At 51.9% G+C, this 54,606-nt stretch carries 51 protein-coding genes, 1 tRNA gene, 1 other RNA gene and 1 riboswitch; of the genes, 40 read left to right on the top strand and 13 right to left on the bottom strand.

Annotated features, from left to right (window positions below):
- From A6395_RS03995 to A6395_RS03985, 3 genes are all read right to left on the bottom strand, one after another.
- The coding region (locus A6395_RS03995; RefSeq protein WP_149038967.1) for an EAL domain-containing protein at positions 1 to 1,997 on the bottom strand (1,997 nt) is incomplete at its 3' end.
- A 167-nt stretch (positions 1,998 to 2,164) separates the two neighbouring features.
- Positions 2,165 to 2,779, bottom strand: coding sequence for an ATP-dependent Clp endopeptidase proteolytic subunit ClpP (gene clpP, locus A6395_RS03990; protein ID WP_255569971.1), 615 nt, complete (start codon positions 2,777 to 2,779; stop codon positions 2,165 to 2,167).
- Between the two features lie 114 nt (positions 2,780 to 2,893).
- Positions 2,894 to 2,966, bottom strand: a tRNA-Arg gene (locus A6395_RS03985).
- 124 nt (positions 2,967 to 3,090) lie between these two features.
- Between A6395_RS03985 and A6395_RS03980 the strand changes: the two genes are divergently transcribed.
- The 23 genes from A6395_RS03980 to A6395_RS03870 all read left to right on the top strand — a co-directional run bounded on the left by A6395_RS03980 (position 3,091) and on the right by A6395_RS03870 (position 25,636).
- The gene (locus A6395_RS03980; protein ID WP_071397956.1) at positions 3,091 to 4,230 is read left to right on the top strand and encodes an RNA polymerase factor sigma-54; all 1,140 of its coding nucleotides are present in this window, start codon (positions 3,091 to 3,093) and stop codon (positions 4,228 to 4,230) included.
- 1 nt (position 4,231) lies between these two features.
- Positions 4,232 to 4,489: a glutaredoxin family protein gene (locus tag A6395_RS03975; RefSeq protein ID WP_071397955.1), complete on the top strand. Its 258-nt coding sequence runs from the start codon at positions 4,232 to 4,234 to the stop codon at positions 4,487 to 4,489.
- Positions 4,490 to 4,598: 109 nt separating this feature from the next.
- A complete protein-coding gene (locus A6395_RS03970) occupies positions 4,599 to 5,627 on the top strand; it encodes a sugar-binding transcriptional regulator (RefSeq protein ID WP_084812926.1) in 1,029 nt (342 codons plus the stop codon).
- 60 nt (positions 5,628 to 5,687) lie between these two features.
- Positions 5,688 to 6,695 (top strand): type I glyceraldehyde-3-phosphate dehydrogenase, encoded by a 1,008-nt coding sequence (gene gap, locus A6395_RS03965; protein WP_071397954.1) that lies wholly within the window; start codon positions 5,688 to 5,690, stop codon positions 6,693 to 6,695.
- A gap of 99 nt (positions 6,696 to 6,794) precedes the next feature.
- Complete coding sequence (locus A6395_RS03960) at positions 6,795 to 7,979, top strand: phosphoglycerate kinase (RefSeq protein ID WP_071397953.1); 1,185 nt, start codon at positions 6,795 to 6,797, stop codon at positions 7,977 to 7,979.
- An 18-nt stretch (positions 7,980 to 7,997) separates the two neighbouring features.
- On the top strand, positions 7,998 to 8,750 hold the full coding sequence (gene tpiA, locus A6395_RS03955) for a triose-phosphate isomerase (RefSeq protein ID WP_070328703.1): 753 nt from the start codon (positions 7,998 to 8,000) through the stop codon (positions 8,748 to 8,750).
- Positions 8,751 to 10,289 carry a 2,3-bisphosphoglycerate-independent phosphoglycerate mutase gene (gene gpmI / locus A6395_RS03950; RefSeq protein WP_071397952.1) on the top strand — a complete coding sequence of 513 codons (1,539 nt, stop codon included), beginning with the start codon at positions 8,751 to 8,753 and terminating at the stop codon, positions 10,287 to 10,289.
- A 33-nt stretch (positions 10,290 to 10,322) separates the two neighbouring features.
- Entirely contained in the window at positions 10,323 to 11,624 is a 1,302-nt protein-coding gene (gene eno / locus A6395_RS03945) for a phosphopyruvate hydratase (protein ID WP_070328705.1), read from the top strand.
- Positions 11,625 to 12,150: 526 nt separating this feature from the next.
- Positions 12,151 to 13,032 carry a UTP--glucose-1-phosphate uridylyltransferase GalU gene (gene galU, locus A6395_RS03940; RefSeq protein WP_071397951.1) on the top strand — a complete coding sequence of 294 codons (882 nt, stop codon included), beginning with the start codon at positions 12,151 to 12,153 and terminating at the stop codon, positions 13,030 to 13,032.
- A gap of 21 nt (positions 13,033 to 13,053) precedes the next feature.
- Positions 13,054 to 14,262: a glycosyltransferase family 4 protein gene (locus A6395_RS03935; RefSeq protein ID WP_071397960.1), complete on the top strand. Its 1,209-nt coding sequence runs from the start codon at positions 13,054 to 13,056 to the stop codon at positions 14,260 to 14,262.
- Positions 14,259 to 15,596 carry a glycosyltransferase gene (locus A6395_RS03930; protein WP_071397950.1) on the top strand — a complete coding sequence of 446 codons (1,338 nt, stop codon included), beginning with the start codon at positions 14,259 to 14,261 and terminating at the stop codon, positions 15,594 to 15,596. Before A6395_RS03935 ends, A6395_RS03930 begins: the two co-directional genes overlap by 4 nt.
- Positions 15,597 to 15,651: 55 nt before the next feature.
- Positions 15,652 to 16,539, top strand: a complete 888-nt coding sequence (locus A6395_RS03925) for a YitT family protein (RefSeq protein ID WP_233589577.1) — start codon at positions 15,652 to 15,654, stop codon at positions 16,537 to 16,539.
- Positions 16,540 to 16,612: 73 nt separating this feature from the next.
- On the top strand, positions 16,613 to 16,837 hold the full coding sequence (gene secG / locus A6395_RS03920; RefSeq protein ID WP_012726902.1) for a preprotein translocase subunit SecG: 225 nt from the start codon (positions 16,613 to 16,615) through the stop codon (positions 16,835 to 16,837).
- Between the two features lie 102 nt (positions 16,838 to 16,939).
- A complete protein-coding gene (locus A6395_RS03915; RefSeq protein WP_071397958.1) occupies positions 16,940 to 17,680 on the top strand; it encodes an alpha/beta hydrolase in 741 nt (246 codons plus the stop codon).
- A 16-nt stretch (positions 17,681 to 17,696) separates the two neighbouring features.
- A complete protein-coding gene (gene rnr, locus A6395_RS03910) occupies positions 17,697 to 20,111 on the top strand; it encodes a ribonuclease R (RefSeq protein WP_071397949.1) in 2,415 nt (804 codons plus the stop codon).
- A gap of 48 nt (positions 20,112 to 20,159) precedes the next feature.
- Complete coding sequence (smpB, locus tag A6395_RS03905) at positions 20,160 to 20,630, top strand: SsrA-binding protein SmpB (protein WP_070328710.1); 471 nt, start codon at positions 20,160 to 20,162, stop codon at positions 20,628 to 20,630.
- A 49-nt stretch (positions 20,631 to 20,679) separates the two neighbouring features.
- Positions 20,680 to 21,035: a transfer-messenger RNA gene (gene ssrA, locus A6395_RS03900) on the top strand.
- 127 nt (positions 21,036 to 21,162) lie between these two features.
- Entirely contained in the window at positions 21,163 to 21,318 is a 156-nt protein-coding gene (locus tag A6395_RS03895) for an alcohol dehydrogenase (protein ID WP_071397948.1), read from the top strand.
- A 203-nt stretch (positions 21,319 to 21,521) separates the two neighbouring features.
- Positions 21,522 to 22,130, top strand: a complete 609-nt coding sequence (locus A6395_RS03890; protein ID WP_071397947.1) for a hypothetical protein — start codon at positions 21,522 to 21,524, stop codon at positions 22,128 to 22,130.
- Positions 22,131 to 22,201: 71 nt separating this feature from the next.
- The gene (locus tag A6395_RS03885; RefSeq protein ID WP_071397946.1) at positions 22,202 to 23,161 is read left to right on the top strand and encodes an HNH endonuclease signature motif containing protein; all 960 of its coding nucleotides are present in this window, start codon (positions 22,202 to 22,204) and stop codon (positions 23,159 to 23,161) included.
- A gap of 197 nt (positions 23,162 to 23,358) precedes the next feature.
- On the top strand, positions 23,359 to 23,829 hold the full coding sequence (locus tag A6395_RS03880) for a GNAT family N-acetyltransferase (RefSeq protein ID WP_071397945.1): 471 nt from the start codon (positions 23,359 to 23,361) through the stop codon (positions 23,827 to 23,829).
- A 28-nt stretch (positions 23,830 to 23,857) separates the two neighbouring features.
- Positions 23,858 to 24,505 (top strand): hypothetical protein, encoded by a 648-nt coding sequence (locus A6395_RS03875; RefSeq protein WP_071397944.1) that lies wholly within the window; start codon positions 23,858 to 23,860, stop codon positions 24,503 to 24,505.
- Positions 24,506 to 24,574: 69 nt separating this feature from the next.
- Positions 24,575 to 25,636, top strand: a complete 1,062-nt coding sequence (locus A6395_RS03870) for a hypothetical protein (protein ID WP_071397943.1) — start codon at positions 24,575 to 24,577, stop codon at positions 25,634 to 25,636.
- 83 nt (positions 25,637 to 25,719) lie between these two features.
- Here A6395_RS03870 and A6395_RS03865 read toward each other — a convergent pair whose 3' ends face one another.
- Positions 25,720 to 25,908, bottom strand: a complete 189-nt coding sequence (locus A6395_RS03865) for a hypothetical protein (RefSeq protein WP_071397942.1) — start codon at positions 25,906 to 25,908, stop codon at positions 25,720 to 25,722.
- A gap of 139 nt (positions 25,909 to 26,047) precedes the next feature.
- On the opposite strand from A6395_RS03865, the gene A6395_RS03860 reads away from it, so the two are divergent.
- A complete protein-coding gene (locus tag A6395_RS03860; RefSeq protein ID WP_071397941.1) occupies positions 26,048 to 27,460 on the top strand; it encodes an NAD-dependent epimerase/dehydratase family protein in 1,413 nt (470 codons plus the stop codon).
- Positions 27,461 to 27,599: 139 nt separating this feature from the next.
- A complete protein-coding gene (locus tag A6395_RS03855; protein ID WP_071397940.1) occupies positions 27,600 to 29,156 on the top strand; it encodes a SulP family inorganic anion transporter in 1,557 nt (518 codons plus the stop codon).
- Here the strand turns inward: A6395_RS03855 and A6395_RS03850 are convergent.
- Both A6395_RS03850 and A6395_RS03845 read right to left on the bottom strand, forming a co-directional pair.
- Positions 29,153 to 29,482, bottom strand: a complete 330-nt coding sequence (locus tag A6395_RS03850) for a YolD-like family protein (RefSeq protein WP_071397939.1) — start codon at positions 29,480 to 29,482, stop codon at positions 29,153 to 29,155. The two genes, A6395_RS03855 and A6395_RS03850, sit on opposite strands and share 4 nt — an antisense overlap.
- The gene (locus A6395_RS03845) at positions 29,479 to 30,774 is read right to left on the bottom strand and encodes a Y-family DNA polymerase (protein ID WP_071397938.1); all 1,296 of its coding nucleotides are present in this window, start codon (positions 30,772 to 30,774) and stop codon (positions 29,479 to 29,481) included. Before A6395_RS03845 ends, A6395_RS03850 begins: the two co-directional genes overlap by 4 nt.
- 254 nt (positions 30,775 to 31,028) lie before the next feature.
- On the opposite strand from A6395_RS03845, the gene secA2 reads away from it, so the two are divergent.
- The 5 genes from secA2 (at position 31,029) to A6395_RS03820 (ending at position 37,688) form a co-directional block, all read left to right on the top strand.
- Positions 31,029 to 33,392, top strand: a complete 2,364-nt coding sequence (gene secA2 / locus A6395_RS03840) for an accessory Sec system translocase SecA2 (RefSeq protein ID WP_071397937.1) — start codon at positions 31,029 to 31,031, stop codon at positions 33,390 to 33,392.
- 1 nt (position 33,393) lies between these two features.
- Positions 33,394 to 34,203, top strand: a complete 810-nt coding sequence (locus A6395_RS03835; RefSeq protein ID WP_071397936.1) for an SLAP domain-containing protein — start codon at positions 33,394 to 33,396, stop codon at positions 34,201 to 34,203.
- A 201-nt stretch (positions 34,204 to 34,404) separates the two neighbouring features.
- On the top strand, positions 34,405 to 35,847 hold the full coding sequence (locus A6395_RS03830; RefSeq protein WP_071397935.1) for a carbon starvation CstA family protein: 1,443 nt from the start codon (positions 34,405 to 34,407) through the stop codon (positions 35,845 to 35,847).
- 94 nt (positions 35,848 to 35,941) lie between these two features.
- The gene (trhA, locus tag A6395_RS03825) at positions 35,942 to 36,613 is read left to right on the top strand and encodes a PAQR family membrane homeostasis protein TrhA (RefSeq protein WP_070328723.1); all 672 of its coding nucleotides are present in this window, start codon (positions 35,942 to 35,944) and stop codon (positions 36,611 to 36,613) included.
- A 157-nt stretch (positions 36,614 to 36,770) separates the two neighbouring features.
- A complete protein-coding gene (locus A6395_RS03820; protein ID WP_071397934.1) occupies positions 36,771 to 37,688 on the top strand; it encodes a proline dehydrogenase family protein in 918 nt (305 codons plus the stop codon).
- Between the two features lie 59 nt (positions 37,689 to 37,747).
- Here the strand turns inward: A6395_RS03820 and A6395_RS03815 are convergent, their stop codons facing one another.
- From A6395_RS03815 to A6395_RS03795, 4 genes are all read right to left on the bottom strand, one after another.
- Positions 37,748 to 38,173: a hypothetical protein gene (locus tag A6395_RS03815; RefSeq protein ID WP_070328725.1), complete on the bottom strand. Its 426-nt coding sequence runs from the start codon at positions 38,171 to 38,173 to the stop codon at positions 37,748 to 37,750.
- A 357-nt stretch (positions 38,174 to 38,530) separates the two neighbouring features.
- A complete protein-coding gene (locus A6395_RS03805; protein WP_070328727.1) occupies positions 38,531 to 39,091 on the bottom strand; it encodes a YcxB family protein in 561 nt (186 codons plus the stop codon).
- An 83-nt stretch (positions 39,092 to 39,174) separates the two neighbouring features.
- On the bottom strand, positions 39,175 to 39,621 hold the full coding sequence (locus A6395_RS03800) for a hypothetical protein (RefSeq protein ID WP_159429445.1): 447 nt from the start codon (positions 39,619 to 39,621) through the stop codon (positions 39,175 to 39,177).
- A 240-nt stretch (positions 39,622 to 39,861) separates the two neighbouring features.
- Entirely contained in the window at positions 39,862 to 40,764 is a 903-nt protein-coding gene (locus A6395_RS03795; protein ID WP_071397931.1) for an SDR family oxidoreductase, read from the bottom strand.
- Between the two features lie 214 nt (positions 40,765 to 40,978).
- On the opposite strand from A6395_RS03795, the gene A6395_RS03790 reads away from it, so the two are divergent.
- Genes A6395_RS03790 through A6395_RS03780 form a run of 3 tightly spaced genes read left to right on the top strand, consistent with a single transcriptional unit; the run spans position 40,979 to position 46,380 of the window.
- Positions 40,979 to 43,390, top strand: a complete 2,412-nt coding sequence (locus A6395_RS03790) for a 3-hydroxyacyl-CoA dehydrogenase/enoyl-CoA hydratase family protein (RefSeq protein WP_071397930.1) — start codon at positions 40,979 to 40,981, stop codon at positions 43,388 to 43,390.
- 19 nt (positions 43,391 to 43,409) lie between these two features.
- Positions 43,410 to 44,582: an acetyl-CoA C-acetyltransferase gene (locus A6395_RS03785; protein ID WP_071397929.1), complete on the top strand. Its 1,173-nt coding sequence runs from the start codon at positions 43,410 to 43,412 to the stop codon at positions 44,580 to 44,582.
- 13 nt (positions 44,583 to 44,595) lie between these two features.
- Positions 44,596 to 46,380 (top strand): acyl-CoA dehydrogenase family protein, encoded by a 1,785-nt coding sequence (locus tag A6395_RS03780; RefSeq protein WP_071397928.1) that lies wholly within the window; start codon positions 44,596 to 44,598, stop codon positions 46,378 to 46,380.
- 146 nt (positions 46,381 to 46,526) lie between these two features.
- Here the strand turns inward: A6395_RS03780 and A6395_RS03775 are convergent, their stop codons facing one another.
- Both A6395_RS03775 and tnpA read right to left on the bottom strand, forming a co-directional pair.
- Entirely contained in the window at positions 46,527 to 47,603 is a 1,077-nt protein-coding gene (locus A6395_RS03775) for an RNA-guided endonuclease InsQ/TnpB family protein (protein WP_071397927.1), read from the bottom strand.
- Positions 47,604 to 47,607: 4 nt separating this feature from the next.
- Entirely contained in the window at positions 47,608 to 48,006 is a 399-nt protein-coding gene (tnpA, locus tag A6395_RS15665; RefSeq protein WP_084812923.1) for an IS200/IS605 family transposase, read from the bottom strand.
- Positions 48,007 to 48,259: 253 nt separating this feature from the next.
- Here tnpA and A6395_RS03770 point away from each other — a divergent pair, with 253 nt between their 5' ends.
- From A6395_RS03770 to gcvH, 3 genes are read left to right on the top strand one after another with little or no spacing between them, the layout of a single operon-like run.
- On the top strand, positions 48,260 to 48,988 hold the full coding sequence (locus A6395_RS03770) for a hypothetical protein (protein WP_252100505.1): 729 nt from the start codon (positions 48,260 to 48,262) through the stop codon (positions 48,986 to 48,988).
- 45 nt (positions 48,989 to 49,033) lie between these two features.
- Entirely contained in the window at positions 49,034 to 49,387 is a 354-nt protein-coding gene (locus A6395_RS03765) for an arsenate reductase family protein (RefSeq protein ID WP_070328735.1), read from the top strand.
- Positions 49,388 to 49,435: 48 nt separating this feature from the next.
- A complete protein-coding gene (gcvH, locus tag A6395_RS03760; protein ID WP_071397925.1) occupies positions 49,436 to 49,819 on the top strand; it encodes a glycine cleavage system protein GcvH in 384 nt (127 codons plus the stop codon).
- Between the two features lie 44 nt (positions 49,820 to 49,863).
- Here gcvH and A6395_RS03755 read toward each other — a convergent pair whose 3' ends face one another.
- A complete protein-coding gene (locus tag A6395_RS03755) occupies positions 49,864 to 50,919 on the bottom strand; it encodes a PTS sugar transporter subunit IIC (protein ID WP_071397924.1) in 1,056 nt (351 codons plus the stop codon).
- Positions 50,920 to 51,109: 190 nt separating this feature from the next.
- Between A6395_RS03755 and A6395_RS03750 the strand changes: the two genes are divergently transcribed.
- From A6395_RS03750 to A6395_RS03735, 4 genes are all read left to right on the top strand, one after another.
- On the top strand, positions 51,110 to 51,367 hold the full coding sequence (locus A6395_RS03750; RefSeq protein WP_131441425.1) for a thioredoxin family protein: 258 nt from the start codon (positions 51,110 to 51,112) through the stop codon (positions 51,365 to 51,367).
- 452 nt (positions 51,368 to 51,819) lie between these two features.
- Positions 51,820 to 51,925: riboswitch (SAM riboswitch) on the top strand.
- Between the two features lie 78 nt (positions 51,926 to 52,003).
- Positions 52,004 to 53,032: a methionine ABC transporter ATP-binding protein gene (locus A6395_RS03745; protein ID WP_071397923.1), complete on the top strand. Its 1,029-nt coding sequence runs from the start codon at positions 52,004 to 52,006 to the stop codon at positions 53,030 to 53,032.
- Positions 53,022 to 53,684, top strand: a complete 663-nt coding sequence (locus A6395_RS03740) for a methionine ABC transporter permease (protein ID WP_071397922.1) — start codon at positions 53,022 to 53,024, stop codon at positions 53,682 to 53,684. Before A6395_RS03745 ends, A6395_RS03740 begins: the two co-directional genes overlap by 11 nt.
- Positions 53,685 to 53,713: 29 nt before the next feature.
- On the top strand, positions 53,714 to 54,544 hold the full coding sequence (locus A6395_RS03735; RefSeq protein ID WP_070328740.1) for a MetQ/NlpA family ABC transporter substrate-binding protein: 831 nt from the start codon (positions 53,714 to 53,716) through the stop codon (positions 54,542 to 54,544).
- The last annotated feature ends 62 nt before the right edge of the window (positions 54,545 to 54,606 follow it).

The following is a 54,606-nucleotide window of genomic DNA, read 5'->3' as shown; positions in this document are numbered from 1 at the left end:
AATGAATTATGGATGACGCATAAATAGTCATCCCGATAAAAGTATTGTACCGGCACATTGATTGACACTGGAAGTTTCATCGATAAAGTACTTAAGAACGTGCAGACTTCTTCAATTAAAAAATCCGTCACTTCAACGTATAAATTACTTCGCTCGATCAAAGGGATAAACTCGGCTGGAGAGATTGCCCCCCAAGTCGGATGTGTCCAGCGCATTAATGCTTCCGCACCAAGGATCTCTCCGGTCCATGCATCGACTTTCGGTTGATAGACGACATAAAATTCACGGTTTTTGATAGCGGACCGTAAATCATTGGTCAATTCATAACGTCGAATGGACGGTAAGTCAACTTTTGAAGAATATAGCTCGATGTGAGGTCCACCTTGCTGAAATGCGTGGTTCGTGACATGGACGGTATGCTTGATCAAATCGTTTGCCGTCTCACCATCATGAGGATAACGGCAAACACCGACCGATACAGTCGTGAAAATCTCATAGTTACCGATTGAGAAAAGATGTTCCGACAAGTTTGTCACACGTTTGCCGAATCGTCTCGCTTCTTCATCCGTCCAAGACTGAGGGATGACGATACAGTTCATATCTTCGCTGATTTGAGCAAGCATGGCTTGTTCAGGGACGAGTTTTTGAAGTGTGGCGGTTGTGACGGCACGCCACTCGTCTGCCATCTCGAAACCAAGTGTCTGCTTTACTTCTGTATGGTGATTAAAAGACACACCGATCATCGTAATCGGTCGCTTGTTTGTTAAGAGTTCATTTAGATACTCTGTCAGTGTTTCACGGTTGGAGGCACCGGTGACGGGGTCATAAGTTCGCAACTCTGTGATTTGTTCTTCTTGATCATGGAGGCGAGTGATGTTTTTTAACAGAGCCCGGTATGCTACGACTTGCCGATGCTTATCAAACAGCGGTTCCCGACGTTCTTCAACCCACTTTATTTCACCTTGTACATAAACGCGGTAGACGTATGTCGCAGCCATTCCTGCAAGTGTCTCTTCACGAGAGGCGATGATCATGTCGACATCGTCTGGATGGAGCAACTCTTTCCAAAACTGAACGTCTAATTCGGGTTGTCCTGAATCGTAACCCATCATTTTAAATAAACCGGGAGTTATATAACGGAACGATTCCGTTAAAAAGTCGTATTCCATTAATGCAGCTTCCACGAAATGACTGAGTTGTTCTATTTTAGCTTGTTCATCAGGGTGTCGTCCTGTTCGATCGATCACGGCACAAGTCAATATCTTTCGGTTGGAAGATAGATGGCTACGTACTAAGAATGAACGATATTGTCCTTCTTTCAAATGAAAGATGCGCACCATCGATTCGCGTGTATATGTCTCTGGGTCGATCATCAGCTTTCCTAACTCTTCTAAGTATGTATTCAAGTCATCTGGATGCAAAAGTTGCTTAAAAAGTAGGGGACTGTAGTCGTTAGAGCAATCATCAGCTAATCCAAACATGGAATCGAGTGATCCGAACGTGCTGAATTGATTATCGCTTAAATTGAACTCGAACAAAGCGAGTCCTTCGATTCCGCTGACTACACGACGATGTGAATCAAAGCGAAGACGTTCGTCTTGGAGCTGTATGGTAGAGCTCATGTCCTTTACGACACCGATGACCACTTCCTCTGACGTATTAAAAGGTACAGCCAAGTTTGTAATGGATAAGTGATGAATTCTGTCGTCGTTTATTCTCGATACTTCATATGTCACAGACTCACCCTCGTATGCTTGTTGGTGAGATGTCATCACTTTTCTTATGACATCTTCATCCGGCCAATGATTGAGATCGAAAAAATGGTCTGACCCAGACCCATACATCGATTCGAATGCAGGATTGATGTAACACACATCGAGTTTAGGGGTGGCAATGTAGATCAGTTCTGGGGATTGTTCCATATATTGAATCAGATGTGTCCAATCCCGATGTTCCCCTGGTATTTGATTGCACCTAAAATTTAAAAAATTCTTCAAAATAGACCTCCTCTATTTGGTATTAAAATCCTTTCTAAAGATTCTTTATTCATTATAGAACGGGTGCTTGTTAAATAGGGTCAATACATGGGGAGGTTACACACTGCCGAATCAGCACAAAAAAAGCACACGTACTGAGTACGTGTGCTTACTGTGAGTCAAAATGATTAACGTGTCATGACTTTGTCGATGAGACCGTAGTTGCTAGCCTCTTCAGCTGACATGAAGTAGTCACGCTCTGTGTCGCGCTCGATGACTTCAAGCGGCTGTCCTGTGTTGTCGGCCATGATTTGGTTCAACTTCTCACGCATCTTGATGATCCGTTCGGCGTGGATTTTAATGTCCGACGCTTGACCTTGTGTTCCGCCGAGCGGTTGGTGAATCATGATCTCCGCGTTTGGAAGCGCGAAGCGTTTGCCTTTTTCACCGGCTTGGAGCAAGAAGGCACCCATCGATGCGGCCATTCCGATACAGATTGTCGATACGTTCGGCTTGATGAAGTTCATCGTGTCGTAGATCGCCATTCCAGAAGTGATCGAGCCACCCGGGCTGTTGATGTAGAGTGAGATGTCCTTATCTGGGTCCTCAGCTGCAAGGAAAAGAAGCTGGGCGACGATCGAGTTGGCGACGTTGTCGTCGATCGCGCTTCCGAGAAGGATGATCCGGTCTTTAAGCAAGCGTGAGTAAATGTCGTACGCGCGTTCCCCGCGACCTGTTTGTTCGATAACTGTTGGAATTAACATTGAATTTGCCTCCTTGTATGTATCGTGTAAACCTATCATAACCGCTATAGTCAATGTTGGTCAAACGATAGTCTTTGTTTCTCACATATTCCACCGTTCGATCAATTATAAACGACAAAAGAGGCCAGGCATCTGCCTGACCTCTTGATTTGATACACCCGGAGAGATTTGAACTCCCGACACCTGGCACCGGAAACCAGTGCTCTATCCCCTGAGCTACGGGTGCATGTTCTCTGACACGATTTATTATACAATTGTTTTTTTGAAAAAGCAATCCTGTTATCACGTCTTTTTTTGTGAGCGCGTTTGGCGACCATTCGTTACAATTAGAAGTGAGAGGGGTGTGACCGATGCAACGGCAAGAACAGCAACAACTGCAGAAGCTTCAGCTGACACAAGACATGGTCCGGCGTCTGCCGGTTCTTGAGGCGGACCGGGTCGCGCTCGAGTGGCAGCTCGCCCGGTTGGCTAAACGAAACGCGCACATCACAACGGGCGGTACGGTCGAATGGATTGCGGACGCGGCGGGCGGTTTTGAAGCACGGCTATTTGAACAGATTGACGAAGGAAGCGGGACCGAGGCCCAAAAACAGCTTCAAAAACAACTCGTCATGGCGCTCGACCATCGCGGGCTACTGCCGGAGACCGATGCCGTCCTCGCGAAGCGATTCGGTGTCGAGATGACGGACGTCGATCTGGCCCGGCGCGCACTGTTATTTTTAGAGCCGACTGGGATTGGTGCGGCTTCAGAACATGACTGCCAATACCGTCACGCGATCGAGCATGACGATCCACACGTGCTCGACGTGTTCGAGGCGCTTGACGCAAAGGTCGAGCATATAGCGGACAAGCTCGGGATGACGACCGACGAATACGAGCGGATCAGCCGAATCGTCGCCACACTCCCGAGGACACCGATATTATATGAAGAAACCGAGCATATTCTGCCCGAACTCGAGGTCGGCGTTCAAGACGGGGAACTCATCACTACGTGGTTCAGCCCGATGATTGCCTTAGACGTCGGTTCGGACCGGGAGGCGAAGTGGTGGCAAGAGACGCTCGCGATGCGCGCAGCGACGCTCCGTTCCGTATGGGCCGTCATCGAGCGACACCAGGCGGACTGGCTCCACGGGCAGCTCGTCCTGCATCCGCTCACGCGAAAAGAAGTCGCCATCGAGATCGGCAAGCATGAGTCGACGGTCGGCCGCGCGATTCAAGGCAAGTACGCCAAGACCGCGGGCGGCGTGATGGAGTGGCGTCACTTCTTCGTCCGCGCCACATACCACGGCCAAGCCCCGTTCATGATTAAACGGGCGCTCGCCGAGCTGATCCAACAAGAGACGGCGCCTTTGAGCGACCAAGCGCTCACCGAGGAGCTGGACCGGATCGGCTACACGGTGACGCGGCGGACGGTCGCGAATTATCGTGAGGCGCTAGGTTTTGGCAACTCGCGGGAGCGGGAACGACAGTTATGGAAAGGGGAGACGTGACATGGTACTGACGTTATATCGCCGGGAGAACTGCTCGCTCTGCGAGGAGGCGCTCGTCATGCTCGAATGGCTACAGGAAGATTATCCGTTCGAGCTCGAGCAAATCGACATCACGGGCAATGCGTTGCTCGAAGAAAAATATTTATTTGAGATTCCCGTCGTTGTACATGAAGGAACCCTTATCAGTCAAGGGCGATACGATGATGAGAAAGTTGAAGAATTTGTTAAGTATGCGCTTACATCGAAAAAAAACGTTTGAAGGGGTTGCCAGACGGTAAGGTGATTGGTAAGATGAACTCGTAGCGGTGGGACGTAAAAATAAAAGTGGGACATTTTTTGTCCATACTTTAAGTCGAGGGGGAATGAGCATGATCCAGCAACTGATTCAAGTTCAGAAGCAAATCGTCCCTGACCTGCTCGACACGCTCCGACATCGTTATGACATCTTACATTATGTCCGGCTCATGCAGCCAATCGGCCGCCGGACGTTGGCCACAAGCCTCGGGCTGACGGAACGAATCTTAAGACGAGAAGTCGACTTTTTGAAAGACCAAGGTCTTCTCACAGTCGCGACCCAAGGGATCTCACTTACAGAATCGGGCCGAAACGTTCTCAGAGACTTGCACGAGGTCATGGGAGAAATCCTAGGGATTTCACAAGTCGCACGAGTTCTCGAGCAAAAACTAGGCGTTCGCCAAGTCGTCATCGTACCGGGAGATTCGGACGAGACGTTCTGGGTCCAGCGAGATATCGGTCGGGCCGCCGTCACGCAACTAAAAGCGCGACTGGCACCTGACAACAATATCATCGCGGTCACAGGCGGGACGACGATGGCATCGGTTGCGGCAATGATGTCGCCCGATAAAAAAGAACGACCGATGCATTTCGTGCCGGCACGCGGCGGACTCGGCGAAACGCTCGAGTTACAGGCGAACACCGTCTGTTCTCGAATGGCAGACCGGGCCCACGCCGACTATCATTTACTCCACATCCCAGATGAGGTTTCACAAAAGACGTTTGAACGGATGGTGGAGGAACCAAGCATAAAAAATGTGCTGGAAATGATTAGAGCGGCTCGAATAGTGGTACATGGAATTGGTGAGGCCGAAACGATGGCAAAACGTCGTCACGCCACACCGGAGCATTTGCGGATGATCGAACGGCACGAAGCCGTCGCCGAAGCGTTCGGATATTATTTCAACGCAGAAGGCGAAATCGTTCATCGGGTCAAGACGGTCGGCATCCAATTAGAGGAGCTCGACGATATGGACACCGTCATCGCCGTCGCCGGAGGAAAGTCGAAGGCACAAGCGATTGCCGCATATGCGAAACATAGGCCGAACATCATCCTCGTCACAGACGAAGGTGCGGCCACAGAATTATTAAATCGTTATTAAAGAGTTGACCCCCGTTGGCTCTTCTAATAAATAGCTTCTACCCTAAGGAGGAAATTAACTATGGCAGTAAAAGTTGGTATTAACGGATTTGGACGTATTGGTCGCTTGGCATTCCGCGAGATCATCAAGAACGAAGGAGTCGAGGTTGTTGCAATCAACGACTTGACTGACACGAAGATGCTTGCTCACCTTCTCAAATATGACACGACACAAGGTCGTTTCGACGGAGAAGTTGAAGTACACGACGGTCATTTCCTCGTAAACGGCGAGAAAGTCGTTACACTTGCTAACCGTAACCCAGAAGAACTTCCATGGGGCGAGCTCGGTGTTGACATCGTCCTCGAATGTACTGGATTCTTCACAGACAAAGAAAAAGCGGAGCTTCATTTGAAAGCTGGCGCGAAAAAAGTTGTGATCTCGGCTCCGGCTACAGGTGACATGAAGACAGTCGTTTACAACACGAACCACGAAATCCTTGACGGTTCTGAGACAGTAATCTCTGGTGCTTCTTGTACAACAAACTGCTTGGCGCCAATGGCGAAAGTTCTCCAAGATCAGTTCGGAATCATCGAAGGTCTCATGACAACAATCCACGCTTACACTGGCGACCAAAACACGCTCGACGCTCCACACCCTAAAGGTGACTTCCGTCGTGCACGTGCGGCAGCAGCGAACATCGTACCGAACACAACTGGTGCGGCTAAAGCGATCGGCCTTGTTATCCCAGCACTTCAAGGTAAACTTGATGGCGCAGCACAACGTGTACCAGTTGCAACTGGTTCATTGACTGAGCTCGTAACAGTTCTCGAGAAAACAGTTTCTGTTGACGAAATCAACGCAGCAATGAAAAAAGCAGCGAACGAGTCATTCGGTTACACTGAAGACGAAATCGTATCTTCTGACATCGTCGGAATCACTTACGGTTCACTCTTCGATGCGACACAAACGAAAGTCATGACAGTCGGCGACAAGCAACTCGTTAAAACAGTTGCATGGTACGACAACGAAATGTCATACACTGCACAATTGGTTCGCACACTCAAGCACTTTGCTGAAATCGCGAAGTAAGTTCGTGAACTAAATAGAACCAAATAGGAGCGGAAACAAGAGATTGTTCTCCGCTCTATTTATGAAATTTAAACGCACGACATATGGAGGCGAAGGTTTATGAACAAACAGTCTATTCGTGACATCGATGTAAAAGGGAAGCGCGTCTTTTGCCGCGTTGACTTCAACGTTCCACTTAAAGATGGCGTCATTCAAGATGAAACGCGGATCCAAGCAGCTATTCCGACGATCAAGCATTTGATCGACGGCGGCGCGAAAGTCATTTTGGCGAGCCACCTCGGCCGTCCAGGCGGCGAGAAGAACGAAAAATACTCGCTCGCACCGGTTGCAAAACGTCTAGGTGAACTTCTCGGCAAAGACGTACCGCTCGCTGAAGAAGCGTACGGTCCAGTTGCAGAAGAAGCGGTTTCAAAACTTGGTGAAGGTGACGTCGTCGTTCTCGAAAACGTCCGTTTCTACCCTGGTGAAACGAAAAATGATCCAGAACTCGCTAAAGGCTTTGCGGCGCTCGCTGACGTCTTCGTCAACGACGCGTTCGGTGCGGCTCACCGTGCCCATGCCTCGACGGAAGGGATCGCGCAAAACGTCGACACGGCGGTTGCTGGTTTATTGATGGAGAAAGAACTTGAAGTGCTCGGCAAGGCACTCTCGAACCCGGATCGCCCGTTCACGGCTATCATCGGTGGTTCGAAAGTTGCTGACAAGATCGGGGTCATCGATCACCTTCTTGACATCGTTGACACGCTCATCATCGGTGGCGGACTCTCGTACACGTTCTCGAAAGCACTCGGGCACGAAGTCGGAACGTCACTCCTTGAAGAAGACAAGCTCGACCTCGCTCGTGAGTTCATGAAAAAAGCAGAAGACAAAGGCGTGAAGTTCTTGTTGCCGGTCGACTGTGTGATTGCGAAAGAATTCGGCGAAGAAACTTACGTCGGACCAGTCGATATCGACTCGATCCCTGCGGATCACATGGGTCTCGACATCGGACCGAAGACGGTCGAAATTTACGCGGAAGCGATTCGCGAATCGAAACTTGTCGTTTGGAACGGACCGATGGGCGTATTCGAACTCGATAAATACGCTAACGGAACGAAAGGTGTCGCTCAAGCACTCGCAGACAGCGACGCGTATTCGATCATCGGTGGTGGCGACTCAGCCGCGGCAGCAGCCAAGTTCGGCCTCGCTGACAAGATGAGTCACATCTCAACTGGTGGCGGCGCTTCACTCGAATTCATGGAAGGCAAGAAACTTCCAGGCGTCGAAGCGTTGAACGACAAGTAAAACTGAGGAGGATTATCGATGCGTAAACCGATTATTGCAGGTAACTGGAAAATGAATAAAACACTCTCGGAAGCGGTCGCTTTCGTAGAGGAAGTTAAAAACAATATCCCGTCAACGGACAAAGTTGACGCGGCGATTGGTGCACCAGCAGTATTCTTGGCCCCAATGGTAGAAGCGGCTAAAGGATCGAACTTAAAGCTTAGTGCGCAAAATATGTACGACAAAGACAGCGGGGCATACACAGGTGAAACGAGCCCGGCGATGATCGCCAACCTCGGCGTCACTTACGTCATCCTTGGACACTCGGAGCGACGTGAGTACTTCGGCGAGTCAGATGCGTTCATCAACAGCAAAACGAAAAAAGCGTTCGAACACGGTCTTACGCCAATCGTTTGTGTCGGTGAAACACTTGACGAGCGCGAAGGCGGCAAGTTCGAAGAAGTCATCAAGACGCAAGTCGAAGGTGGCCTCGCCGATCTTTCAGCTGACCAAGTCAAACAACTCGTCATCGCGTATGAGCCAGTTTGGGCAATCGGTACTGGCAAATCAGCGGACGAAGCAGACGCGCAAAGCTCATGCAAATACGTTCGCGACGTTGTAAAAGGCCTTTACGGTGAAGACGTGGCGGCTGCGGTTCGCATCCAATACGGCGGTTCAGTCAAACCTGAGAACATCAAGGAGTATATGGCTCAAGAAGACATCGACGGCGCACTCGTCGGCGGTGCTTCACTCGAAGCTGCTTCGTTCCTCAAGTTGTTGGAGGCGATTTAAATGGCAAGACCTGTCGCCCTTATCATCTTAGATGGTTTCGGTATGCGGAACGAAACGTTCGGTAATGCGGTCGCTGCGGCGAACAAACCGAACTTCGACCGTTACTGGGAGACGTATCCACACACGTTGTTAAACGCGCAAGGTGAGTACGTCGGTCTCCCGGAAGGTCAGATGGGCAACTCGGAAGTCGGTCACTTGAACATCGGTGCCGGCCGGGTCGTCTATCAGTCACTTTCACGCGTCAACAACGCCATCAAAGACCGGTCGCTCTTCGACCGTCAAGCGATGAACCATTTGGCGGGACATGTGAAGAAGTATGATTCAAGCCTCCACATCATGGGGCTCGTCTCAGACGGTGGGATCCATTCCCACATCCAGCACATGTTCGCCATCGTCGAGTTCGCGAAACTCCACGGCATTGAAAAAGTATTCATTCACGCTTTCACGGACGGCCGTGACTGTGATCCGAAATCAGGTGCAAGCTTCCTCGAACAGACGGAAGCGAAGCTCGCTGAACTCGGTGTCGGTCAAGTCGCTAGTGTGTCTGGACGTTACTATGCCATGGACCGCGACAACCGTTGGGAACGCGTCGTAAAAGTTTACGACGTCCTCGTCAACGCGAAAGGCGAAGTCGGAACGAATGCGGTCGACGTGCTTAAGCAATCGTACGCAGACGGTTTGACAGATGAGTTCGTCTTGCCGACGGTCATCGAGAAAGACGGTCAACCGGTCGCGACGATCAAAGACAACGACGCGATCATGTTCTTCAACTTCCGTCCGGACCGGGCGATCGAACTCGCGAAAGTGTTCAAAGAGAAGACAGGCTTCAAAGGGTTCGAGCTCTCGAGCGCGCATCCGGAGAACGTCTTGCTCGTCTCGATGACGAAATTCTCGGATGAGATCGATACGGATATCGTCTTCCCGCCGGAAGATTTGAAAAACACGCTCGGCGAAACGCTCGCCGCGCAAGGGTACAAACAGCTCCGCGCAGCGGAAACTGAGAAATACCCGCACGTCACGTTCTTCTTGAACGGACAACAAGAAACACCGTTCGAAGGTGAAGATCGCTTCCTCGTCCCGTCGCCGAAAGTAGCGACGTACGACTTGAAACCGGAAATGAGCGCATACGAGCTCACAGAAGGTCTTCTCGAGCGCATCGAATCAGACACGTACGACGCGTATATCATCAACTACGCGAACCCGGACATGGTCGGCCATTCCGGTATGCTTGAACCGACGAAAAAAGCGGTCGAAGTCGTCGACGAATGCCTCGGTAAAGTAGTGGACGCACTACTCGCCAAAGGCGGCGCGGCGATCATCACGGCAGACCACGGGAACGCTGACCTTGTCACGAACCCGGACGGCTCACCGATGACGGCCCATACGACAGAACCTGTACCGTGTATCGTCACGAAGCCAGGCGTTGAACTGAAACCAGTTATGAAAGGTTCGCTTTGCGACCTCGCCCCGACGCTCTTACACCTCCTCGGAGGAGAGCAACCGGCTGAAATGACCGGTACGTCAATCGTTAAGAAGTAAACTACATTTTCCAAACAAAAAGGAGCGATTTTTATGTCAATGATCACAGAAATTTACGCACGCGAAATTTTGGATTCACGCGGTAACCCAACAATCGAAGTAGAAGTATTCACAGAAGACGGCGGCTTCGGTCGTGCCCTCGTCCCATCAGGCGCATCAACTGGTGAGCACGAAGCAGTAGAGCTTCGCGATGGCGACAAGTCACGTTACCTTGGTAAAGGCGTACTCAAAGCCGTTGCTAACGTAAACGACACAATCGCACCTGAACTCATCGGCTACGATGTCTTCGACCAAAACGCACTCGATGCGAAAATGATCGAGCTCGACGGTACGAAAAACAAAGGTAAACTCGGCGCAAACGCGATCCTCGGTGTCTCAATGGCAGCAGCACACGCAGCAGCAGACGAGCTCGGCCTTCCACTTTACACGTACCTCGGTGGATTCAACGCGAAGACGCTTCCAACTCCAATGATGAACATCATCAACGGTGGTTCGCACGCTGACAACAACGTTGACTTCCAAGAGTTCATGATCATGCCTGTAGGCGCGCCAACGTTCCGCGAAGCGCTCCGCATGGGTGCAGAAGTATTCCACGCCCTCAAATCAGTTCTTTCTGGTATGGGTCTTAACACAGCTGTCGGTGACGAAGGTGGTTTCGCACCAAACCTTAAGTCGAACGAAGAAGCGATCACAGTTATCCTTGAAGCGATCGAAAAAGCTGGTTACAAAGCTGGCGAAGACATCTACCTCGCAATGGACGTTGCATCGTCTGAGTTCTACGACAAGTCGACTGGCAAGTACGAACTCGCTGGCGAAGGCAAGTCAATGACGACTGCTGAGCTTGTAGACTTCTACGCTGAGCTCGTTGACAAGTACCCAATCATCTCAATCGAAGACGGTTGCGACGAAAACGACTGGGACGGCTTCAAATTGCTTACTGACAAAATCGGTCACAAAGTTCAGCTCGTTGGGGATGACCTCTTCGTAACGAACACTGAGAAACTTGCTGAAGGTATCGAAAAAGGCATCTCGAACTCGATCCTCATCAAAGTTAACCAAATCGGTACGCTCACAGAAACATTCGACGCGATCGAAATGGCTAAAAAAGCTGGTTACACAGCAGTTATCTCGCACCGTTCTGGTGAAACAGAAGATGCGACAATCGCTGATATCGCAGTTGCGACAAACGCTGGTCAAATCAAAACTGGTTCACTCTCGCGTACAGACCGTATCGCGAAGTACAACCAACTTCTCCGCATCGAAGACATGCTCGGCGATGTAGCGAAATACGACGGCATCAAGTCGTTCTACAACCTCAAAAACCTCAAAAAATAATTGATTGATTGTTTCAGGTCCGCCTTGTGGCGGGCCTATTTTTTGTTGTCGACACTTCATCCGACGGCGGGACGCTTTCCTGGGGTGATGCGGATGCCTCCGCAGCGCCTTCGCGCTTTACGGGGTCATCCTTGCATCACTCTCCCCAAGGAGTCGCCCACCGTCTGATTTCCGTCCGAGCGGCACCGTGACTCTTGCAGGAAAGCAATCGCGCGGAGACCCCGCAAGCGCGTAAGCGCGAGGAGGCTCCGTGGATTGCCTGCAGAAAGCATCGGTGCCGCCAAGACGGAGCGCATATCCCTTCGCATTTCCGGGAATAGACTAGTGTAGGTAAAAGGAGGCGTTTGTCATGATGATCAGCGACTTTCTCCTTCTTCTCATTGCGCTCGGTGTCGGCGGGTGGTTCCTGTATAAGTATATGGACGATCGGAAATGGTCGTGACGCATGTCACGGCCGTTTTTTACGTGCGTGAAAGTCGAATTTTTGGGTATAATCATCTACATAATGAAAAAAGGAGATACGTTCATGAAACGTGTACGCAAAGCCATCATCCCAGCCGCTGGTCTCGGCACGCGCTTCTTGCCGGCGACGAAGGCGATGCCAAAAGAGATGCTCCCGATCGTCAACAAGCCGACGATCCAGTTCATCGTCGAGGAGGCGGTCGCCTCAGGGATCGAGGACATCATCATCGTGACCGGGAAGAACAAACGTGCCATCGAGGACCATTTTGACCGCGCCATCGAGCTCGAACAGAACCTCGAGTCGAAAGGGAAGACGGAGCTGCTCGAGTCGGTCCGCCACTCGTCGAACCTCGCCAACATCCACTACATACGCCAACAGGAGCCGAAAGGACTCGGCCACGCGATTTGGTGTGCCCGCAAGTTCATCGGCGACGAACCGTTCGCCGTCCTCTTGGGCGATGATATTATCGAGGCGGAAGTGCCGGCGACACGCCAGCTCATCGAGCAGTACGAGGAGCATGAACGCTCGATCATCGGGGTTCAGCGTGTCCCGTATGAAATGACGAATCGATATGGTATAATTGACCCGCTTGCCGTCGAAGGGAAGCTCATCCCGGTGCGGACGTTCGTTGAGAAACCGCCCGCCGGAGAGGCGCCTTCAAACCTCGCCATCCTCGGCCGCTACATTTTGACGCCTGACGTCTTTGAGGCGTTATCGGCCCAAGAGGTCGGTACCGGGGGCGAGATCCAATTGACGGACGCCATCGCGCGCTTGAACGAGGCGCAGACGGTGTTCGCCTACGAATTTGACGGCCGTCGCTTTGATGTCGGGGAACCGATCGGCTTTATCGAGGCGACGATTGCCTATGCGTTATGCGACCCAGATTTAAAAACCAACGTCCATGAACTGTTAAAACGGTTCGTGGACGAACTCGAACAACAGTAAGGTGTGTTATTTTTGAAAACAATGTTAATGGTGTGTCAAAACTATTATCCGGAGATCGGCAGCGCCGGCAACCGGATGCAAAATATTACGCATCTCATGAAAGAACGTGGCTACGAGGTCGAGGTCATCACGGCCGCCCCGTCGTATCCGAACTTCAACTTGTATAAAGACGACCGGTTCTGGAACGACACGGAGCTGAACAACCAGCCGTTCATCAAGCGACTCATCACGAAAAAGCGGAAGCATACGTCGAACATGTTGAGCCGGCTCGCCTTGTTCCTCGAACAGATGATCAAAGGTGTCGCCGCCGTCAGAGCACTCGATACGAAACCGGATGTCGTCTTCGCGACGACCCCGTCTTTTTTTATGGCGTTCGTCGGGGTGTATGCGAAGCGAAAACATGGCGTCCCGTTCGTACTCGACGTCCGTGACCTGTGGCCGGAGTCGGTCAAAGGTGTCGGTGTGTTCAAGTACGACTGGATGCTCACGCCCGCGTTTTGGTTTGAGAAGCGGCTCTACAAGTCGGCCGATGCGATCATCATCAACTCGGAAGGCTTCCGCAGCTATCTTCGTCAGCGCGGTGTCGACAACGGCATGATCCACTATATGCCGAACTCGATCCGTGTGAGCGAGCGCAACTTGGAGCGGACCGTTCCCGAAGACGACCGGATGGAGATTTTATACGCCGGCAACATGGGGCTTGCCCAAGACGTGTCGCTGTTGCTTGAACTCGCGGAGCGTTTCCGCGACGAGCCACGCGTCCACTTCAAGCTGATCGGCTACGGTTACCGGAAGAACGAATTGAAAGCAACGATTAAAGCCCGCGGATTCAAGAACTTCCTCTTCCTCGAGGCGATGCCACGGACGGAGGCGTTCCAAGCGATCAAAAATGCCGACGTCGCGTTCGTCAGCTTGATCGACCAAGACGTGTTCGACACGGTCATCCCGGGTAAATTAATCGATTATATGGCGGTCGGTAAACCGATCGTCGCTGCGGTGTCAGGCCATGCGGCGAATGTCATCGAAGCGGCGGAAGTCGGCTACGTGTCACGGAAGCGTGACATCGACGAGATTGAACAGTCACTCCGGACATTGCTTGATCGTCCGGACCTGCGCGATAAGTTCGGGGCGAACGGCATCCGTTACGTGAAAGACAACCTGTGCTGGGAAAACAATATACACGTCCTCGATGACGTGATCGACAAGTTAATGATGGAGGAACAACGATGAAGGTATGTATGTTTGTTTGGAACCACTTTACGAATGACGCCCGTGTCCTTCGCGAATGCTCGGCGCTCGCCGAGGCGGGGTACGAGGTCGATTTGATCGCCTTGCAAGACCCTAAAAACAAAGAGCTTCCGGCCGAAGAGATGCGCCCCGAAGGTTTCCGTGTCATCCGTGTGAAACGTCAGCCGTCGATTCTCGTCAACGGGATGAAGGCGTTGAAATCAGTCCGGACGTGGGTGTCTAAGAAGAAGACGCGCCAACTCGGGGCTGGACTCGTCGGGGCGGGATTAGTCATCCTCGCGCCACTGACGATGCTCGGTCTCGGCGCGGCAGCGGGTGCGATTTTGCTCCCGCCGGTCCGTAAAAACATCGTCAACGCGAGCGCGATGCTCGAGATGGTGTTCGCCTCGACGAAGAAGTCTTACGACTTCTATCACGCGAACGACTTGAACACGCTCCCGCAGGCGTTGATCGCCGGCAAACTCGTCAATAAAGGCAAGATCGTCTACGACTCGCATGAGGTCCAGACCGACCGGACCGGTTACGGCTACATTCAAAGTAACCTCGAAGGCTGGTTGTTGCCATACGTCGACTCGATGATGGTCGAGAACCATACGCGCGCGGCGCATAACGAAGAGCTGTACGGTTTCTATCCGTACGTGCTCCATAACTATCCGTTCTACCGCCCGCTCGACTTCTCGCTCCGGAAAGACTTGCACGCCTTGCTCGACTTGCCGAAAGACGAAAAGATCTTGCTCTATCAAGGCGGCGTCCAAGCGGGACGCGGTCTCGAACAACTCGTCTTGGCGGCGAAAGACTTCAAAGAAGGCACGCTCGTCATGATCGGCGACGGGAAATTGAAGCCGGTCATCAAACAGATGATCGAGGACGAAGGCGTCAGCGACCGCGTCAAGATGATTGATAAAGTACCGGTCGAGGCGTTACCGTACTACACGATGAACGCATATCTCGGTTTCCAAGTGTTGAACAACGTCTGCTTCAACCACTACTCGGCGTCATCGAACAAATTGTTCGAATACTTGATGGCCGAAGTGCCGGTCGTGTCGTGTGACTTCCCTGAGATCGAACGTGTCGTCGCCGGCAACGACGTCGGTGTCGTCGTCGACTCGCATGACCCGAAATCGATTGCGGAAGGCGTCAACCGCCTGCTCGAAGATCAAGAACTTTACGCCCGTGTCAAAGAGAACACGAAGACGGCGCGTGAGAAATATAACTGGGATTTGGAAAAAGAGGCACTCTTGAACGTCTACGAAAACGTCGCAGACCGCAAGTTGCCGATTATGAAAGACGGTGCGCCAAAGCCAGTACAACATTAAGACTGCGGCTTTTGCCGCGGTCTTTTTTATATGTAAAATGGAAAGGGGATTTTTTATGAAACGTCAGCAACAACATCTTTTACGTCAACAAGTTTGGCAAAAACTTCAATCGATCTCATTGAAAGACATCGCCTGGATCATCGCCGGGTCGTTCATCCTCGCCTTCGGGGTCAACTATTTCACCGTCCCGAACGACTTCTCTGAAGGTGGCCTGCTCGGGGTCACGATCATCTTGTATTACGTGTTCGGTTGGGATCTCGGCTTCACGTCGATCATCGGGAACGGTCTATTGTTTATCGTCGGCTATAAGCTGCTCGATCGCAGAACGATGATCTATTCCGTCGTCGCCGTCGTCTCGACGTCGCTCTTCCTGAGCTTGACCCATAACTGGGGCAGCCCGGCCGAGGATAAACTGCTCGCGGCGGTTTATGCCGGGATTTTGATCGGTGTCGGCATCGGGATGGTGCTCCGTGTCGGTGGGACGACCGGGGGCGGTGTCATCATCGCCCGGCTCATGGAACGCTATCTGCACTTGAGCGTCGCCGTGTCGATGTTCATCATCGATGCGATCGTCGTCGGGGCGTCGGGCTTCTTCCTCGGGGAACAAGTCGTGCTCTATACGCTCATCGCCATCATCATCGGCTCGTGGGTCATCGACCTCGTCGCCGAAGGGTTGAACATCCGGAAAGCCGTCACGATCATCAGCGACAAGCACGAAGAGCTCGCTGCCGTCTTGACGGAGACGCTCGGCCGCTCGGCGACGATCATCCATGGTCACGGCCATTATTCGAAGCAAGATAAGAACATGTTGTACATGATCGTCGACAAGCGCCAAGTCGGTCCGCTCAAGAAAATCGTCGAAGTGACCGACCCGCGTGCGTTCGTCGTCATCCACCAAGTGAAAGAAGTGATTGGGGAAGGGTTCAGCTACCCGTCCCGATAATTTGAAAGCTGGCGTTTTCATCACAACTTCTATATAATAAGAGGCGTGTAAAAAGAAGGAGGAACTGACTATTATGCAAACGATCGCTACAATCAGCCTGCTCGTCGTGGCTGTTTTATTGATTGTCGTCGTACTGCTCATGTCAGGTCGGTCGCAAGGTCTTGGGGCGATTGCAGGTGGCGCGGAGCAGTTGTTCGGCCGCCAGAAAGCACGCGGCTTTGACGCTGTTTTGAACCGAACTGCAGCTGTACTAGGCACATTGTTTTTCATTTTAGGATTACTAGTCGCATCACTATGATGAAAGGCTGATCGTTCTCGGTTTTTACGTGAGGCGGTCAGCTTTTGTTTTTTTGCATTACTTTTTGGGAATAATGGAATGTATGAGGAGTTGACTTGGACGATGAAAGTGAGTGCACCGAAACCGTTCTTCTTCGAAGGCGGACCACGTGCCGTGTTAATGTTACATGGCTTTACAGGATCGAGCGCGGACGTCCGCATGCTCGGTCGTTTCCTACAAAAAGAAGGCTACACGTGCATGGGACCCCAGTACCGGGGACATGGCGTCCCACCAGAAGAGTTGCTCGAATTTGGACCGAACGACTGGTGGCAGGACGTCCAAGACGCCTACCAAGCGTTGAAAGACAAAGGTTACGCCGAAATCGCCGTCTGCGGCCTATCGCTCGGTGGCGTCATGTCGCTCCGTCTCGCTTCAGAAGCGAGCGTCAAAGGTGTCGTGCCGATGTGCGCACCGACTGAAATCGATGCCGAGGACCGATTGTATAAAGGAGTCCAGGCGTATGCCCGAGAATATAAATCAAGGGAAGACAAATCGACCGAACAAATCGAACGGGAGATGGCGGACTTCAAACCGATGCCGACACTCACCGATTTACGTGAGTTCGTCGAGGAGACGACGTCTCGGCTCGAAGATATCTTCGTACCGGCGCTCGTCATCCAAGGAGCGAAAGACCGCATGGTCGATCCTCAATCTGCACACGAGATCTACGAGGCGATCAACGCGTTCCAAAAAGAACTGCTCATGTACGAGCATTCGGGACACGTGATCACCCTCGACAAAGAAAAAGAGAAACTGCACCAGGACGTGCTCGATTTTCTCGAAACGTTAGACTGGTCAGTGTGAAAAAGGAGGTGTCACGTTGAATTTACGTGACCAACTACTAGAAATCATCCAGTCAAGCGACAAAGCGCTGACTGTAGACCAATTGACCGAGCGTCTTGCGCTCGAGTCGACGGATGCCTTTAAAGAGCTCATCCGCACCTTGAACGAACTTGAAGCGGAAGGCTTGATCGGCCGGACGCGGACGAACCGTTACGGCACGCTCGCCGTGCTCGGCCAAGCGGCCGGGCTCATCTCGATCCACCAACGCGGCTTCGGCTTCTTGTCGGTCGAAGGCGAGACAGAAGATGTGTTCTTGCCACCGGACCAATTGAAAGACGTCTATCACGGCGATACGATCCTCGTCAAAAAACGCGAGGACAACCGCGGCAAGACAGAAGGCGTGTTGCTCAAAGTATTGAAGCGCGGCCTATCTGAATTTGTCGGGACGTACACGCTCCCGAGCGGTCGCCTCGACCAGTTCGCCTTCATTGAACCGGACGACAAACGCATCAACTTCTGGCCGATCGTCAACACAGACAAATCGCTCGGTGCCGTCGAAGGACACAAAGTCGTCGTCCGCATCACGAAGTATCCGGATGGACGTTTCGCCGGAGCGTGTGACGTCGTCCGTATCATCGGACATAAGAACGACCCTGGCGTCGACATCTTGTCGATCGTCTACAAGCACGGCATCCCGACGGAGTTCCCGGAAGACGTCATCGACCAGGCGAACGCCGTGCCGGAAGAGGCGGACGAGAAAGACTTCATCGGCCGTGTCGACCTGCGCAACGAGACGATCTTCACGATCGACGGCGAAGACGCGAAAGACTTGGACGATGCCGTCCACGTCAAGAAACTGAACAACGGCAACTATGAACTCGGTGTCCACATCGCCGACGTGTCGCACTACGTCAAGGAAGGCTCACCGCTCGACGTCGAGGCGTTCGAACGCGGGACGAGTGTGTATCTCGTCGACCGTGTCATCCCGATGTTGCCACACCGCTTGTCGAACGGGATCTGTTCACTCAACCCGCACGTCAACCGCCTGACGCTTAGCTGTGTCATGGAGATCTCGCCGCAAAACGGGAAAGTCGTCAGCCATGAGCTGTTCCCGAGTGTTATCAAGACGACGGAGCGGATGACGTATACGAACGTCCGTGAAATCATCGAACGTGACGACGAGGAGACGCTCGCACGCTACGAGCCGTACATCGGTGAATTCGACCTCATGGCTGAACTCGCAGAAGTACTTCGTGCACGCCGTAACTCGCGCGGTGCCATCAACTTCGACTTCGCCGAGGCGAAAGTCATCGTCGATACGGAAGGGAAAGCAGCCGATATCGTCTTGCGCCCACGCTCGGTCGCCGAGAAGTTGATCGAGGAGTTCATGCTCGCGGCCAACGAGACGGTCGCCGAACACTTCCACAAGATGGACGTCCCGTTCATCTACCGTGTGCACGATAACCCGAAATCAGACAAGCTCGATTTCTTCTTCGACTTCGTCGCCAACTTCGGCGTGCATATCGAACGGTTCAAAGGCCAAAAAGTCGAACCGAAGACGCTTCAGAAGATCTTGAAAGCAATCGAAGGGCAGCCGGAAGAGCCTGTTATCAGCACGATCATGTTGCGCTCGATGCAACAGGCGAAGTATGACGACGTCTCGCTCGGTCACTTCGGTCTTGCGACCGATTTCTATACGCACTTCACGTCGCCGATCCGTCGTTACCCTGACTTGATCGTCCACCGTCTCATGCGGACGTACGCCTTCAACCAGGACTTGTCGGACAAGACGATCGCCAAGTACGAGGAACGTCTCAGCTCGATCGCCGAACAGACGTCGAGACGCGAACGTCGCTCGGTCGACGCTGAACGGGAGACGCAAGCGCTCAAGAAAGCCGAGTACATGGAGTCACGTCTCGGTGAAGAGTTCGACGGTGTTGTCAGCGGCATCACGAACTTCGGGATGTTCATCGAGCTCCCGAACACGATCGAAGGGCTCGTCCGTCTTCAAACGATGGATGATTACTACCACTTCGACGAGTCACAGCTCATGTTGCTCGGCGAGCGGACGAAACGTCAGTTCCGGATCGGTGACTCGGTCCGGGTCAAAGTTGACGCCGTCAACCTAGACGAGCGGACGATCGACTTCACGGTCGTCGGCATGCCGAAACGGGAACAGACGCGCCGTCGCCAACCGACGACGATCAAAGCGACGGAAGGTCGTCCGAAGAAAGACGACAAGCGCGGTGGACGCGGTCGTGACGACAAACGTCCGAAACGCGGCAAGCCAGGCAAGCCTGGACAACCGGGAAAACCGGGTCAAGCGGGCAAGCCGAGTAAGCCAGGCGAGAAGCCGAAATCGTCGCAAGGACGTTCGGCGCTCGATCTGAAGAAACAAGACGGTCAAAAACGAACAGGCGACGCGAAACGCGGAGCGAAGAAACGTCGCTGACGGGAGGGGGAGACCCCTTCCGTAATTTGATATAAAGGACTGAGTAATATGGCCAAGAAGAAAGATTCGAACGCGCTCGCGCAAAACCGAAAAGCGTCCTTCGATTATGCGATCGAAGATACGATTGAAGCCGGCATGGTGTTGACCGGGACCGAGATTAAATCGGTGCGCCAGTCGAAGATCAACATCGCCGACGCGTATGTTCGCTTTGACGGTGGCGAGGCAACGCTTCACAACTGTCATATCAGCCCGTTCGAGCAAGGGAACCGGTTCAATCACGAGCCGCTCCGTATCCGAAAGCTATTGTTGCATAAAAAACAAATCAACCAGCTCATCGGCGCACAAGGCCGGGACGGGTATACGATCATCCCGCTCAAAGTGTATCTCAAGAACGGCTTCGCTAAATGTCTCCTCGGCATCGGGCGCGGGAAGAAGAAGTATGACAAGCGCGATGACTTGAAGAAGAAAGACGCGAAGCGTGACGTCGACCGGGCACTCCGGGACCGGCAAAAATACTGACAGCGAGACCTGATTGTGGTATAGTAGTTATAGTACCAATTACCACCTCGGGGACGTTATGGATTCGACGGGGGTAGGTCGGTCGTATGTGGCGTGTCGAGGGGTCGGCCTCGTTAAAACGCAAACGCCTATAACTGGCAAAACTAACACACAACTCGCAGCAGCCTAAGTGCCCTGCGGATCCTGACATCCATCGCTTGTGTGGATGACTTTCAGGGTCTCAAACTAAGCAAGCTACGCTTCAACCTCGCCGTCTGAGGGCGCGAAGAAGAGATGAATCAGACTGGATGCGACAACGCCTGTTTATCGGCAGTGTCACATTGAGATTCAATAGATAAACTACACACGTAGAAGCATGCGTTACGATGCCTTCGGACGCGGGTTCGACTCCCGCCGTCTCCATTTTTAAGCAGTCTACAGTGACTGCAATCAATGATTTTTAATGAAGACCTTCTAATTTCATTGAGATTAGAAGGTCTTTTGATGTTAATGGAGCAAGTCAATCACAATGAAATGAAAGCAGGTGAATAGAATGGGAAAATATCAATTAGATCATAAAAGTAAAGTAGCTGCTGCAAAGTATCAAGACGGTAAAAAACCAGCTATTTCGAATAAAAAAGAAAAGCTAAATCAGATTCGAGAAGCATATTTGCAGAAGCAAAAAGACACAAAAGAGTCTGGTGAATGATAAGAAAGCATTATAGCAAAAGGATTATTGAGTGTTTGCTCAATAATCCTTTCTTTGTGAATGGACAACTTGAATGGACGACGCCATTATTTGGGTTTTGAACGGGATCAAAGGATTGAATATTACTTTGTTGAATATAAACTATGAGCTGTTTTTAAAAAATCGTCACGAGAATATACATAACCATCATAGGAGGAATCCTCATGTCAAAAAAATCTACGGAATTAATTATGAACGGAGTCAAAAAGTATGGTCCGGCAGTAGGGAAGTTTGCACTTGCTCATAAAAATGAAATTGTTGGAGCATTTGGTGCACTTGGTGTAACGGAACAACTTAGAAAGCGTACGAATAAAGAATCAAATCCTGAAAAAGCAAAAGAAAAAATCATGCATCCTCGAAAGAAGAGATATCAATATTATTTAACAGAGGTGATCCCTACAGTAGATACTCGAAATCGAGACGAGTTGTTCCAATATAAGTTAGAAGTGGAGCAATGCATTCAACAAATTAAATTTGAGAAGGCGCAGGACATCGTCATCAAAAAACAGATTCATGAGAGTCGGATAAAAGAGTGGGATGCAGTTCTCTCTCAAATCGTGAGCCAGATGACCGTGAAAGATTATATGGAATATCTAAAGTTCTTTAACAATCCTGAATATCAAAGCGAGTACTTTAAAGACTTTGAAGGAGATGTTGAGAAATTTAAAAAGCTAAATACTGTCGAACAGTATGATACGTTAGTCCGTTATATTCATGAAAAAACAAATATCGATATAGAACAAATCAAAAAAGATTTTTCGGCTCCTGTTTGATTTACCTTGATCCGCTCTTGTTCCTCATTCGTTATAATCGAGGATGTAACGAATGAGTGGGGGTGAGGTCATTGGGCTGGAATTTAGAAGTCGCGGAAGCGAAAAGTGAGTACTTAACAGAAACGGATTTGTGGCGCTTCACGCAACAGTTTTTAATGAACGCGACACATACGACGACATACAAGCATATGCTCATGAAAGCGTTACTTGAATGCACGACCGAATTGAGTGATTCCGGGATATTGACGTTCCAGCAAATTTCAAAACACGTGACGAAGATGTATTGGAATTTGATCGTGACGCACGGATTGCGACAAGTGAATCAGACTGGAAAGATGAGTTCGGTGGAACAAACAATGCTCGCATTTCAAGCGACGCATGAGATTCCGTCTTCATGGAACTTTGACCGTCTGCCAGATGAGCAGCAGCAACAATTGATTCGAAACGTGAATCAATTCTATAAAAAGTATGTGTATGGCTCGTTCTATGCTTCGTTCGAGGGGACCGTCTATTCATTCAATCGGAAAGAAGAGTGGGTCAAACTTGTGCCGTGCTATGTCATTTTTTTCGAGAAATATAAGCGTGTATTGATGAATGTCACGAATTATCAACTCGCCGTCTTTTTAGAAAAATACAATACTCGTGAAGCGATGGAGCAGATTTTGAGTAAAATCGAGTTCGTCTCGGCCCGGCAATCGCTCGACGAGTTTAAACAGATTTTACTGAGTCACGGTCACGCCATCTGTTTTTATTGTATGAAGCCGCTCAAACAGATTCATGTCGATCACTTTATTCCGTGGTCGTATATACAGAATGATGTCTTATGGAATTTTGTCCTCGCTTGTCCGACTTGTAATACGAGCAAGAACAATCGAATGGCGAAGATTGATTATCTTTATACGCTTGTGGAACGCAATCAGGAGTTGCGAGTGTCCGAGCAGATGAACACGTATAAAGAGGCGAAATTGATTCACCTGTACGACTATGCTGTGCAAAATGGGTTTGAAGCCAACTGGGTACCTAAGACATGAGACAAGTCGAATCTTGATTAATGAGATTCGACTTGTCTTTCGTTATACTTCCACGTGTGATCGCTTCGTTATGGTGAAGGGAGACAGTACAGTCGTTCAAGGATGACTTTCTGCTAAAAGATAAAAGTTAAATATGGTATAATAAGTAAATTATAAAATTGGATGGATTTAACTTTTTAATTCATGGAGGTTATGTGATGACGATTAGTTTTCAACAAATGAACGAATCAGAGTTTGATACTTATTTAGAGTTTTTAATACCTGACTATGGTTCAGATTTCGCGAAAAATTTTATGATTCCGTTAGAAAAAGCGATGGACGATTCTCGTGAACTGATAACGAATTTATTTCCAAAAAAACAAGCAACCGAAGGACAGTATGTATTTCATGTTTTCTGTCACGAAGAAAATGAGAGAGTGGGAGTGATCTGGTACAGTTTTCAAAAAGAGACCAATAAAGCTTTCATCTACCACATTTACATAAACGAATCTCATCGAAAAAATGGATACGGTACAGCCACACTAAAAATGGTAGAAGACAGTGTAGTGAAAGATTTAGGTGCACATTCAGTCGGACTCAGTGTGTTTGGATCTAATGAACACGCGTGTGAGTTATACAAAAAGATGGGCTACTCAATTTCGTCGATTGCGATGGACAAAAAGCTGTAGATTAGACGTTATATCAGGGGGAATCTACGTGGGGAAAATTTTAAAAGTGACATTGATTATTGTCGGGGTGATCGTATTAGGAATTTCTGTCCTTGCATTCTCGTTTGTTCAATCCATGAAGCCGGACAAAGATGAAGAAGAAAAAGTGAAACAGCAAGCAGAGATCTATTTAGAAGAACATTTTGATGATCAGTTTGAAATATATGATGTGTATTTTGATAACATGGGTAATTTTAATTTCGACTATGCAGCCGAAGTTGTAGATAAAAGAAATCAAACGAGATTCTTTGTTTATTATGATGATGCAACAAGACAAATGATTGATACGTATGCTGCTGATAAATGGGCAGATGAATTAGAGAAAGAAATCACACCTTACGTAAAACAGAATTTTGGGGACACTACTGATGTTTTCGCTCTTTATGACGAAGAGATAGGTAACAAGCTAGGTCTTGAACCGTCTAATCCAGGGAGCTATAAAGAACATGACGCTGTACCTACGATTGGAATTACACTCCGTAGAAAAAAACAAGATGATGATGAAGTCCTATTTAATGATTTTATATCGTATTTAAAAACTGAAGATAAACTACAGCATGGGTATGTGATGCTAGACTATATTGCGGAAAATGGCGAGCTGTTGGAAGAAAACTATGGATGGAATAAAGAATTTTAAATAGGACTTCGGTTCAGAATAGGACTCAGAGATATCGAAGATAAAGCATTCAGGAAATCGGGTGTAAATATGAATAAAGCAAGGTTAAAACGGGTGCTCCAGCATGCCGATGTAAGTGATCCAGCCTTTCTCGGTTCAGGGGCATGGCATGATGCGTGGAAAGTAGTGAAAGAGAATCGCGAGCTTGTCTTGCGCATCCCAAAAGACATTGCCTACGGAAAGTCTATCTCGTTTAACGAAGAGGAACTAACCGCAGAATACGCCGCTACGAAATTGTACTACCAGTCTGTCAATCAAGCAGTAAACGGAGCCGCACCAGACTTTTACGAGTTCTATGTATCAGCTGATCTCACCTATACGTTAGAGTCGTATGGGGGAGAACAGATTGACTTGCATACGATGACAAAGGAACAAGTACTGCAGATTGGTAAACAAATAGGGGGAATTTACCGGAAGACAGATCAAGTTTCTCAAGAAATCAGCGGATTGGGTTACTTGACGTGGACAGAAGAAAAAGGGTTGCACGGTGTGTTAGAGGGGGAACTCCACGCCTTCATCCAAGAAGAAAGTGCGGAACATATAGCGGATTATGAGACGTTATGTACTGTATATCCACAGTTTCAGGATGAAAAAGTCCCACAAGCTTTAATAGCAGCGACGGAGCTACGAAATCAGCAAGTCGTGAATATAAGTCTCGTCAATCAAGACGCTTCTCCAGAAAACATTTTGTTGCGGGACGACCAGGTCTGTTTGATCGATCCCTATCCGAGTTTATATGCTCCAAGAGGAATGGCGGGTAATTTTATGAACCTGTATGAGACATTCTTTCTTGTTCTTTCGCAGACAGAGCGATATAAAAAGCATCGGTTCGATTTATGTGAGCAACAATTAAAAGGAATGGCTGAAGGGTTTCTTGCCGGGTACAGTGAAGGGAATAAAGCAGTGATCCGTGAGGTGAGAGGCGAGCAATTACTCCAGCTGCTTGAAACAGCTTTTATTCACCATCAGTTACTCTTAAAAGATATAACCCCCGAAGACATCATTCGTTACGGGGACAGGCAAGCAATTGAAGCTCGCTTATTTGTATTATGCGAGGAGCTGAAACGGTTTGCTGCGTCTCAAATAAAATAAAAACATGAACCTTGGGCCGATGGCATAAAGGTTCATGTTAAAAGTTTAATACGTAGATTTACTACCTCGCATGTGATCCGTGGTTACAAGTTTAGTAAATCAGCTACGATTTCAGCACTTCCATCTTGAAACATGAACAATCCGAGTGCGATCAACAGACCACCGACGACAAGTGTGCCAATCCGCAGGAGGCCGTTCGTGTTCTTTTTGAATACGGCACGAATTACGAGCCAGCCACCGATCAACAGCATCAAGAAATACCAAAATCCCATAACCATTCCTCCTCTTCCTGTAATTGAGTCTAGTTTACATAAATTTTCCAATGCACACTGTAGGGCTCGCGACTGATTTAATCTCAGTCCAAGACGGGTACATAACCTCTATGTGCAAATGAAGGGGAGAGTGACCACTATGCGGAAAACCATCGTCATCGCGGGGGCGAGCGGCTATATCGGCTCGAACGTGATGGAACATTTAAAAGAAGAGTACGACATTATCGCCTTGTCCCGCTCGACGAAGAACAAAGAAGACGAAGACCACATCACGTGGCGGTCGTGCGACTTGTTCTCGTACGAACAGACGCGCGAGGCGTGTGAGGGGGCGGACTACGCCATGTTCCTCGTCCACTCGATGATCCCGGACGGCGGGTTGACGCAGGCGACGTTCGAAGACATGGACGCGCTGATCGCTGACAACTTCGCCCGAGCAGTGAGCGCGAACGATATCGAACAGATCGTCTATTTGAGCGGCATCATTCCGAAAGAGTCGAAGACGTTGTCACGGCACTTGAAGAGCCGGCTCGAGGTCGAACGCATCCTCGGCGGGCAAGGTGTCCCGGTGACGACGATCCGGGCCGGGCTCATCATCGGTCCGGAAGGGTCGTCGTTCCCGATTCTCGCGAAACTCGTCAAACGACTCCCGGTCATGATCCTCCCGAACTGGACGAAGACGGAGACACATCCAATTGATTTGCGAGAAGCGGTCCAAGCGCTCATCTCGGTCGTCGGGGCCGAGTCGCTGTACGACCATCATATCGACATCGGTGGTCCGGAAGTGATGACGTATCGAAAGATGATCGAAGATACGGCTGACGTCATGGGCAAACGTCGCGTCATGATCGACTTCCCGTTCCCGACAATCAAGCTGTCGCGCCTTTGGGTCATGGCGGTCACAGGTGAGCCGAAAGATACTGTCTATCCGCTCGTCGAGAGCATGGGTCACGCCATGGTCGCGAAAGATACGACCGGTGTCAAACAAGGCGAGATTCCGTTCAAAGAAGCGGTCGAGCATGCGCTCGAGGAAGAAGCGAAGCAGAAGGCGAGTGACAAGAAGAAGAAAAAAGCGCCGCAACAGTATACGGTCCGTTCGATTCAACGCTTCGGTCTGCCAGACGATAAATCGGCTGCCTGGATGGCCGACGAATATTTCGAATGGCTCGGGCGGATCGCTTATCCGCTCATCCAGACGACGAAAGAACAGGATGATTGGGAGATTGCGCTCCTCCGTCCGTCACTCGTCGCACTCCACTTGTCGCTTGAAGATGCGGCGACGGACGACATGGCCTCATTCGAGATCGATGGGGGACTGTTCGCGAAGCTGACCGAGGACGACAAGACCGGCCGCCTTGAGTTCAGGCGACTCCCTGACTCGGACGAGGGGCTTATCGCCATCCACGAGTTCGTACCGGCCATGCCGTGGTGGTTCTATACGAAGACGCAGGCGAAAGCCCATCTCGTCGTCATGTGGCTATTCGGCCGCCACGTCCGCTTGCTCGGGGAAGAGTCGGACGAGGGTGACCAAGTCGTCGAAGCACCAACCAATTAACGAAGACGTGTCCATCGCGTGATGGATACGTCTTTTTGGTTTGTCGATTATGTAAACGTTTCTTCTGTGACGTTTACAAGAAGTGGTGACAGGCGTACACTGAACTTGTTTTCGAACTAATGGAAAGAAGGAATGTAAGATGGAAAATTTAATGAGTAAGCGTGAGGCGTGGCAAAAAGACATCTCGGCCGGGATCACCGTCGGGGTTGTCGCCGTTCCGCTCGCGATGGCGTTCGCGATCGCCTCGGGCGTCGGACCGGTGTACGGCCTTTATACGGCCATCATCGCCGGCATCCTCGTCAGCCTGTTCGGGGGCTCGACGTTCCAAATCGCCGGACCGACCGGCGCCTTCATCCCGATCGTCTCGGGCGTTATGCTGGCGCATGGCTACGAAGGGCTGCTCGTGACGACATTTCTCGCTGGGATCTTGCTGTTTCTTATGAGCGTGCTCCGCGTCGGCCGGCTCATCCGCTTCATGCCGCGCGCCGTCACGATCGGCTTTACAGCGGGGATCGCCGTCGTCATCTTCGTCGACCAGCTCGATGAACTGTTCGGCATCACGTTCGAGAAGGCGCCGCACTTCCACGAGAACGTCCTAAAACTCGTCACGTCACTCCCCGAGGCGAGTCTCTGGCCGATCGGTATCGCGGCTATCGGCTTCTTGACGCTCTGGCTCGTCCCGAAACTGCCCGTAAAATTGCCGCTTCTGTTGATGGCGATGCTCGTGCCGACGTTTATCAGCCTCGTCATCCCAGGGGAGGTCGCGACGATCGGCAGCGCCTACGGAGGCATCCCGAGCGGACTGCCTGACTTCAACTGGCTCACGATCGACCTCGACTTGATTGCGACGCTGCTCCCATCGGCGTTCGCCATCGCCTTCCTCGGGGCGCTCGAATCGCTGTTGTCAGGTGCGGTCGCGGACGGCATGGCCGGCACGAAGATGAACCCGGACAAGGAACTGTTCGGGCAAGGGCTCGCCAACGTCGTCGTCCCGTTCTTCGGCGGCATCCCGGCGACAGGTGCGATCGCCCGGACGGCGACGAACATCCAAGCCGGAGCCGTCAGCCGTCGCTCGGGTGTCATCCACGGGTTGACGGTGCTTCTCGCCGTACTCGTCTTGGCGCCACTCGCGAGCTACGTCCCGCTCGCCGCACTCGCGCCGATCTTGATGCGCGTCGCTTGGAACATGTCGGAGCGACACCACGTCTTTGAGATGCTCAAGCATCGGTCGGCCGAATCGCTCGTGCTACTTGTCACGCTCGGGCTGACCGTCTTCGTCGACCTTGTCGTCGCTGTCGAGGTCGGGGTCATCTGTGCGCTCGCCTTGTTCGCGAAACGGATGGCCGATACGATCGACGTCCGCGAACAGACGGAACGTTACGTGACGCGCGACGGCCAAGTCGTCTTCAGCGTCGAAGGGCCGCTCTTCTTCGGGGCGATCGAGATGTTCGAGCACGTCCTGCAACACATCCATAATGAGCCCGACGTGTTCATCTTCAACTTCCATCGCTGTCCGGTCATCGATGTGACGGCGGTCGAAGAAGTCCGCCGGGTCGTCCGGGAACTGAAAGCGGCGGATCGTCGTGTCGTTTTCGCCCATTTATCGGAACCCGTGCGGCAGACGCTCGACCATTACGGCGTCCTTGACGGGATTGCGACGTTCGAGACGACGCAAGACGCGATTGACGCGTCTTAACGGACCGACAGGATGTGGCTGAACGGGATGCGGCGCACGTCCGTGTCGAACAGTTCGACTTCGCGTTCGGCGTAATAGATGGCATGGACGTAGCCACGCATAGAGCGGGCGAGACCATCCTCGAACAACGTCAGTTCGACTTGGTCGCCTTCCCGGATGGCCCGTTCGAGTTCGGTCTGCCACAGATAAAGGAGTTGCTCGTCGATGTCGGGCAGCTCGATCTTTTGGACGTGGGCGTAATATTTTTTGAGCAGCGCCACGTGTTCGGGCATGAGGAACGGGATCCACTTCAATTCACCGCGGTCTTTGTAGCGGGTTTGGCTCATGACGGTTCACCTCCTTGTTTATGTCCGCCGATCAGGCGTTGCCGCGTGCGGAGCGGACTGTCTTTCAGTAGACTCGAGGCCGGACGGATCGTGCCGCGGCCGAAGCGGACGTTCAATTGATCGACGAGGTCTAAAAAGTCGAACCGACGGGCCCGGGCCCATTCGTCCTCGAACAACGACAGCTGGACGTGGTCGCTCCGGGGCTCGAGCTTGCCGAGGGCGACCGAGACGTAACGGACCGCCTCGGTCTCGTCCCACGCCTCAAGAAACAGTTGGAACAGGATCGGCAAAAACTCACGCTCGTCCGCTGTGAAGCGGGCGAGCTTTTTTTGTTTGCTGAAGCCGCGCCGCTCGCTCGTCCGGGTGTAGCGGACACCGAGATGGATGCTGCCGCCGACGAGCCCCGACTGCCGCATCCGCATCCCGACCTCGACGGCGATCGCCTGCAAGACGAGTCGGATCGAACTTTCCGTCGTATAGTCTTTCATGAGCGTGATGCCGTGGCCAATCGTCCGGGGCCGTTGGCGTTTCGCCCCGAACAGCGAACTCGCCGGCAGGATCGTCGGCGACTCGTCGATGCCCCAGGCGTGGTGCCACAGCTCGGCGCCGATGACACCGAACTTATCGTGCAACACGTCGAGCGGATAACGGGCCAGGTCGCCGATCGTGTCGATGCCGAGCCGATGGAGATGGACCGCCATCTTCGCCCCGACGCCCCACATCTTCTCGATCGGCGCCGGATGGATCAATCGTTCGACGTCGTGGAGGGCACAACTGGCGACACCGGTCGTTTTGCCATGCAAGTCGAGGACGAGTTTGGCGAGGACGTTGTTCGGTCCGATCCCGATCGTGACCGGGACGCCGGTGTAGCGGAAGACGGTCGAGCGGATGAGGCGGGCGACGTGGTCATCGTTCCCGAACAAGCGCTCCGTCCCCGTCAAGTCGACGAGCGTCTCATCGACCGAGTAGACGCGGATCGCCTCAGGCGGTGCGAACTGGTGCAGGATGTGGACGATTTGCACCGATACGTTCAAGTAGTGGCTCATCCGGGCCTCGGCGTAGAGGACGTGCCGTCGTTCATGCCAAGGCAGGCGGTCGATGTGAAAGCGCCGGGAGCCGGTCTTGATGCCGAGCCGTTTCAGCGGCGGGGTCGCGGCGAGGACAAGGGCGCCGCTGTCCTGTAAGTTCGATAAGACGACGAGCTTCGTCTTGTACGGGTTCAAGTTACGGGCTGCGCACTCGCAGCTGGCATAAAATGAGACGCTGTCGACACAGAAGATCCGCCGGCGCATGATCCCATCTCCTTTTTCACGAACAAATGTTCTGTTTTTCTTATCGTATCACGGTCTCAAACCGTCTCAAATAGAAAAATGAAAATAAACTTGTAAATATATTTTGAAATTTACCCAATTTTTATAGGAATTTCACAATTTAAAAACCATCTTTTAGGAAGTTTTCGTAAAAAAGTCTCCGAAATGAGCAAAATTTCGCTATAATAGACGGGTATGGATTTGACAATGACTGTGAACTAAATGGAGGCTACAACGTGATTCAGTTTGTAAAGCAATTGACGAATGACCAGAGCCGGCGCTTGAAAGGCTATCAGCGACGCGTCGACCGGATCAACCAATTAGAGACAACGATGCAGGCGCTCTCGGACGACGAGATGCGCACATATACCGAAACATTGAAAGCAAAAATCGCCGACGGCGCCAAAGTCGATGATGTCGCCGAAGAAGCGTTCGCCCTCGTCCGTGAGGCGGCGGTGCGTGTCTTAGGCATGCGTCACTATGACGTCCAGCTCATCGGCGGGTTCGCCCTCCTCGAAGGGAACATCTCAGAGATGCCGACCGGGGAAGGGAAAACGCTCGTCGCCGCGCTCCCGAGTTACGTCATAGCACTTGAAGGCAAAGGCGTCCACGTCATCACCGTCAACGAATATCTCGCGACGCGTGACGCGAACCAAATCGGGCAGATCCACGATTTCCTTGGTCTCTCGGTCGGTTTGAACGTTCCTGAGATGGAACAGAGTGACAAGCACGCTGCGTACCAGGCCGACATTACATACGGCGTCGGGACCGAGTTCGGGTTCGACTACTTGCGCGATCACTTGGTCGGGTCACCGGAAGAGCGCGTCCAGCGCCCGTTCCACTTCGCCATCATCGACGAAGTCGACAGCATCTTGATCGACGAGGCGAAGACGCCGCTCATCATCGCCCAAAAAGACCGCTCGCACATCCGCTTGAAGGAGTTGGCGCAACGTGTCGTCACCGAGCTCGACGAGGCGGACTACGAAGTCGACCTCGAATCGAAATCGACGGCGCTCACCGACTCCGGGATCTTGAAAATCGAAGACATGTTCGCGGTCGACAACTTGTTCAGCGCCGAGCATCAAGTGCTCTATCACTACCTCGTCCAAGCGCTCCGGGCGAACGTCTTGTTCGAACTCGACGTCGACTATATCGTCAAAGAAGACAAGATCGAGCTCATCGACTTGTTCACGGGACGGATCATGGAAGGACGCAGTCTGTCGGAAGGACTCCATCAGGCGCTCGAGGCGAAAGAAGGCGTCACGATTACCGAAGAGAACAAGACGACGGCCGAGATCACGATTCAGCATTATTTCCGGATGTATCCGCTCATCGGAGGTATGACCGGGACGGCCCAGACGTCTCGCCAAGAGTTTTTGAAGACGTACAACATGGATGTCGTCCAAGTGCCGACGAACCGGCCGCGTTTGCGCGAAGACCACCCGGACCGCATCTTTATGACGGTCGACCAAAAGTATGCGGCCGTGACGGAGAAAGTCGTCGAGCTGCATGAGACGGGACGCCCGGTGTTGATCGGCACGACGTCGATCGCCCAGTCCGAGGCCATCAGTAAACACTTGTCGAAACAGCGGATTCAGCATGAGGTGTTGAACGCGAAGACGGTCACGCAAGAAGCGGACATCATCGCCGACGCCGGACGCTTCGGCAAAGTGACGATTGCGACGAACATGGCCGGTCGCGGGACCGATATCATGCTTGATACGAAATCAAAAGAAGCGGGGGGCTTGTTCGTCATCGGGACGGAACGCCATGAGTCGCAACGTGTCGACAACCAGCTCCGCGGTCGTTCGGGACGCCAAGGCGATCCCGGCGCGACACAGTTCTTCGTCTCGCTCGAAGATGAGATCGTCAAACGCTACGCGATCCAAAAACTAGAGCGCATCGAGAAGAAACTGAAGCCGAACGAGCATGGCGAAGTGTTATCGAAAGACGCGGCTGACGTCATCGAGTACGCGCAGACGACGATCGAAGGACTCGGCGTCTCGATTCGGGACTACTTGTTCAAGCTCGACGACGTCTTGAACGAACAACGGAAAATCATCTACACGATCCGCGATCAGGCGGTCAACGCCGACGCTGCGGCGATCACGAACAACGTGCTCGGCATGATGCATCTCGCTTTAGCGAACAGTATCGACATGCACGTCTCGGACGAGCTCGTCCCAGAAGAGTGGCCGCTCGACGAGTTGAAGACAGACCTCGTCTACTTGACGACACGCGAGCCGGTCTGGTCAGATGAGATCGCCGACTCGTTGGAATTGAAGGCAGATCTTGCGCCGTGGATCGACGACATCGTCAAAACGGCCGAGGCCCGTCTTCAAGCCGAGGAAGTCGTGACGTTCGTCAAAGAATCACTGTTACGGGCGTTGGACGGGAAATGGACGGACCACCTCACGACGATGAGCGGATTAAAAGAAGGCATCGGACTCCGCAGTTATGGGCAGGAAGACCCGAGTCGTCAGTTCGGTAAAGAAGGATTTGAGATCTTCGAACAGACGTATGTCAATATTGCCCGTGAAGTGACGACGGAAGTATGTCAGCTCGACCGCTATTTCGTCACGCAATTGGAGGAGGAGTAATATGTTAGGATTTCGTAAACGTAAACAGATCGATACAGGGAAGACCGAGACAGGGCGTCAACTGACGCTCGTGATCGACAGCGACATGGGGATTCCGAAAGAAGACGAGTACATGTTCCGCTATCACGCGAAGCGGCTGCCGGCGCTCCTCGACAACCAACTGTCGATCGAGCTGTTGCACGCAGAAAACTTAATGGACGGCCTGTCACTCGTCGCCTTGTTCCGAAACACGCTTCCGAGCTCGTTCGAAGTCAATGAATTGCCGGTTCTCCTCTTGAACAAAGACAACGTCCCGCTCGGACGGAAAGTATTGAGCCGTGTCGACCTTCCGAGCTTCGAGCCGTGGACGAGCAAACCGGTCTATTTGGACTTTTTTGCAGATGAACTGTTCGGCGAGTTTGAAGCGGAAGAACTGACGTCGATGCGACTCGTCTTCCAAATGAATCCGATCGATCCGTTACAGATGCTTCTAGATGAGGAAGTCGAACAATTTTCGAACACGGCGTGGCAACAGCTTCGTCGCACGAACGTGTCGACACCGCCCGTCGGCGAGAATGAGTTCAATTTGATGCTCGTCTCGGTCGAAACAAGTGAGACGAACGTCACGGCGACGTTGCTTCTCCGTAACGGCTATGAGCATGAACTGAACGTTGAACAGTTACCGCTCGAACTCGTGAGCGGGGACGAGGCGATCGCGAACACGACGATTCGCTTGAGCGAGCCGGTCCAAGGCAAACATGCCTATCCGGTCTCGGTCGTCTTCGCAGACGTCATCGCGGACGGTCCGTTCACGGTCCGCATCAAACAATAAGCAGTACGATAGACGACCCGGCTCTCGATAAAAAGCCGGGTCTATTTTTGTGTCAAAAAAGTGAACAAAACCCCTTACGAAACGTTGGGAATTGCTGTATAATCAATCACGAAAGCGTTTACATTATATGCGTAAAACATCAGGATTCATTTTTCGGGGCCGATGGGGATCGGCTACACAGTTTAAAAGGGGACATCACACATGATTACATTCTTTATTGCCTTAGCTATTTTAATTGTCGGGTACATCGTCTACGGCCGTTACGTCGAGAAGACGTTCGGCATCAAGGAAGAGCGGACGACGCCCGCCTATGCGTCGCAGGATGGCATCGACTACGTGCCGATGGGGAAAAAACGGAACTCGATGATCCAACTGTTGAACATCGCTGGCGTCGGCCCGATCTTTGGTCCAATCATGGGGGCGCTCTACGGTCCGGTCGCCTTCCTGTGGATCGTCTTCGGATCAATTTTCGCGGGAGCGGTGCACGACTACTTGACGGGGATGATCTCGCTCCGTAACAACGGGGCGCACTTGCCGCAGCTCGCCGAGAAGTTCCTCGGCCGCTCGCTCCGCCATATCGTCAACGGGTTCGCCCTGTTACTACTGCTCCTTGTCGGGACGGTGTTCGTCACGTCACCGAGTAACATGATCAACAACTTGTTCGACGGCAACGCGTCGACGCTCGTGTTCGTCATTTTTGCCATCTTTGCCTATTACATCTTAGCGACGCTCCTCCCGGTCGACAAAATCATCGGCCGCATCTATCCGTTCTTCGGGGCGCTCCTCATGATCAGCGCAATCGGGATTGGGGTCAGCTTGTTCGTCCAAGGCTATCAAATCCCAGAGATGACATTGACGAACATGCACCCGGACGGCTTGCCGATCTGGCCACTCTTGTTCTTCACGATCTCGTGCGGCGCACTCTCGGGCTTCCACGCGACGCAGTCGCCGATCATCTCGCGGACGACGATGAAAGAGAGCAATGGCCGCAGCATCTTCTACGGCATGATGATCGTCGAGGCCGTCATCGCGATGATTTGGGCCGGAGCGGCCATGGCCATCTTCGAGCCAGGCGAGTTGCTCGGACTCATCAGCGCAGGTACTCCGGCACTCGTCGTCCAGGAAGTGGCGACACTCATGCTCGGCAGCATCGGCGGCACGCTCGCCATCCTCGGCGTCATCGTCTTGCCGATCACGTCAGGCGACACGGCGTTCCGCAGTGCCCGGATGATTATCGCCGACTACTTGAAAATCGCACAGAAAAAGTTCTCGTCACGTCTTTGGATTGCGCTTCCGCTCTTCGCGATCTCATATGTTTTGACGAATATGGACTTCCAGATGCTTTGGCAGTATTTCAACTGGGCCAACCAGACGACGGCGGTCATCGCCTTGTTCGTCGGGGCGATGTACTTGTACATTAAAGGACGCAACCATTGGATCGCACTTATTCCAGGGACGTTCATGCTATATGCGGTTTGGTTCTACATTCTCACAGCACCGATAGGCTTCAAGATGGATGGGGTGATCCCGTACGTCATTTCGACAATCGGTACAGTGACGCTGCTCGTCTTGTTCCACATGCGCGCACGGGCGATGCGGGCACAAAATATGGAATGTGACGTTCCGGTGAAAGAAGTCGCTTAATCGAGGACACGGGTTTTTACAGACCCGTGTTTTTGTTTGCAACAAAATTGGGGAATATCCATAATAGAGGCAAGGAAAGAAAGGTGGGACCCGAATGGATCAAGAGAAACTAAAAGACATGCTCCATGCCGATACGCTCGGAGAAGAAATCGCGAGCGCCGTCACGCACGGACTAGGGGTCATCTTCAGCATCGTCGCTCTCGTCCTACTCGTCACGACCGCGACTGAGACCGGTAGCACAGGCAACGTCATCGCGGTGAGCGTGTTCGGGGTATCGATGATCTTGTTGTACTTGTTCTCGACGCTCATGCATGCGATCCCACATCCACGGGCTAAGCGGGTGCTCCAAGTGTTCGACCACGCTGGGATTTACTTATTGATTGCCGGGAGCTACACGCCGTTCGCACTCGTGTCGCTTCAGGGAACGCTCGGATGGGTGTTATTCGGCATCGTTTGGGGCGTCGCCATCTTAGGCATCGTCTGGAAAATGTATTCGACCGGGAAGTACATGTGGGTATCGAACGTGACGTACCTTGGGCTCGGGTGGATTTGTATCATCGTGATCCGTCCGCTCTACGAGTCGCTCGGCCATCAAGGGTTCATGTTGCTGCTTGCTGGTGGGCTCGCTTATTCGGTCGGGATCGTGTTTTACGTCTGGCAGAAACTGCCGTTCAATCATGCGATTTGGCACTTGTTCGTGCTCGCCGGGAGCGTGTTCGTCTTCCTTAGTATTTTGCTCTACGTCGCACCGAATACAGGCCTGTGAACCAGACGTCCGTGAGGGCGTCTGCTTTTTTGTAAAGTTGGCGAATGACGTGGTGGAAACGGTTACAAAAAAGCAGACGGATTGCCGTTTGTATGTCATAATAATTTCAGACATCGTCATAGAGATAGATGGGTGTATACGCAAGGGGGAAAATCTGATGGAAAAAGTGTTACGCGATGGATTTATTTACATGTCTCAAAACAAAGCACTCAACAGTTTGGCTAAAAAGTACGGGCTTCGGTTCGGGGCGTCACGATTTGTGGCGGGAGAAGATTTCAAGACGTCGGTGCCGACGATTCGCGAACTGAACGCGAAAGGGTTATCGGTCACGGTCGACCATCTAGGGGAATTTATTACGACGGTTCACGAAGCGAACCAGAACCGTGACGAGATCATCCGTGCCATCGAGATTATGGCCGAAGAGAAGCTCGACGCCTACATGTCGCTCAAGCTGACGTCACTCGGATTCGATATTTCGGACGAGTTGATCGAGGACAACATGCGTCAAATCTTGACGACGGCCAAGTCGGTCGGCGTTTTCGTCGCCATCGACATGGAAGACGAGTCGCGCTGCGAGAAGACGCTCGACTTGTTCAAGAAGTTGAAAGCGGACTTTGACGGACTCGGGACGGTCATCCAATCTTACTTGTACCGCTCGGAAGACGACATCAATCATCTCGCGCCGCTCAAGCCGAACCTCCGTATCGTCAAAGGGGCTTACAAAGAGCCGGCGACGGTCGCTTTCCCGGAGAAAGAAGACGTCGACCACAACTACTTGAAGCTCGTCAAACTCCATCTTGCGAACGGGAACTACGCCTCTATCGCGACCCATGACGACCACATGATCGATGCCATCATCGAGCATGTGAAATTGAACAACATCCCACTCGACCAGTTCGAGTTCCAAATGCTGTATGGCATCCGGGTCGAGCGTCAACTCGAGCTCGTCCGCCAAGGCTATAAAGTCCGGGTCTACGTGCCGTACGGCCGTGACTGGTACGGTTACTTCATGCGCCGCCTCGCCGAACGTCCGGCCAACGTGGCGTTCGTGTTAAAAGGAATGGTCAAAAAATGAGGAAAGCACACAAGTTCATATCGAACTTGTGTGCTTTTTTATGGAGTTCTTATGAGGCGTTATTCCTGCTCGTCATCTTCTCGATTTTCGACCCAGAAATCTGGACCGATTTGATCAGATAGCCAGAAGAAAAGCTCTTTTTCATGTTCTGGATGTGAATCATGCAAGGCACCCGGGTCAAATACATACTGTTTATTTTGAATGAACTTGTCTCGGATGTAATCGGTCATATGATACGGGCCATACCCATAGGAAGTATTTATATCAGGCGAAGGATTTTCTTCCATGCGAATTGACATATGTGTTTCGGCTAAAAACGTAAACATTCTCGCGAGGGCGAGATAGCCTTCTGCGTTGCCGACGAAATTGACCCCAGCTGCATTCAGACTGACTTCCATTTTAGCCTCATGAGAAAAGTAAGGATCGAACTCTAACCTGTCTTCATCGTACGCTTCATACTCATCATCGCTGTGCTGGTTTGTCATCGATTGGCCTCCATTTTTACCTATTCGTCATTAGTATACTCGTCAGATGACATATTACTTTCCACGTTCGGCCTTGTCTAGTAAGAGTCGTTCTAGAACTAGAACATACACTAGAGCAACAAGAATGCCTACTGTACCTGGCAGTACAGCAACCAAGGGGTCAGCGAGAGCTGCTTTTGGGAGTAGATAAGTCAACAATGATTTCACCCCGAAGAGTATCACAAGGGACGAAAGCAAGACGAACGTGATTGTTTTCTTATGTATGTTCCCAAAAAACTGCCGTCCCGTTTCCTTTTCTTTCGTTATGCCTAACCAAGATAGCATGTACAGCACCTCCTAAAGTAATAGACCACTCTATTAAATCGATTTTTTAATCAAAAGATGTTTTCCTAATAAGCGGTCAATTTCGCTTTGCTCGACTTCAGTGATTCCAGCTTTCGATTTCGGAATAATCAACGCTTCATCGTCTTCAAAATATAGAAAGCGATGCGTCTCGTTCTCGTTCACTTTGAGAATGGACGTCCAAGGGACTTGAGTCGTTCGATTGATTTTGCCATGAACGACATGCATCTCGACGTGACTGTCAGAAAGTTGGAGCGTGATGTCTGTTGGCCAGGCACTGTCTTTATTAACTAGACGAAATTGCCGAAGGGCGAATGGTGCATATAAATCCTTCAGGAGCGGTCTGAGCAACAGCGCAAACAAAATCCCTACACCGATTACAGTGAGTGAAAATAAAGCGATCGACTCGGGGGGAGGTAGAATAAAAGTTGTAGCTAAATATCCGAGCAGGAATGCAGGGGCACTCATAAAAATCAACCATATTTTGCGGCTCTTCTTATGTTGATTTGAATGGTGAATCATGTCCTGTTGAAATGATAGAACATCTTCAAGCGTCAGTTTATACGTTGTGACCATTTGAGCTACTCCTTTCTGATCAAGTCATATACGTGTAAGTCTAGAAACATTGGACCATGTCTGTCTTTAGGTGACATAGGTAACTAGAGTGTGATATTTAAGTTTTGTTGTAATAAGTAATTGATTTTATTTTGTTCCGTCTCGCTCAGCATTTGGTTTTGCTTCGGTACAACAATCGTTTCTCTTGCCTCAACGTACAGGTAATGATTTGTCTCGTCCCCACTCACTCGTTCAATCGCGTCCCATGCGACTTGAAGGCGTTTATTGACGTTGTTGTGGAGTGAATTGCGCTCAATCCCGTTTTCGTTGATGTACAACGTGATGTCACGTGGCCATTTCGTCTCTTGTTTCAGTAGATAGCGGAATTGCCAAAGTGTGATGTTTACATACGCTTTTTTTAAGAAGGGGAACAATAGAAGCGCTAGGAACAAACTTGAACCGATGGCGAGTCCGAGGAATAGGGGGACAGAAATCGTTTGAGGTAACAAAAAAATTGTGAGCAAGAATCCCCATAATACTGTAAGCAACATCAATACAATCGTGACGTGTCTAGCTCTTCTTTTATGGTAATCGGAATTTTCGATGAAGTTTTTTTGTAAGGCGAAAAAATCATCTTTTGTCAATTGAAAATGAATCATCAAGCGTTGGCTCCTTTCTTCCGTATAATCGTCTAAATGACTGGACTAATTCCTGCAAATAACGTTAACATACGCTGGGTTAATTTCCCATAAAAAAAGCCCAGTGACTGAACACTGGGCCATCTTACAAGATTATCCGTTTACGACCGTACCACCGTTGACGTGCATGACCTGCCCGCTGACGTACGTCGAGTCGTCGCTTGCGAGATAGACGTAAGCCGGAGCGAGCTCTGCCGGTTGACCCGCACGCTTCATCTCAGAAGAGTCACCGAACGTGGCGACTTTCTCGGCCGGGAACGTAGCCGGGATGAGCGGTGTCCAAATCGGGCCTGGTGCGACGCCGTTGACGCGGATCTTCTTCTCGGCCAAGTTTTTGGCGAGCGAGCGTGTGAACGATGTGATCGCACCTTTCGTCGACGCATAGTCGATCAACTGGTCGTTACCTTCATACGCCGTGATCGACGTCGTGTTGATGATGCTCGCGCCTTCGTTCAAGTACGGGAGCGCCGCTTTCGTCAAATAGAACATGCTGAAGATGTTCGTCCGGAACGTCCGCTCGAGCTGGTCGTCCGAGATGTCGAGGAGCGACTCTTGCGGATGTTGCTCGGCGGCGTTGTTGACGAGAATGTCCAAATGGCCGAACGTCTCGAGCGTCTGCTTGACGACGTCTTGGCAGAACGCCGAATCACCGAGATCACCTTGCAGCAACAAGCACGCTTGACCGAGTTCTTCGATCCGTTCCTTCGTCGCCTCGGCGTCCTCGAGCTCGTTTTGGTCTTTGTAGACGATGACCGAGTTTGCGCCTTCGTGGGCGAAGAAGATGGCGACCGATTTCCCGATCCCCGAGTCACCGCCTGTGATGATGGCGACTTTGTCTTTCAATTTGTCGCTTCCTTTATATCCTTCGCGCTCATAGATCGGGAACGGCTCCATCTTCGAATCGATTCCCGGTTGATGGGCTTGCGCTTGTCCGTCCTTCTTGAACGATTCAAAATCCTTGCGGCTTCCGACTGTATTTAAACGATTGTCACTCATATTGTTTAGTCCCCTTTCAAAAATTGACTCAATGTGTCTATACCACACACATCAAAAAATAATCGTAAATCAGAAAAATGGAATGAATTTGAAAAATGAACGCTTGCGAATGAATTGTCATTCATTTATGATAGAAGAGTAAACACGATGGTGATTGCGATTTTTTTTACGCGTGAAATGAATCACTATTCATTCTCATTGAGGGGGGAACAATATGACGAGTCACATCGAACAATCAGCCGACCTCCGTTTGACGAGCAATATCCGTTTTGCGGTCGTCATCGGTTCAGGAGTAATGGGGGCGGGGATTGCGGCCCATTTGGCGAACGCGGGGGTTCGTTCGCTCATGCTCGACATCGTACCACGTGAATTGACGGCGCAAGAAGAAGCGAAAGGACTCACGCTCGAATCACCGGAAGTACGGAATCGGATCGCGTCCGAGAACCGTCACAAGTTGTTGAAACAAACTCCGGCGCCGCTCGCGACGGCGGAACACTTGAACTTCATCGAGGTCGGGAACTTAGAAGATGATCTCGAACGATTGAAAGAAGCCGACTGGGTCATCGAAGTCATCGTCGAACGGCTCGACGTGAAACAGCAACTGTTCGACAAAATCGCACCTTACATCCGCGAAGACGCGATACTCAGCTCGAACACGTCTGGGATCTCGATCGAAGCGATGGCGAGCGCCTTGCCGGAAGGTTTGAAGTCACGCTTCCTCGGGACGCACTTCTTCAACCCGCCGCGCTACTTGAAGCTGCTCGAACTCATCCCGACGGAGAAGACGGCGCGCCCGGTCATCGATTTCATGGCCCGCTTTGCTGAGGACCGTCTCGGTAAAGGCGTCGTCGAGGCGAAAGACACGCCAAACTTCATCGGTAACCGCATCGGCACGTACGGCCTGCTCGTCACGTTCGAGGAGATGTTGAAACAGAACGCGACGATCGGCGAGATGGACTCGATCACAGGACCGCTCATCGGCCGTCCGAAATCAGCGACATTCCGTACGCTCGACGTCGTCGGTATCGACACGTTCGTCCACGTCGCCGGGAACGTCTATGAGGCGCTCGAAGCGGGCGAGGAGAAAGATACGTTCGATGTCCCTGCTGAAATGAAGACGCTCGTCGAAAAAGGTTGGATCGGACAAAAGTCTGGTCAAGGGTTCTATAAGAAAGACGGGAAAGTCATCCAGGAACTCAACTTGAGCACGTTTGAGTACGAACAATTGAAAGCGATTACAGGACCTGAGCTCGACCAAATCAAGTCGCTCCCAGGCTCGAAAGCGAAACTGAAAGGCGCGATCTTGAACAAGGGACGCGTCGGACAGTTGCTCTGGCCGGTGACGGCGAAGACGCTCGTCTACTCGGCACGACTCACAGGTGAGATCAGTGACTCGATCGTCGCCATCGATGACGCGATGAAGTGGGGATTCGGTTGGAAGTTCGGACCGTTCGAGACATGGGACGCACTCGGTGTCGAAAAATCGGTCGCACGCATGAAAGCGGAAGGATATGCCGTCCCGGCGTGGATCGATGAGATGCTCGCTGCCGGACACACTTCCTTCTATAAAGGGGACCAGTATTACGATCAAGCGTCTGGGACGTACGTCGAGAAGACCGTCAACCCGAAAGAATTGAAACTTGCACCGCTCGCCAAGTCGAACGGGATCATCCTCGAGAACGGCGGGGCTCGCCTCATCGATATCGGTGACGACGTCGTCGCCCTCGAGTTCACGTCACCGAACAACGCGATCGGGGTCGACATCATGCAGATGATCGAGCAATCGATCGACCTCGTCGAGCAAGACTTCAAAGGACTCGTCCTCGCCAACGATGGTAAAAACTTCTGCGTCGGCGCCAACCTCGCGATGATGCTCATGGAAGCGGAAGACGAGAACTGGTATGAGCTCGACTGGATCATCAACAAGTTCCAACAAGTCGTTCAAAAAATCCGTTACGCAGGTCGCCCGGTCGTCGTCGCACCTTACGGCATGACACTCGGAGGCGGCACGGAGATCAGTTTGCCGGCAGCAAGTATGCAAGCAGCGCTCGAGACATACATGGGACTCGTCGAAGTCGGTGTCGGTCTCATCCCTGGCGGCGGCGGCAACGTCAACACGTACCGTCGTCTACTTGAACAGACGCCGAAATCGATGCAAAACATCGAGAAGGCGGCACAGCAGACGTTCGAGAACATCGCGATGGCGAAAGTATCGAAGTCGGCGTATGACGCGAAAGCGCTCGGCTATCATCGTCCGGTCGACGGCATCTCGATGAACCGTGACCACTTGACGTTCGACGCGAAACAAACCGTCCTTGGACTTACAGACGGATACGTCGCGCCGATGCGCGAGAAGTTGCCGGTCGTCGGTCGAACCGGGAAAGCGACGCTCGAACTCGCAGCGTACGAGATGTTCTACGGTGGTTATATTTCAGAGCACGACTTGAAGATCGCCAAAAAACTTGCTCACGTCATCAGCGGCGGCGATTTGGCATACGGCACGATGGTCGACGAGCAATACTTCCTCGACATCGAGCGTGAGGCGTTCTTGAGCCTCATCGGAGAACCGAAATCGCAGCAACGGATGCAACATATGCTCGTCAAAGGCAAACCACTTCGGAACTGACAAAAGGGGGACTTAACAGATGAGAGAAGCAGTCATCGTGGCCGGTGCACGAACACCGGTCGGAAAAGCAAAACGCGGGTCGTTCCGAAACGTTCGTTCGGACGAGCTCGCAGGTCACGCCATCAAAGCGACGCTCGAGCGGTCGGGTTATAACGGACCAATCGACGACGTCATCATGGGATGCGCTATGCCGGAAGCGGAGCAAGGGATGAACATCGCCCGTTATGCGGCCGTACGCGGCGGACTATCACACGAAGTACCCGCCGTCACGATCAACCGTTACTGCTCGTCAGGCCTTCAAGCGATCGCGGACGCGGCAGCGAAGATCATGATCGGTCAAGCGACGGCAATCATTGCCGGCGGAATGGAATCGATGAGTCTCGTCCCAATGGGTGGACACGTCATCCGTCCGAACCCGACGATCATGGAGACGGCGCCTGAATACTACATGAGCATGGGCCACACGGCTGAACGCGTAGCGGCTGAGTACAACATCTCGCGCGAAGACCAAGACTTGTTCGCCATCGACAGCCATCAAAAAGCGGCGGCAGCGATCGCAGGCGGCAAGTTCGAAGAAGAGATCGTACCGGTGACGGTCATCGAGCACGTCCTCGGTGAAGACGGGAAAGTCGCGGAACGTGAATTCGTCGTCAAGCACGACGAAGGCGTCCGGGCCAACTCGACGGTCGAAGCACTCGGCAAATTGCGTCCAGCTTTCAAAATCAAAGGGTCGGTCACAGCCGGTAACGCGTCACAAGTATCAGACGGCGCTGCAGCCGTACTCGTCATGGAGCGGGAAGAGGCGGAACGCCAAGGCTTGAAGCCGATGGCGAAGTTCCTCTCGTTCGCAGTCGGCGGGGTCCGCCCGGAAGTGATGGGGATCGGACCGGTCGTCGCCATCCCGAAAGCGTTAGAGATGGCTGGCGTGAAGCTTGAAGAAGTCGGATTGTTCGAGTTGAACGAGGCGTTCGCGAGCCAATCACTCGGCGTCATCCGTGAACTCGGCATCGACCCGTCCAAAGTGAACGTCAACGGCGGCGCGATCGCCCTCGGCCATCCACTCGGTTGTACGGGCGCGAAACTTGCGGTATCGATTCTGCATGAAATGAAACGACGCAATGAGAAATATGGGGTTGTCACGATGTGCATCGGTGGCGGAATGGGCGCTGCTGGCGTCTTCGAATTACTATAAGGGGGAAATGACTATGGAACGTACAGAACACGAATTGATTAAAGGCGGTAGCTTTGTCATTGACGCACTCGACGCGGATCGTCTCTTCACACCGGAAGACTTTTCAGACGAGCATAAGATGATCGGGGACACGACGTCGAGTTTCGTCGACGACCGTGTCATGCCGGTACTTGGACGCATCGAAAAACATGAGTTCGATCTCTCGGTCGAACTGTTGAAAGAAGCGGGCGAGCTCGGTTTGCTCGGTGCCGATGTACCTGAAGAGTACGGCGGTTATCAGCTCGACAAGATCTCGTCATCAATCATCACGGAACGGTTCGCCAAAGCCCGTTCGTTCGCCCTCAGTTACGGCGCTCACGTCGGAATCGGGACGCTTCCAATCGTCTTCTTTGGGACGGAAGAGCAAAAGCATAAGTACTTGCCGAAGCTCGCAACGGGCGAATGGATCGCAGCGTACGCGCTCACAGAGCCAGGCTCAGGGTCGGACGCGCTCGGCGCGAAGTCGACAGCTGTCTTGAACGAGGCTGGAACGCACTACGTCTTGAACGGTGAGAAACAATGGATCACGAACGCAGGCTTCGCTAACGTGTTCGTCGTCTACGCGAAAATTGACGGCGACAAGTTCAGCGCCTTCATCGTCGAACGCGACTACAACGGCGTCTCGACAGGTGCTGAAGAGCAGAAGATGGGCATTAAAGGATCGTCGACGCGGACGCTCATTTTACAAGACGTCGAAGTCCCGGTCGATAACCTGTTAGGTGAAGTCGGTAAAGGGCACGTCATCGCCTTCAACATCTTGAACGTCGGTCGTTACAAACTCGCGGTCGGAGCGGTCGGTTCATCAAAACGTGCATTCGATCTCTCGGTCCAATACGCGAACGAGCGCAAGCAGTTCAAGACGCCGATCAGCCAGTTCCCGCTCATCCAAGAAAAATTAGCGACGATGGCGGCGAACATTTACGCGATGGAGAGCTCGGTCTACCGCACAGGCGGCTTGTTCCAAGACAGCCTCGATGCGCTTGGTGACGAGAACATGCGCGACGGCTCGAAAGTCGCCCAATCGATCGCGGAGTATGCGATCGAATGCTCGCTCAACAAAGTGTTTGCGTCTGAGACGTTCGACTACGTCGTCGACGAAGCCGTTCAAATTCACGGCGGCTACGGCTTCATGACCGAGTACGAGGTCGAAAACTTGTACCGTGACTCACGGATCAACCGGATCTTCGAAGGAACGAACGAGATCAACCGCTTGATCGTCCCGAGCACGCTCCTCAAGAAAGCGATGAAAGGCGACTTGCCGCTCCTCGCCGAAGCACAGAAGCTCCAAAAAGAGCTCATGAGCTACATGCCGCAAGAGCTCGACGGTTCACCGCTCGCGCGCGAGAAGATGCTTCTATCGAACATGAAGAAGATCAACTTGATGATCGCCGGGACAGCCGTCCAGAAATATCAGCAGAACCTCCAAAACGAGCAAGAAATCCTCGCCAAGATCGCCGACATCATCAGCGCCATCTATGCGCTCGAAGCGGCGATTGCGCGGACGGATAAAGCGATTGCGCGGACTGGTATCGATAAGAACCAACAAAAAGTACGTTACACGGAAATCTTCGCCGAGCAAGTGTTCAAGCAAGTCGAGCTCATGGCGAAAGAAGTGTTGTACGCGGCAGCGTCCGGCGACGAGCAACGGATGTTGCTCTCGGCGATGAAGAAGTTCAGCCGCTATCAGCCAATCAACGTCATCGGTACGAAGCGCGAAGTCGCAGCGAGTCTCATCAAAGCGAACAAGTTCATCGTTTGACACTCCCACGGCTAAAGCCGCAAGCTCACCCCTTCGGTATGAGTGGGATTCTGAAGTGCTTGTGCGAACGCAGTCCATTTCTGTTTTGTTCAAGCCTTCAGATGAGGGTGTGCCATCACCCCTCCTGAGACAGACCGTATAGGTTCTCAGGCTGGTCGACTGTTACCATCGACCACAGGTGCGTATCGGATATTCATCGCACCGACTAGATCTCTGTGTTTTTTGAATCCACACGGACAGGAATATGTTCGGTCTTTCGCTTTAATTTTTGCTCCACAAGAAGGGCATGTCTGGGAGGTGTAGGCCGGATTGACAGATTCGACCTTGATGCCTTCGAGCTTTGCCTTGTACGTGATGAATAGTGCCAAGCGATAGAACGACCAGGTGTGCAGGTTCTTGTTGTGTTTACGGCTTGTTCTTGCCGTCTGTCGGATGTTCGCCAATCTTTCGAGGCGGATGACAGAAATCTTGTTCTCTTTCGCGAAGTCGACGATCTCACGGCTCACCTTGTGATCTTTGTCTTTCATCCAGCGCTGTTCTTTGTTGTTCAGCTTCTTGATCGCATCCAGTTTCTTCTGTTGACCGAGCTCTTTCCGTTTCGCACGAAACTTGCGCTTCATATACTTGTTCTCACGCCCGTTCCCGAAGAACCGCGCCTTGTCACGATCTGTCGATGCGACGGCGGGGACTTTCAGGCCGAGGTCGACCCCGAGCACGTTGGTGCCCCCCTTCTCCGTCGTGGGGATCGTGACGGCGATCTGGGCGATCCACTTGTTCGACTTCTTGATGATGCGGAGCGTCCCGAGCTTGTTGGCGAGGAGCGTGGCGTTCCGGTTGTCCGGGTCGACCATCTCGGCGCGGATCGCCGTCTTCTTGACGTTGCCGTCGATCATGATTGGAAGAGAGATCGACTCGAAGTCGAACGAGTAGTTTTGGTTGTTCCAGGTGCAGTACGGCTTCTTGAGGACAGGGACGACCTGGAAGCCCTTCTTCTTCGCCTTTTTGAACATGCTCTTCGCATCCTGGATGGCCTGATTCTTGACGGCGCTCGGCAGATCGGAACTCACGTTTTTGCTCGTCAGCTTTAAGTTTTCTCGAGCCTGCACCATGTCCGAGACGAGCTGGTTCGTCGTGCCGATGTAGGTGCGCATCATCCGCTCTAAGATCGATTGTTGCTCTTTTGTCGGATGAAGTTTGATGTTCACCGTCAATGTCTGCGACACGGTGTCACCTCCTTGTCTTTTGTTCCTCGACATAACGCTTGATGGTCTCGCTGGAAACATTTCCGGCCGTCGAGACGAAGAAGGATCTCGTCCAAAGGCTTGTGAGATGTGTGAGATGGGGAAATTCCTCTCGTAGTCGCTTCGACGAGACGCCTTTGATGCGCGCCATGATGTCAGACGGGCTGAGGGATGGCAACGCCGACAAGAATAGATGTGTGTGGTCCCGATCACACGCGATGGAGATGAGTCGAATGTCGAGCTCTTCGCAGACATCACGGACGATCTCTTTGAATCGTTGCTCGAACGTATCGTCATCAAATAGTTTTCGGCGATACCTCGGGCAGAACACGAAATGATAATGGATCATCGATACGGTGGTTTTGGTTCTTCTGTAGTTGTTCATACGTCCATTGTATCATTAGATTTATTAGAGTGATACATTTTATCGGGATAAGATGCTGCTTGTTGATTTCTGAAGTTCCGACTAACGGGACTCCGAAATCAAGCTCACGTTCATCCCACCACTAAAGGAGTGGGCTTTCTCGTTCGCAAATTCTGTAATAAAAATTTCTCGAACAGGGAGGGGTGGCCGGACGCGGTCAGCCCTTTCTTTTTCGTTTGATCAGAACGTACAATGAGGAAAAGGAGGAATGTTTATGAGACGAGATCAACTGTTGGAACGAATGGAACGAATCGGGCGTTTGGTCGCGAAACAAGAAGGGGCGCTGATGCTGCTCGCCCTCGGTTCGATTGGCCTCGAGACCGAGCGGCTCGACGACTACTCCGACCTCGATTTCTTTTTGATCGTCGAGGACGGACGAAAAACCCGCTTCATCGACAACTTGGACTGGCTCGAGGTTGAACCGATCGCTTACCAATTCCAAAACACGAAAGACGGCCACAAGATCATGTACGCGGACGGTATTTACGGGGAGTTCGCCGTGTTCGAACTGTTCGAGATGCCACACATTGCCTACACTCCGGGACGGATCGTCTGGAAGCGGGAGGAAGCGCTCGAATCGTTCGCGACGCCTAAGCTCGTCACGGACGTCCGAGACGCAGCGTATTGCTACGAAGAGGCGCTGACGAACCTGTACGTCGGTCTGCTCCGTGAACGACGCGGAGAGAAGCTCGCCGGCTTCGAACTCATCCAAGTCGCGGCCGTCAACAACGTGTTGAAAGCACATGGAGAGACGGGCGACCCGTTCAATCCGACGCGCCGGGTCGAGATACGGCACCCGGAGCTCGTCGCCGGGCTCAGCGAATGGCTTCCAGGTTACGGCAAGTCGGTCGAAGCGGCCGCGGCGATGCTGAGCTATATCGAAGCGCGTCACCCGGTCAACGCGACGCTGAAGCGAGAAATCGCACGCTTGCTCGAAGCGTGATTTGCGGGAATGGAGTATGCTACAGTAAAACAAGAGGTGATAAATATGGTGACACTATATGGCTATCCGCCATGCAGTACGTGTAAGAAGGCAGAGAAATGGTTGAAGGAGAACGACGTCGCGTATACATACGTTCATATCGTCGAGGCGACACCGTCAAAAGATGAACTCGCGTCGATCTGGCAACAGTCAGGGCTGCCGCTCAAAAAGTTTTTCAATACGAGCGGGCAAGTGTACCGCAACGAAGGCATTAAAGATAAGCTCCCGAATTTGTCAGAAGACGAACAAATCGAGCTTTTAGTCAGCAATGGTATGCTTTTAAAGCGTCCAATCGTCACGGACGGTCAAAAATCGACGGTCGGTTTTTCAGAAAAGTCATTTACAGACGTTTGGGGCTAAGTGCTATAATACACATGTGAGTCTAATTTATTTGAGGGGGAAGTCATGATGAGCAAAGTACCTGCAAATCTACGTTATTCAAAAGAACACGAATGGGTTGAAGTGAACGGAAGCGTTGCCCGCATCGGGATCACGGATTTCGCACAAAGCGAACTAGGGGACATCGTGTTTGTGGAACTTCCTGAAGTCGGCGGCACGATTTTGCTCGACGAGCCGTTCGGTTCGGTCGAATCGGTCAAGACGGTGTCTGAATTGTACGCACCGATCTCTGGGAAAATCACGGCGGTGAATGAATCACTCGCGGACTCGCCGGAACTTGTCAACGAAGCACCGTTCGAAGGCGCATGGATGATCGAAGTCGAGTTGAACGATTCAACGGACGTCGACAAACTCATGTCGGCAGAAGAATATGAAACGATGATTCAAGGCTAACAAAAATCCCGGTTTCTCTCTATGAGAAGCCGGGATTTTTTGATTTAGTCGAAGTCGAGGCGGTAATGTTCAGGCTGGATGAGTGATGTCCGGTTGAACAGCCGATAGAAGACAATCCCGAGCGTCACCGGAATGAGGCCGAACAAGACGATGACGAGCATGACGTTCCAGAGCGCGAATCCGCCTGGCATCAAGTGCAGGGCGTTGACAGGTCCAATCAGTCCAGAGACACCGAATCCGGCACTGATCGGTGTTCCTTCGATACGAAGGATACCGGCGAGCGCCCCGAGAATGGCCGCGTTCGCGAGCACAGGGAGCATCATGATCGGACGACGGACGAAGTTCGCCATTTGAATTTTCGGTGAGCCGAGGAAGTGAGCGAGCGACGTCCCGGTCGCGTTCATCTGCCACCCGGCGATAGCGAGACCAAAACCGGCTGCGACGACGCCGAGGTTAGCGGCCCCGGCGGCAACACCGGACAGACTGATCGCCGTCGCGATCCCGACCGTCGAGATCGGGGAGACGATGATGAGCGAGAACGCCATCGCGATCAACATGCCCATCACGATCGGTTGGAGTTCAGTCATCGTCATGATGACTGTGCCGATGTACGTCGTGATCTGTGAGATGTACGTGAGTAAGAACATGCCGATTCCGCCGGCGATGACGATGACCGTCATTGGTAAGACCAGGACGGTGTACGTCTTTAAGCGTGGCGATAGCTGCATGACCATATATGTCGCGAGGGCGGCGGTCACACCGGCCGTGATGACATCGCCGATTCCGGCCATGAGGAACGCGCCTTCCTCGATACGGATAGCGCCGCTCCCGACCTGGGTCGCGATACCGATCGTCCCGGCCTCGAGTGCCGAGCGTCCGAATTGCATCGCGACGGTGACACCGATGATGACCGGGAGTAGGCGCATCGCGATCGTCGTCGCGTCTAAGATGAACTGCAAAGACGGAAAATACGGTAAGATGGCTTTCGTTAATTCACCGAGCAATGCGCTCGGGATGAGGGCGATTAAAATAGCGAGACTGAGTCCGTTCAATACGTTCATCAAAAATTGTTTGCCTGTCAGTTTCGTTTGTTCCGTCATAAGTCGATTCACCTGTCCTTTTCTACGTATACGCTGTTATGTACGAAAGCGTTAAAGTTAATGACCATACTATGCCTCTTTTCGTGAAGCGTCAACAGGAAATGTTGAACGATTCAGAAAATTCGTGGGGTGAGCACAACTTTTGAACAGATCGGCTCACATTCATATACTTATAAAAGAGGTGAGAACAATGATTACAGACGGATTGTTATATATATACGCCCCGATGTGTGGAACATGCGCTGTGGCCGAGCGGATGCTCGCCGTCGTCGAAGCGGTCGACCCGACACTCGCGATTGACAAGCAGGACGCCAACTTTATCCCGCAAGAGTTAGAAGCGTATCAAGTCATGAGCGTCCCGGCGCTGTTAAAGCTTAAAGACGGCCAAGTCGAAGACCGATTATATGCGTTCCAAAACGTGCAGCACGTCCTATCTTTCGTTAAATGAGATAGGATGATTAGAATAATCAGAAAATTTTAAATAATCAGTTGACACAGAAAGTTCACGAATGGTATATTCATTACAACATCTTACTTGAACACAATATAGGACGAGATTCTCCAGCCATCAAGACGTTTTAGAACAGCCGGTGCATCACTTTACGCGACTTTTAGGTGGACCTTCCCTTCGATTGTCCCCCAAAAAAATCAAGCGCAGGGACACCTACCGCGTAACCGCATGGTACGTTCTAAGGCCGAGTGATGGATGGCTTGAATCCCCCATATAAGGATGAACACTCTGATCGGGCAAAAGAGTTTCATCTATGGGTTGTCCTTCCGTGACTCAAGGTGCTACGTTCTGTGTCATCCTCGGATGGCACCTTTTTTTGATTTTTCGCACAAAATAGTTTGACATGAAAATAATGTGTCGCTATTATAAAGCTAATCGAATAAACAACACTCTTATCAAGAGAGGCTGAGGGACTGGCCCTATGACGCCCAGCAACCGCGGAGCAATCCGAAATGGTGCTAATTCCAGCAAGGTGAGAACCTTGGAAGATGAGAGCAATCGTTGTCCGTACCGATAAAGTACGCACGTTTGCTCAAACGTGTGTACTTTTTTTGTTGTCAGGAGGGAAAGGTATTGATTCAATTACGTAATGTGGCCAAATGGTTCGACACGAAGAACGGTCGAGTCCAGGCGGTCGATGATGTGTCGCTCACAATCGAGAGCGGCGAAATTTTTGGAATAATCGGATATTCAGGGGCGGGGAAGTCGACGCTCATCCGTCTGCTCAACCGACTCGAGTCACCGTCAAGCGGTGAGATCGTCGTCGCAGGGAGCGAGCTGACGAAGCTCACTCCGAAAGAACTGCGCGGGGTGCGCAAAAACGTCTCGATGGTATTCCAACACTTCAACTTGTTATGGTCGCGCACTGTCGCTGAGAACATCAGCTTCCCGCTCGAACTGATCGGGGTACCGGCCAGTGAACGTAAACGCCGCGTCCAAGAGCTCGTCGATCTCGTCGGTCTCGCCGGACGTGAAGACAGCTATCCGTCGCAACTATCGGGCGGTCAAAAGCAGCGAGTCGGGATTGCCCGCGCGCTCGCTACAAATCCAGACGTGCTCCTCTGCGATGAAGCGACGAGCGCACTCGACCCGAAGACGACCGATTCGATTCTCGAGCTGCTCGTCAGCATCAATAAGAAGCTCGGACTGACGATCGTCCTCATCACCCATGAGATGCACGTCATCCAAAAAATCTGTCATCGCGTCGCCGTCATGGAGGCAGGGAAAGTCGTCGAGACCGGCCAAGTCGCGGACGTGTTCCAACATCCGGAACAGCCGATCACGAAAGAGTTCGTCAAACAGATCGGTGCCGTCGACGACATGTCGCTCACGTTCGAGCATTTGAAAGCACGTTATCCGAGTGGCCAAATCGTCAAACTTAAGTTCTTGAACGAGACGGCCGAACAGCCGATTTTATCGGAAGTGTTGAAACAGCACGACATCGGCTTCAACATCATCGGCGGTAACGTGACGCAGTCCCAAGTCGGCGCGCTCGGAACGCTATTCATCCAATTGATCGGAGAGCCGGCTGAAGTCGAGCGGGCCATCGCCTCAATCCGATCGCAGGCAGTGGAAGTGGAGGTAGAAAGCGATGTTTCCTAATGTAGATTGGCAAGTCATGCTCGAACAGACGTGGGAGACGCTCTATATGACGCTCGTCGCAGGAGCCGCGACATTCGTCATCGGTCTCGCCCTCGGCATGCTCTTATATGTCACGAACGAACCGCTCATGATGAAGAATCGTCCGATTTACACGATCATCAGCGCGGTCGTCAACGTGTTCCGCTCGATCCCGTTCATTATTTTAATCATCTTGCTCATTCCGTTCACGCTCCTTCTCGTCGGAACGATGCTCGGCTCGACGGCGGCGCTCCCGGCGCTCATCATCGGTGCGGCCCCGTTTTATGCACGTATGGTCGAGCTCGCACTCCGCGAAGTCGATCGCGGTGTCATCGAGGCGGCCGAGTCGATGGGCGCGACGAAATGGCAGATCGTCTATAAAGTGTTGTTCCCGGAGGCACTCCCGGCCATCGTGTCAGGCATCACGGTGACGATCGTCGCCATCGTCGGTTACACGGCCATGGCCGGAGTCGTCGGGGGTGGTGGTCTCGGGAACTTGGCGTTCCTCGAAGGGTTCCAGCGTTCACAAAGCGACGTCACGTTCGTCGCGACCGTATTGATCTTAGTCATCGTCTTCGTCGTTCAGTTCATCGGCGATCGACTCGTCTCAAAAATCGATAAGCGATCAGCTTAATCAAATACAACCATATGGAGGGTTTTATAATGAAATCATGGAAAACAGTACTCGGATTGACAGCAGCATCAGCACTCACAATTCTCGCGGCATGTGGCGGAGGGGACTCAGAATCAGGCTCGGGCGACGATAAAACGCTCATCATCGGCGCGTCGAACGTACCACACGCCGAGATTTTAGAGCACGTCCAAGACGAATATGAAGAAAAAGGCTACACGCTTGAAATCAAGAAGTTCCAAGACTACGTGCTCCCGAACAAGACGCTCGCAGCTGGCGAACTCGACGCGAACTACTTCCAACACGAGCCGTACCTCGAGTCACAAATGGCTGAGAACAAAGACTATAAATTCGCTTCAGCCGGCGGCGTCCACATCGAGCCGATCGGTGTCTACTCACAAGACTACAAATCACTCGATGAGCTTCCAGACGGCGCTGAAATCATCATGAGCTCGTCGGTCGCTGACCACGGACGAATCTTGACGATGCTTCAAACAGAAGGCTTGCTCACGCTCGCTGACGGCAAGACGACAGACGCGACAGTCGCTGACATCGTCGACAACCCGAAAAACTTGGAGTTCAAGACGGACGTCGAAGCGGCACTTCTCCCACAAGCGTTCAACAACGGTGAAGGCGATGCCGTCCTCATCAACACGAACTACGCGATCGATGCCGGACTCAACCCGCTCGAAGACGCAATCGCTCTTGAAGGCGAAGATTCACCGTACGTCAACTTGATCGTCACGCGTGAAGGCGACGAAGACGATGAGCGCGTCAAGGCACTCCTTGAAGTATTGACATCAGAAGAGACACAACAGTGGATCTTGGATGAGTACAAAGGTGCGGTCGTACCGGTTAAATAATGATTGATTTTAGGCTTGGGACATCCCGGGCCTTTTTTGTTTGCAGTGGTTTTGCTTCAATA

It is taken from the genome of Exiguobacterium sp. SH31 (assembly GCF_001816105.1).
Lineage (GTDB): Bacteria > Bacillota > Bacilli > Exiguobacteriales > Exiguobacteriaceae > Exiguobacterium > Exiguobacterium aurantiacum_A.
This window is presented reverse-complemented; position numbering and strand designations above follow the sequence as displayed.

Coding starts and splice junctions, on each gene's coding strand:
- clpP (WP_255569971.1), bottom strand. CDS start 2,779: ATGATAGGTTTACACGATACATACAAGGAGGCAAATTCAATGTTAATT.
- A6395_RS03980 (WP_071397956.1), top strand. CDS start 3,091: ATGCAACGGCAAGAACAGCAACAACTGCAGAAGCTTCAGCTGACACAA.
- A6395_RS03975 (WP_071397955.1), top strand. CDS start 4,232: ATGGTACTGACGTTATATCGCCGGGAGAACTGCTCGCTCTGCGAGGAG.
- A6395_RS03970 (WP_084812926.1), top strand. CDS start 4,599: ATGATCCAGCAACTGATTCAAGTTCAGAAGCAAATCGTCCCTGACCTG.
- gap (WP_071397954.1), top strand. CDS start 5,688: ATGGCAGTAAAAGTTGGTATTAACGGATTTGGACGTATTGGTCGCTTG.
- A6395_RS03960 (WP_071397953.1), top strand. CDS start 6,795: ATGAACAAACAGTCTATTCGTGACATCGATGTAAAAGGGAAGCGCGTC.
- tpiA (WP_070328703.1), top strand. CDS start 7,998: ATGCGTAAACCGATTATTGCAGGTAACTGGAAAATGAATAAAACACTC.
- gpmI (WP_071397952.1), top strand. CDS start 8,751: ATGGCAAGACCTGTCGCCCTTATCATCTTAGATGGTTTCGGTATGCGG.
- eno (WP_070328705.1), top strand. CDS start 10,323: ATGTCAATGATCACAGAAATTTACGCACGCGAAATTTTGGATTCACGC.
- galU (WP_071397951.1), top strand. CDS start 12,151: ATGAAACGTGTACGCAAAGCCATCATCCCAGCCGCTGGTCTCGGCACG.
- A6395_RS03935 (WP_071397960.1), top strand. CDS start 13,054: ATGTTAATGGTGTGTCAAAACTATTATCCGGAGATCGGCAGCGCCGGC.
- A6395_RS03930 (WP_071397950.1), top strand. CDS start 14,259: ATGAAGGTATGTATGTTTGTTTGGAACCACTTTACGAATGACGCCCGT.
- A6395_RS03925 (WP_233589577.1), top strand. CDS start 15,652: ATGAAACGTCAGCAACAACATCTTTTACGTCAACAAGTTTGGCAAAAA.
- secG (WP_012726902.1), top strand. CDS start 16,613: ATGCAAACGATCGCTACAATCAGCCTGCTCGTCGTGGCTGTTTTATTG.
- A6395_RS03915 (WP_071397958.1), top strand. CDS start 16,940: ATGAAAGTGAGTGCACCGAAACCGTTCTTCTTCGAAGGCGGACCACGT.
- smpB (WP_070328710.1), top strand. CDS start 20,160: ATGGCCAAGAAGAAAGATTCGAACGCGCTCGCGCAAAACCGAAAAGCG.
- A6395_RS03895 (WP_071397948.1), top strand. CDS start 21,163: ATGGGAAAATATCAATTAGATCATAAAAGTAAAGTAGCTGCTGCAAAG.
- A6395_RS03890 (WP_071397947.1), top strand. CDS start 21,522: ATGTCAAAAAAATCTACGGAATTAATTATGAACGGAGTCAAAAAGTAT.
- A6395_RS03880 (WP_071397945.1), top strand. CDS start 23,359: ATGACGATTAGTTTTCAACAAATGAACGAATCAGAGTTTGATACTTAT.
- A6395_RS03870 (WP_071397943.1), top strand. CDS start 24,575: ATGAATAAAGCAAGGTTAAAACGGGTGCTCCAGCATGCCGATGTAAGT.
- A6395_RS03865 (WP_071397942.1), bottom strand. CDS start 25,908: ATGGGATTTTGGTATTTCTTGATGCTGTTGATCGGTGGCTGGCTCGTA.
- A6395_RS03860 (WP_071397941.1), top strand. CDS start 26,048: ATGCGGAAAACCATCGTCATCGCGGGGGCGAGCGGCTATATCGGCTCG.
- A6395_RS03855 (WP_071397940.1), top strand. CDS start 27,600: ATGGAAAATTTAATGAGTAAGCGTGAGGCGTGGCAAAAAGACATCTCG.
- A6395_RS03850 (WP_071397939.1), bottom strand. CDS start 29,482: ATGAGCCAAACCCGCTACAAAGACCGCGGTGAATTGAAGTGGATCCCG.
- A6395_RS03845 (WP_071397938.1), bottom strand. CDS start 30,774: ATGCGCCGGCGGATCTTCTGTGTCGACAGCGTCTCATTTTATGCCAGC.
- A6395_RS03835 (WP_071397936.1), top strand. CDS start 33,394: ATGTTAGGATTTCGTAAACGTAAACAGATCGATACAGGGAAGACCGAG.
- A6395_RS03830 (WP_071397935.1), top strand. CDS start 34,405: ATGATTACATTCTTTATTGCCTTAGCTATTTTAATTGTCGGGTACATC.
- trhA (WP_070328723.1), top strand. CDS start 35,942: ATGGATCAAGAGAAACTAAAAGACATGCTCCATGCCGATACGCTCGGA.
- A6395_RS03820 (WP_071397934.1), top strand. CDS start 36,771: ATGGAAAAAGTGTTACGCGATGGATTTATTTACATGTCTCAAAACAAA.
- A6395_RS03815 (WP_070328725.1), bottom strand. CDS start 38,173: ATGACAAACCAGCACAGCGATGATGAGTATGAAGCGTACGATGAAGAC.
- A6395_RS03805 (WP_070328727.1), bottom strand. CDS start 39,091: ATGGTCACAACGTATAAACTGACGCTTGAAGATGTTCTATCATTTCAA.
- A6395_RS03800 (WP_159429445.1), bottom strand. CDS start 39,621: ATGTTGCTTACAGTATTATGGGGATTCTTGCTCACAATTTTTTTGTTA.
- A6395_RS03795 (WP_071397931.1), bottom strand. CDS start 40,764: ATGAGTGACAATCGTTTAAATACAGTCGGAAGCCGCAAGGATTTTGAA.
- A6395_RS03790 (WP_071397930.1), top strand. CDS start 40,979: ATGACGAGTCACATCGAACAATCAGCCGACCTCCGTTTGACGAGCAAT.
- A6395_RS03785 (WP_071397929.1), top strand. CDS start 43,410: ATGAGAGAAGCAGTCATCGTGGCCGGTGCACGAACACCGGTCGGAAAA.
- A6395_RS03780 (WP_071397928.1), top strand. CDS start 44,596: ATGGAACGTACAGAACACGAATTGATTAAAGGCGGTAGCTTTGTCATT.
- tnpA (WP_084812923.1), bottom strand. CDS start 48,006: ATGAACAACTACAGAAGAACCAAAACCACCGTATCGATGATCCATTAT.
- A6395_RS03770 (WP_252100505.1), top strand. CDS start 48,260: ATGAGACGAGATCAACTGTTGGAACGAATGGAACGAATCGGGCGTTTG.
- A6395_RS03765 (WP_070328735.1), top strand. CDS start 49,034: ATGGTGACACTATATGGCTATCCGCCATGCAGTACGTGTAAGAAGGCA.
- gcvH (WP_071397925.1), top strand. CDS start 49,436: ATGAGCAAAGTACCTGCAAATCTACGTTATTCAAAAGAACACGAATGG.
- A6395_RS03755 (WP_071397924.1), bottom strand. CDS start 50,919: ATGACGGAACAAACGAAACTGACAGGCAAACAATTTTTGATGAACGTA.
- A6395_RS03750 (WP_131441425.1), top strand. CDS start 51,110: ATGATTACAGACGGATTGTTATATATATACGCCCCGATGTGTGGAACA.
- A6395_RS03740 (WP_071397922.1), top strand. CDS start 53,022: ATGTTTCCTAATGTAGATTGGCAAGTCATGCTCGAACAGACGTGGGAG.
- A6395_RS03735 (WP_070328740.1), top strand. CDS start 53,714: ATGAAATCATGGAAAACAGTACTCGGATTGACAGCAGCATCAGCACTC.